Source organism: Agromyces salentinus, from assembly GCF_009749395.1.
GTDB classification, from domain to species: Bacteria; Actinomycetota; Actinomycetes; order Actinomycetales; family Microbacteriaceae; genus Agromyces; species Agromyces salentinus.
On the sequence record NZ_WBIR01000001.1, the window covers coordinates 560,411 to 618,081 of the forward strand.

Annotated in this window: 44 protein-coding genes and 1 tRNA gene (2 of these 45 running past the window's edge); 16 read left to right on the forward strand and 29 right to left on the reverse strand. The window is 71.6% G+C overall.

What is annotated here, in order from left to right; genetic code table 11:
* On the reverse strand, positions 1-987 hold the 5' portion of the coding sequence (locus GQQ95_RS02630; RefSeq protein WP_157426053.1) for a CaiB/BaiF CoA transferase family protein. 213 nt of this gene lie to the left of the window's left edge; 987 of the gene's 1,200 nt are visible here — the first part of the coding sequence; it begins with the start codon at positions 985-987; the stop codon falls past the left edge of the window.
* 195 nt (positions 988-1,182) lie between these two features.
* Between GQQ95_RS02630 and GQQ95_RS02635 the strand changes: the two genes are divergently transcribed.
* Entirely contained in the window at positions 1,183-2,547 is a 1,365-nt protein-coding gene (locus GQQ95_RS02635) for an NAD-dependent succinate-semialdehyde dehydrogenase (RefSeq protein WP_157426054.1), read from the forward strand.
* Between the two features lie 286 nt (positions 2,548-2,833).
* A complete protein-coding gene (locus GQQ95_RS02640) occupies positions 2,834-3,517 on the forward strand; it encodes an HAD family hydrolase (protein ID WP_212275223.1) in 684 nt (227 codons plus the stop codon).
* Here GQQ95_RS02640 and GQQ95_RS02645 read toward each other — a convergent pair.
* The 7 genes from GQQ95_RS02645 to GQQ95_RS02675 all read right to left on the reverse strand — a co-directional run bounded on the left by GQQ95_RS02645 (position 3,514) and on the right by GQQ95_RS02675 (position 10,076).
* Entirely contained in the window at positions 3,514-3,885 is a 372-nt protein-coding gene (locus tag GQQ95_RS02645; protein WP_157426055.1) for an iron chaperone, read from the reverse strand. The two genes, GQQ95_RS02640 and GQQ95_RS02645, sit on opposite strands and share 4 nt — an antisense overlap.
* Before the next feature lie 172 nt (positions 3,886-4,057).
* Positions 4,058-4,747: a 50S ribosomal protein L1 gene (rplA, locus tag GQQ95_RS02650; RefSeq protein WP_157426056.1), complete on the reverse strand. Its 690-nt coding sequence runs from the start codon at positions 4,745-4,747 to the stop codon at positions 4,058-4,060.
* 147 nt (positions 4,748-4,894) lie between these two features.
* Positions 4,895-5,323, reverse strand: coding sequence for a 50S ribosomal protein L11 (gene rplK / locus GQQ95_RS02655; RefSeq protein WP_055863240.1), 429 nt, complete (start codon positions 5,321-5,323; stop codon positions 4,895-4,897).
* Positions 5,324-5,516: 193 nt separating this feature from the next.
* Complete coding sequence (nusG, locus tag GQQ95_RS02660) at positions 5,517-6,446, reverse strand: transcription termination/antitermination protein NusG (RefSeq protein ID WP_157426057.1); 930 nt, start codon at positions 6,444-6,446, stop codon at positions 5,517-5,519.
* 62 nt (positions 6,447-6,508) lie between these two features.
* Positions 6,509-6,784, reverse strand: a complete 276-nt coding sequence (secE, locus tag GQQ95_RS02665) for a preprotein translocase subunit SecE (protein ID WP_157426058.1) — start codon at positions 6,782-6,784, stop codon at positions 6,509-6,511.
* A gap of 40 nt (positions 6,785-6,824) precedes the next feature.
* Positions 6,825-6,897, reverse strand: a tRNA-Trp gene (locus tag GQQ95_RS02670).
* Positions 6,898-7,007: 110 nt separating this feature from the next.
* Positions 7,008-10,076 (reverse strand): hypothetical protein, encoded by a 3,069-nt coding sequence (locus tag GQQ95_RS02675; RefSeq protein WP_157426156.1) that lies wholly within the window; start codon positions 10,074-10,076, stop codon positions 7,008-7,010.
* Positions 10,077-10,248: 172 nt separating this feature from the next.
* Between GQQ95_RS02675 and dgt the strand changes: the two genes are divergently transcribed.
* Positions 10,249-11,766 (forward strand): dGTP triphosphohydrolase, encoded by a 1,518-nt coding sequence (gene dgt / locus GQQ95_RS02680; RefSeq protein ID WP_157426059.1) that lies wholly within the window; start codon positions 10,249-10,251, stop codon positions 11,764-11,766.
* Between the two features lie 88 nt (positions 11,767-11,854).
* Entirely contained in the window at positions 11,855-14,128 is a 2,274-nt protein-coding gene (locus GQQ95_RS02685; protein WP_157426060.1) for an esterase-like activity of phytase family protein, read from the forward strand.
* Between the two features lie 88 nt (positions 14,129-14,216).
* On the opposite strand, the gene GQQ95_RS02690 is transcribed toward GQQ95_RS02685, so the two are convergent.
* From GQQ95_RS02690 to GQQ95_RS02705, 4 genes are all read right to left on the reverse strand, one after another.
* Entirely contained in the window at positions 14,217-14,843 is a 627-nt protein-coding gene (locus GQQ95_RS02690; protein WP_157426061.1) for a hypothetical protein, read from the reverse strand.
* Between the two features lie 56 nt (positions 14,844-14,899).
* Positions 14,900-18,466, reverse strand: a complete 3,567-nt coding sequence (locus GQQ95_RS02695; RefSeq protein WP_157426062.1) for an alpha-L-fucosidase — start codon at positions 18,464-18,466, stop codon at positions 14,900-14,902.
* Complete coding sequence (locus GQQ95_RS02700) at positions 18,457-21,369, reverse strand: discoidin domain-containing protein (protein ID WP_157426063.1); 2,913 nt, start codon at positions 21,367-21,369, stop codon at positions 18,457-18,459. Before GQQ95_RS02700 ends, GQQ95_RS02695 begins: the two co-directional genes overlap by 10 nt.
* 63 nt (positions 21,370-21,432) lie before the next feature.
* Positions 21,433-24,207 carry a glycoside hydrolase domain-containing protein gene (locus tag GQQ95_RS02705; RefSeq protein WP_170296934.1) on the reverse strand — a complete coding sequence of 925 codons (2,775 nt, stop codon included), beginning with the start codon at positions 24,205-24,207 and terminating at the stop codon, positions 21,433-21,435.
* 378 nt (positions 24,208-24,585) lie between these two features.
* On the opposite strand from GQQ95_RS02705, the gene GQQ95_RS02710 reads away from it, so the two are divergent.
* Positions 24,586-25,812 (forward strand): pyridoxal phosphate-dependent aminotransferase, encoded by a 1,227-nt coding sequence (locus tag GQQ95_RS02710; protein ID WP_157426065.1) that lies wholly within the window; start codon positions 24,586-24,588, stop codon positions 25,810-25,812.
* 160 nt (positions 25,813-25,972) lie between these two features.
* Here GQQ95_RS02710 and GQQ95_RS02715 read toward each other — a convergent pair whose 3' ends face one another.
* Positions 25,973-26,146, reverse strand: a complete 174-nt coding sequence (locus tag GQQ95_RS02715; protein WP_157426066.1) for a CsbD family protein — start codon at positions 26,144-26,146, stop codon at positions 25,973-25,975.
* 168 nt (positions 26,147-26,314) lie between these two features.
* Entirely contained in the window at positions 26,315-27,220 is a 906-nt protein-coding gene (locus GQQ95_RS02720; protein ID WP_157426067.1) for a LysR family transcriptional regulator ArgP, read from the reverse strand.
* A 71-nt stretch (positions 27,221-27,291) separates the two neighbouring features.
* On the opposite strand from GQQ95_RS02720, the gene GQQ95_RS02725 reads away from it, so the two are divergent.
* Positions 27,292-28,008 carry a LysE/ArgO family amino acid transporter gene (locus tag GQQ95_RS02725; RefSeq protein WP_157426068.1) on the forward strand — a complete coding sequence of 239 codons (717 nt, stop codon included), beginning with the start codon at positions 27,292-27,294 and terminating at the stop codon, positions 28,006-28,008.
* 68 nt (positions 28,009-28,076) lie between these two features.
* Here GQQ95_RS02725 and GQQ95_RS02730 read toward each other — a convergent pair whose 3' ends face one another.
* Complete coding sequence (locus GQQ95_RS02730; protein ID WP_157426069.1) at positions 28,077-28,424, reverse strand: YciI family protein; 348 nt, start codon at positions 28,422-28,424, stop codon at positions 28,077-28,079.
* Positions 28,425-28,427: 3 nt separating this feature from the next.
* Positions 28,428-28,772: a YciI family protein gene (locus tag GQQ95_RS02735; RefSeq protein ID WP_246205150.1), complete on the reverse strand. Its 345-nt coding sequence runs from the start codon at positions 28,770-28,772 to the stop codon at positions 28,428-28,430.
* A 208-nt stretch (positions 28,773-28,980) separates the two neighbouring features.
* On the opposite strand from GQQ95_RS02735, the gene GQQ95_RS02740 reads away from it, so the two are divergent.
* The gene (locus tag GQQ95_RS02740) at positions 28,981-29,319 is read left to right on the forward strand and encodes a YciI family protein (protein ID WP_157426070.1); all 339 of its coding nucleotides are present in this window, start codon (positions 28,981-28,983) and stop codon (positions 29,317-29,319) included.
* A 7-nt stretch (positions 29,320-29,326) separates the two neighbouring features.
* Positions 29,327-30,727, forward strand: a complete 1,401-nt coding sequence (locus tag GQQ95_RS02745) for an RNA polymerase sigma factor (protein WP_157426071.1) — start codon at positions 29,327-29,329, stop codon at positions 30,725-30,727.
* Between the two features lie 7 nt (positions 30,728-30,734).
* On the opposite strand, the gene GQQ95_RS02750 is transcribed toward GQQ95_RS02745, so the two are convergent.
* On the reverse strand, positions 30,735-33,434 hold the full coding sequence (locus GQQ95_RS02750) for a phosphoenolpyruvate carboxylase (RefSeq protein ID WP_157426072.1): 2,700 nt from the start codon (positions 33,432-33,434) through the stop codon (positions 30,735-30,737).
* A gap of 112 nt (positions 33,435-33,546) precedes the next feature.
* Here GQQ95_RS02750 and GQQ95_RS02755 point away from each other — a divergent pair, with 112 nt between their 5' ends.
* The 6 genes from GQQ95_RS02755 (at position 33,547) to GQQ95_RS02780 (ending at position 41,437) form a co-directional block, all read left to right on the forward strand.
* A complete protein-coding gene (locus GQQ95_RS02755; RefSeq protein ID WP_157426073.1) occupies positions 33,547-34,491 on the forward strand; it encodes an ABC transporter ATP-binding protein in 945 nt (314 codons plus the stop codon).
* A complete protein-coding gene (locus tag GQQ95_RS02760; protein WP_157426074.1) occupies positions 34,488-35,297 on the forward strand; it encodes an ABC transporter permease in 810 nt (269 codons plus the stop codon). Before GQQ95_RS02755 ends, GQQ95_RS02760 begins: the two co-directional genes overlap by 4 nt.
* A 68-nt stretch (positions 35,298-35,365) precedes the next feature.
* Positions 35,366-36,034: a TetR/AcrR family transcriptional regulator gene (locus GQQ95_RS02765; RefSeq protein WP_157426075.1), complete on the forward strand. Its 669-nt coding sequence runs from the start codon at positions 35,366-35,368 to the stop codon at positions 36,032-36,034.
* Positions 36,031-37,773 carry an MDR family MFS transporter gene (locus GQQ95_RS02770; protein WP_157426076.1) on the forward strand — a complete coding sequence of 581 codons (1,743 nt, stop codon included), beginning with the start codon at positions 36,031-36,033 and terminating at the stop codon, positions 37,771-37,773. Before GQQ95_RS02765 ends, GQQ95_RS02770 begins: the two co-directional genes overlap by 4 nt.
* A 174-nt stretch (positions 37,774-37,947) precedes the next feature.
* Positions 37,948-39,648, forward strand: a complete 1,701-nt coding sequence (locus GQQ95_RS02775) for a long-chain-fatty-acid--CoA ligase (protein WP_157426077.1) — start codon at positions 37,948-37,950, stop codon at positions 39,646-39,648.
* A 139-nt stretch (positions 39,649-39,787) separates the two neighbouring features.
* Entirely contained in the window at positions 39,788-41,437 is a 1,650-nt protein-coding gene (locus tag GQQ95_RS02780; protein WP_246205151.1) for a bifunctional phosphatase PAP2/diacylglycerol kinase family protein, read from the forward strand.
* Here GQQ95_RS02780 and GQQ95_RS02785 read toward each other — a convergent pair.
* Together GQQ95_RS02785 and GQQ95_RS02790 are read right to left on the reverse strand one after the other, a co-directional pair.
* Entirely contained in the window at positions 41,403-42,104 is a 702-nt protein-coding gene (locus tag GQQ95_RS02785) for a LuxR C-terminal-related transcriptional regulator (protein ID WP_246205152.1), read from the reverse strand. The two genes, GQQ95_RS02780 and GQQ95_RS02785, sit on opposite strands and share 35 nt — an antisense overlap.
* A complete protein-coding gene (locus GQQ95_RS02790) occupies positions 42,097-43,266 on the reverse strand; it encodes an ATP-binding protein (RefSeq protein ID WP_246205153.1) in 1,170 nt (389 codons plus the stop codon). Before GQQ95_RS02790 ends, GQQ95_RS02785 begins: the two co-directional genes overlap by 8 nt.
* Positions 43,267-43,393: 127 nt before the next feature.
* Between GQQ95_RS02790 and GQQ95_RS02795 the strand changes: the two genes are divergently transcribed.
* Both GQQ95_RS02795 and GQQ95_RS02800 read left to right on the forward strand, forming a co-directional pair.
* The gene (locus GQQ95_RS02795) at positions 43,394-45,115 is read left to right on the forward strand and encodes a PspC domain-containing protein (RefSeq protein ID WP_170296935.1); all 1,722 of its coding nucleotides are present in this window, start codon (positions 43,394-43,396) and stop codon (positions 45,113-45,115) included.
* Positions 45,116-45,123: 8 nt separating this feature from the next.
* A complete protein-coding gene (locus GQQ95_RS02800) occupies positions 45,124-45,669 on the forward strand; it encodes a hypothetical protein (RefSeq protein WP_157426080.1) in 546 nt (181 codons plus the stop codon).
* A gap of 293 nt (positions 45,670-45,962) precedes the next feature.
* On the opposite strand, the gene GQQ95_RS02805 is transcribed toward GQQ95_RS02800, so the two are convergent.
* The 10 genes from GQQ95_RS02805 to gabT form a co-directional block, all read right to left on the reverse strand.
* Entirely contained in the window at positions 45,963-47,210 is a 1,248-nt protein-coding gene (locus GQQ95_RS02805; RefSeq protein ID WP_157426081.1) for a UDP-N-acetylmuramate dehydrogenase, read from the reverse strand.
* A gap of 16 nt (positions 47,211-47,226) precedes the next feature.
* Positions 47,227-47,664: a MaoC family dehydratase gene (locus GQQ95_RS02810; protein WP_157426082.1), complete on the reverse strand. Its 438-nt coding sequence runs from the start codon at positions 47,662-47,664 to the stop codon at positions 47,227-47,229.
* Positions 47,664-48,110 (reverse strand): FAS1-like dehydratase domain-containing protein, encoded by a 447-nt coding sequence (locus GQQ95_RS02815; RefSeq protein ID WP_157426083.1) that lies wholly within the window; start codon positions 48,108-48,110, stop codon positions 47,664-47,666. Before GQQ95_RS02815 ends, GQQ95_RS02810 begins: the two co-directional genes overlap by 1 nt.
* A 62-nt stretch (positions 48,111-48,172) precedes the next feature.
* Complete coding sequence (locus GQQ95_RS02820) at positions 48,173-49,615, reverse strand: basic amino acid/polyamine antiporter (RefSeq protein WP_157426084.1); 1,443 nt, start codon at positions 49,613-49,615, stop codon at positions 48,173-48,175.
* Positions 49,616-49,678: 63 nt separating this feature from the next.
* Complete coding sequence (locus GQQ95_RS02825) at positions 49,679-51,241, reverse strand: APC family permease (RefSeq protein ID WP_157426085.1); 1,563 nt, start codon at positions 51,239-51,241, stop codon at positions 49,679-49,681.
* Positions 51,238-52,122 carry a universal stress protein gene (locus GQQ95_RS02830; protein WP_157426086.1) on the reverse strand — a complete coding sequence of 295 codons (885 nt, stop codon included), beginning with the start codon at positions 52,120-52,122 and terminating at the stop codon, positions 51,238-51,240. Before GQQ95_RS02830 ends, GQQ95_RS02825 begins: the two co-directional genes overlap by 4 nt.
* Before the next feature lie 3 nt (positions 52,123-52,125).
* Positions 52,126-53,490 carry a flavin monoamine oxidase family protein gene (locus tag GQQ95_RS02835; protein WP_157426087.1) on the reverse strand — a complete coding sequence of 455 codons (1,365 nt, stop codon included), beginning with the start codon at positions 53,488-53,490 and terminating at the stop codon, positions 52,126-52,128.
* An 85-nt stretch (positions 53,491-53,575) separates the two neighbouring features.
* Positions 53,576-55,048 carry an NAD-dependent succinate-semialdehyde dehydrogenase gene (locus GQQ95_RS02840; protein ID WP_157426088.1) on the reverse strand — a complete coding sequence of 491 codons (1,473 nt, stop codon included), beginning with the start codon at positions 55,046-55,048 and terminating at the stop codon, positions 53,576-53,578.
* A 91-nt stretch (positions 55,049-55,139) separates the two neighbouring features.
* Positions 55,140-56,441, reverse strand: coding sequence for a Glu/Leu/Phe/Val family dehydrogenase (locus GQQ95_RS02845; RefSeq protein WP_157426089.1), 1,302 nt, complete (start codon positions 56,439-56,441; stop codon positions 55,140-55,142).
* Positions 56,438-57,671, reverse strand: the 3' portion of a protein-coding gene (gabT, locus tag GQQ95_RS02850) for a 4-aminobutyrate--2-oxoglutarate transaminase (protein ID WP_157426090.1). The gene runs 164 nt beyond the window's last position; 1,234 of the gene's 1,398 nt are visible here — the last part of the coding sequence; its start codon lies beyond the right edge, outside the window — the gene reads right to left on this strand; its stop codon occupies positions 56,438-56,440. The genes GQQ95_RS02845 and gabT overlap by 4 nt, the downstream gene beginning before the upstream one ends.

The following is a 57,671-nucleotide window of genomic DNA, read 5'->3' on the forward strand; positions in this document are numbered from 1 at the left end:
GAGCGACTCGGCGAACGCGATCGCCTCGCCGATGTCGTTCACGAGGCCCGCGGGCACACCGGCGGCGGCGAGCTGCTCGATCCACTGCCCGGCGGATGCCGCGGCCAGTCGCTGCTCGATGACGGCCGTCAACTCGGCACGGTGCTCGACGCGCGAGGCGTTCGTCGCGAACCGCCGATCGTCGGCGAGGCCGGCTTCCCCGAGCACCCCGGCCAGCGCCCGGAACTGCCGGTCGTTGCCGACGGCGATGACGAGCGCTCGGTCCTCGGCGGTGAAGACGGCGTACGGGGCGATGCTCGGATGCGCGTTGCCGAGCCGTCGGGGCGGCGTGCCGGTCGCGAGCGTCGAGCCCGCCTGGTTCGTGAGCGCCGAGAGGAGACTGCCGAGCAGGTCGAGCTCCACGAGCTGCCCTCGCCCCGTGCGGTCGCGCTCGCGGAGCGCGAGCAGGATGCCGGCGAACGCGTTCTGCCCGGTGAGCACGTCGACGAGCGCGACCCCCGCCTTGGCCGGGGCGCCGTCGGGCTCGCCCGTGATCGACATGAGCCCACCGACGGCCTGCACGAGCAGGTCGTACCCCGCGAGGGCCGCCCCCGGCCCCGAGCCGAAGCCCGTGATCGAGCAGTAGACGACGCCGGGGTTCACCGCTGCGACATCCTCGTACGCGAGGCCGAACCTCGCCATGACCCCTGGACGGAAGTTCTCGATCACGACGTCAGCGGAGGCGACGAGCCGCCGGGCCTCGGCCACTCCCGCGGCATCCGCGAGGTCCAGCGCGATCGACCGCTTGTTGCGGTTGACGCTGCCGAAGTAGGTGGCCTGGCCGCTCGCGTCGACCGGCGGCGTCCAGTGCCGCGTGTCGTCACCGGTCGGCGGCTCGACCTTCAGGACGTCGGCGCCGAAGTCGGCGAGCATCATGGTCGCGTACGGACCGGCGAGCACGCGCGAGAAGTCGGCGACCCGCACGCCGTCCAGCGGTCCCCGCGGCATCCGGCCCTCCTCGGTTCGATGCACGCCACGATACCGACGGCGGCCGCATCGGCGGGTGTACGCGTTGTCGATCGGAGCGCCGAGAACAGACTCGACGTCGATATCCGGGCCCCGGGTACGAGGCTTAAGCTTGCATCAGGTGTGCGTCGGCGCCGACCGGCGCGAGCGATTCGTGCACCGTCGAGAAGGAGCCCAATGAGCTACGCAGTGGTCAACCCGGCGACCGGGGAGACGATCAACACATACCCGACGATCACCGAGGAGGGCCTGCAGGCCGCCATCGCCTCCGCCACCGAGGCGCACCGCACGTGGTCGAGGAGCACCACGGTGGCCGAGCGTGCCGCGCTCATCCGCCGCGTCGCCGAACTCCACACCGAGCGGGCGCAGGAACTCGGCGAGATCATCGTGCGCGAGATGGGCAAGCCCATCGAGCAGGCGGTCGGCGAGGTCGAGTTCGCCGCGGCGATCTACGAGTACTACGCCGACAACGCCGAGTCGCTGCTGGCCGACGAGCAGATCACGCTGCTCGACGGCGAGGGCTCGGCCCTCATCCGCCGCTCGTCGCTCGGCCCGCTGCTCGGCATCATGCCGTGGAACTTCCCGTACTACCAGGTGGCCCGCTTCGCCGGCCCGAACCTCATCATCGGCAACACCATCCTGCTCAAGCACGCCGAGCAGTGCCCCGAGTCGGCTGCCGCGATGGAGCGGATCTTCCGCGACGCCGGGTTCCCCGAGGGCGCCTACGTCAACATCTACGCGTCGCACGACCAGATCGAGACCGTCATCGCCGACCCTCGGGTGCAGGGCGTCTCGCTCACCGGCTCCGAGCGGGCGGGCGCCGCCGTCGCCGAGATCGCCGGACGTCACCTCAAGAAGGTCGTGCTGGAGCTCGGCGGGTCCGACCCGTTCATCCTGCTCTCGACCGACGACCTCGACGCGACCGTCGAGGCGGCCGTGCTCGCGCGCGTCGACAACAACGGCCAGGCCTGCAACGCGGCCAAGCGCTTCATCGTCGTCGAGGACCTCTACGAGCCCTTCCTCGAGAAGTTCACCGCCGCGATGAACGCCGTTGAAGAGGGCGACCCCGCCAAGGAGGGCACCGCGCTCGGACCGCTCTCGTCGGCCAAGGCCGCCGACGGGCTCGCCGAGCAGGTCGAGCGCGCCGTCTCGCAGGGCGCGACGCTGCACTCGGGCGGCGCCCGCAACGGCAACTACTACTCGGCGACGATCCTCACCGACGTGGGGCCCGAGTCCGACGCCTTCCGCGAGGAGTTCTTCGGCCCCGTGGCGCAGGTGTTCAAGGTCGCCGACGAAGAGGCCGCCGTCGACCTCGCGAACGACACGCCCTTCGGTCTCGGCTCCTACGTGTTCACGACCGACCAGGAGCAGGCGCTGCGCGTGGCCGACCGCATCGAGGCCGGCATGGTCTTCGTGAACGTCGTCGCCGCCGACGGCGCCGAGCTGCCCTTCGGCGGCATCAAGCGCTCGGGCTCGGGCCGCGAGCTCGGCCGCTTCGGCGCCGACGAGTTCGTCAACAAGAAGATGATCCGCATCGGCTGATCATCTCGAAGGCCTCACGGCTCGCGAGAGCGAGCGGATGCCCCGGGCTCCCGATCCACGTCGGCGGCCCGGGGCATCCGTCATCTGCGCTGCCCGACCGTCCGCGCTGCCGGCGTCCGCGGTGCGACACGCGGAGCTCTGGCCGCGAGCGGTCACGATCTGCGGTCATCAGTGACGCCGAGGCAGCAGAACGTGACCGTTCGACGATGGCGTCCGGCGTGTCGAGAAGCACCGCGACGCGGCCGCCGTCGCGGTGCCGCGCCGCCTTCCGGGTAACGTCGACCGGGTGCCCATCCTCAAGCGGTTCCAGGCCGTCCTCTTCGACTGCGACGGCGTGCTCGTCGACTCCGAGCGCATCACGAACGGCGTGCTGCGGACCATGCTGCACGAACTCGGGTGGCAGATCAGCGCCGAGGAGTGCGTCGAGCGATTCATCGGCCGTGCCCTGAGCGACGAGTTCGACGTGATCGAGGCGCACACGGGGATCCGTCCCGACCAACGCTGGCTGCTGGAGTTCCGGGCGCGCCGCAACGCCGCACTGGCGGCCGACCTCGAACCGATCGACGGCGCGGTCGACGCGGTCACCGCCGTCGCCGCGGACTTCGCGGGCCGCGTCGCCTGCGCGTCGGGCGCGGATCGCGCGAAGATCGAGCTGCAGCTGACGAAGGTCGGCCTGCTCGGCACGTTCGGAGAGCACGTCTACAGCGGCATGGAGACCGCGCGGAGCAAGCCCGCCCCCGACGTCTACCTCGCCGCTGCCGCTGGGCTCGGCCTCGACCCCCGCGGCTGCGCGGTCGTCGAGGACACGGTGGCCGGGGTGACCGCGGGAGTGGCAGCCGGGGCGACCGTCTTCGCGTACGCCCCCGGCGGGTTCGCCTCCACGAGCCCCGAGGCGCTCCGGGCGGCGGGCGCTGCACACGTCTTCACGAGCATGGCCGAACTGCCGGGGCTCCTCGACGAACGCGGCTAGCGCTTCTTGCCCCGCCGGTCGAGCTGCTCGTCGATCTGGGCGATGCGCACCTCGAGGATGCGCCGCAGCAGGGGCTCGGGGATCTCGTGGTCGGCACGGAACTTGAGGGCGCCCGGCGTCCAGTCGAAGTCGGTGAGCTCGTCGGCGAGGGAGGCGAACACGCTGCCGCTGAACGGGTAGAGCCCGAGATGCGACTTCGCCTCGAGCGCGGCCACGTAGCCCTTGCCGCGGTGCAGGAGCGCGGCCATGCCGTAGCTCTCCCCCTCAGTGGCATCGGGGTCGACCGCACGCGCGACGTCGTACACGCGGGCGAGTGCCGCGCGATTGCCCTCTGCGACGCTCGCGAGGTGCGTGTCGATGAGTCCCATGGGGGCATCATCCCACCGCGTGCGCGCGCCTGCCACCACCCACCCGGGGGTACCGTTCGCGGCTGCGGAGCACGGTTCGCCGGATCGGCGGACGACGAAGGGCCCGCCGGCGAACCGGCGGGCCCTTCGTGGATCACGGAATGCGCTCAGCGCGGCCCGATCACCGAGGTGCTCAGATGGCGTTGACGTCCAGCGGGATGCCGGGGCCGAACGTGGTCGACACGGCGCCCTTCTGGATGTAGCGGCCCTTGGAGCTGGACGGCTTGAGACGGACGACCTCTTCGAGGGCGGCCTTCACGTTCTCGTCGAGCTGCTCGAGCGAGAACGACGCCTTGCCGACGACGAAGTGCACGTTGGCGTGCTTGTCGACGCGGAACTCGATCTTGCCGCCCTTGATGTCGGAGACGGCCTGGCCGACGTTCGGGGTCACGGTGCCGGTCTTCGGGTTCGGCATGAGGCCGCGCGGGCCGAGGACCTTTCCGAGACGACCGACCTGGCCCATGAGCTCGGGCGTCGAGACGGCTGCATCGAAGGACGTGTAGCCGCCGGCGACCTTCTCGATGAGCTCGGCGCCGCCGACCTCGTCAGCGCCGGCCGCGATCGCGGCCTCGGCAGCGGGGCCGGTCGCGAACACGATGACGCGGGCGGTCTTGCCGGTGCCGTGCGGGAGGATGACGGTGCCGCGCACCATCTGGTCGGCCTTGCGGGGGTCGACGCCGAGCTTCAGCGCGACCTCGATGGTCGAGTCGAACTTCGCCGAACCGGTCTCCTTCGCGAGCGCGACGGCGTCGGTCGGGGTGTAGAACTTGTCGGCCTCGATCTTCTCGGCCGCGGCCCGGTAGGCCTTGGACTTCTGTGCCATGTTGGTTCTCCTTGAGAGAGTGTGGTCATCGCGCCTGGCGGGCGCTGCCACGAGTGAGGAATTCTGTGGTGTCGGATGCCGCGCGGCATCCGTATTCCGAAGGCCACGTGGGCGCGTCAGCGCCCGTCGAGTCCGACGGAACGAGCGCTATTCGACCGTGATGCCCATCGAGCGGGCGGTGCCGGCGATGATCTTCGACGCGGCGTCGAGGTCGTTCGCGTTGAGGTCGACCATCTTCGCCTCGGCGATCTCGCGCACCTGCGCCTGGGTCAGCTTGCCGACCTTGGTGGTGTGCGGGACGCCAGAGCCCTTGGCGACGCCGGCGGCCTTCTTGATGAGCTCCGCGGCGGGCGGGGTCTTCAGGATGAAGGTGAACGAACGGTCCTCGTAGACGGTGATCTCGACGGGGATGACGTTGCCGCGCTGCGACTCGGTCTGCGCGTTGTACGCCTTGCAGAACTCCATGATGTTGACGCCGTGCTGACCCAGCGCCGGGCCGATGGGCGGGGCGGGGTTGGCGGCGCCGGCCTTGATCTGAAGCTTGATCAGACCAGTGACCTTCTTCTTCGGTGCCATGATTTCTCTCTTTCTGTTCGAACGCCCAAGTCCTGGGCACTCTCCCGCTCGACCGGCGGTTCCGGAGGGCGGTGGATCGGGTGCTGCGCAGCATCGCTGACACAGCACAACCCTCCGAGTATACCGGAGGGCTGGCTGGGTGATCGGTGAGGGTCTCGAGACGGCGCCGGAGCGCCGCCTCGGCCGTCGGGATCTAGAGCTTGGTGACCTGGTCGAAGCTGAGCTCGACCGGCGTCTCGCGCTCGAAGAGCGAGACGAGCACGGTGAGCTTGCCGCTCTCGGGCTTGATCTCGCTGATCGTGCCGGGGAGGCCGGCGAACGAGCCGTCCTTGATCGTGATGGTCTCGCCGACCTCGAAGTCGATCTCGGCCGGGATGACGCGGGCCGCGCTCGACGTGCCGCCAGACTTCGCGCCCTTGGCGGGTGCGACGTCCTTCGGCTCCACGAGGCTCTTCAGCATGCCGAAGGCCTCTTCGAAGCGGAGCGGCGTGGGGTTGTGGGCGTTGCCCACGAAGCCCGTGACGCCGGGGGTGTGGCGGATGACCGACCAGCTGTCTTCATTCAGGTCCATGCGGACCAGCACGTAGCCGGGGATGCGCACGCGGGTGACCATCTTGCGCTGGCCGTTCTTGATCTCGACGACGTCTTCCATCGGCACTTCGACCTGGTAGATGTAGTCGGCCATGGCCATGGACTCGCGGCGCTGCTCGATGTTCGCCTTCACGCGACGCTCGAAGCCCGCGTAGGAGTGGATGACGTACCACTTGCCCGGGAGGAAGCGCAGTTCGTTGCGGAACTCCTCGTAGGGGTCGTGCTCGGGCTCTTCGCTCTCCTCGGAGACGGCCTCGAGCGCGGCGTCGGCCTCTTCGACCGAGTCGATGTCGAGGGCGTCGTCGACGACCGCGTCGGCCTCGGGGTCGTTCGCCTCGGCGATGGCGTCGAGAACGGCATCGAGGTCGACGTCGTTGCCTTCGTCGTCGATCACGTGCACGGCACGGTGCTCGGCCGGCTCGACCGACTGCTCGTCGTGCTCGAGCGAGTTGCCCTCCTGGGCCTCGTCGTCTTCGGCCGACTGCTCTGCAGCCGTGGCCCAATCGACGTCGTCGCGCTCAATCTTTGCCAATTTCTCGATTCCTTCTCATTCGTGCGCCTCGCGGCGCGCGGTTCTTCAGGACGAGTGGCTGATCAGGCCCCCGTCGACCCGAAGACGTACAGCACAGCCCATCCGAACACCGTGTCGAGCACCCAGACGAGCGCCATCATGATGACGACGAACACGAGCACGACGACGGTGAAGCTGAAGAGTTCTTTCCTCGTCGGGGTGACGACCTTCTTCAGCTCGGCGAAGACCTGGCGGATGAACAGCGCGATCCGGGCGAAGGGATTGCGCCGCGCCGCGCGCTCGCGCTTCGCGTTGGCGACGACGTCCTCGCTGGGTTCGTCGATGATCTTCCGTGCCACCTCGTACACCTTTCGTGGGCCGGCAATCACTGCCGGCTCGCAGGGCGGACAGGACTCGAACCTGCAACCTGCGGTTTTGGAGACCGCTGCTCTACCAATTGAGCCACCGCCCTTCAGGAGCAACGCCCCTGAAGATCACACCTTGTGACCGGCTCACCCTACTCGACTTCTTGAGGAAATCGGGCACGGGAAAGCTTGGTCGTCGTGCGCAACCTCAGCAAGTTTAGGCGACGGATGCCCCACCGCCAAACCGGTCGCCCCTGCGGCGTCCCGGCGGCGCCCAGAGGGCCGCGCCGAGCACGGCGACGAGGCCGCCGGCGGCGGCCGCCCACCACGCGGCATCCGCCGGGATGCCGAGGTAGACGGTGATGCCGAGGATGCGCGAGAGGCCCCACGGCAGCAGGGCCATCTGGTCGTTCCAGGCCGTCAGCGCGGCCTCGAGGCCGATCACGGCGACGAGCCCAGCGATGACCGCGATCGCCGCGCCGCACGCCGTGGCGATGACGCCGACGGCCCGTCGGGCGCCGATCACGCGGGCGAGCGCCCACGCCGCGGCGACGATCACCCACGCGAACAGGGCGAAGGCGACCGTCGAGTAGGCCGATCGCGCGACGGGATCGGTCCAGAAGCCGAACCAGTAGCCGCCGGGGCCGGTCGGCGCGAGCGCGAACGAGAGCAGGGCGACGCGCAGCACGACGGCTCCGGCGACGGATGCCGCGACCGAGCTCATCGCCTCGCGCCCGCCGATGGCGCGGGCGAGGAGCAGCGCGACCGCGCCGAACACGAGCCACGCCCCGAGGGTGGCCACGAGATGCGCCGGCGCGGCGAACCAGGTGAGGATGCAGCGGCTCAGCACGAGGGCGAGGGCCGGCACCGCCACGAGGAGCACGCGCTCGAGGCGCCCGAGGCCCGCCGTCGCCTCGGCGGCCCGCCACGGCCGCGTGCCGGCGACCCACATGGCCCGGGCCAGCCGCGCACCCGGCCACGCCGCGATGCGGGGGCGCCGTGCCGCGATGCCGTAGGCGATCCACGCGAGCGCGAGCACGAGCGTCACGCCGGCCGCCCAGCCCATGGCCTGGTCGCGGTCGGCGCGCTCGAGCCCGAGCCGGGCCGCCTCGAGGTTGTACGCCGGGTGGTACGGGTCACCGGCGTACTCCTGCTCGTGCGCGGCCGCCGACTCGACGAACGCCGCCCGCGCCCGCTGCCACTGGTCGTACACCGCGGCGTCCTTCGTGTCGTGCCACTGCGCCTTGCGCAGCACGGTCTCGCGGTAGTCGGCGAGCATCGCGAGGGTGCTGCGCTCGTACGCGAGGGCCTCGACGAACTCCCGGTGGAGCTCGGGATCCCTCCAGGTCGCGGCATCCGTGCCCTCGATGGACGCCTGCATGCGATCGACGGCGTCGAGGGCCCGGTGCCCGCCCGCGATCGCCTCGTCGAGGTCGTCGCGCGCGATCGCGTAGATCACGTCGAGGGCCGCGCTGTCGCCCGTCGGGATGTCCCACTCGAAGATCCACATCATGGGCGGCGGCTCGAGCCCGATGGCGTACACGCGGTGCTCTGCGAACGGGCCGATGTAGAGGCCGTCGGTGATCGCCTCGCGCGAGTCGGTCATGGCCGTGGCGATCGCGGCGACCGTGGCCGGATCGTCCGAGAACCAGCGCCGGGCCCAGTCGGCGGTGACGGATGCCGGGTCGAGCGACGGATCCCGCGCGAGGCGCACCGCGAGCTCGGTGTTCAGCTCGGCGAGGTGCCAGAAGCCGGCCTTCAGCTCGAGCGAGAGCGGCCCCGCCCGCCAGGGGCCGCCGTCCTGGGTCCAGGTCCAGATGCCCTCGATGTTCGGGTTCGCGGCGAGCAGCTCGTCGAGGGCCTGCGCGTACAGGTCGCCGAGGTCGTTCGGGAAGGCGCCGAAGTTCTCGAACTCGCGCCGGCTCTGGAACTCGATGATGCGGCGCTGGTCGCCGATCTCGAGCGTGTCGTTCAGGGGCAGGTGGCTGTAGAAGTCGCCGAGCGTGTACTTCGTCGAGACGATGAGGCGATCCGAGTCGATGCCCTCGAACACGGTGCGGTACGAGTCCTGGTTGGTGTGCAGGTCGCCGACGGCGCCGACGCCGACCGTCCACGTGCGGAAGATCACCTCGCGGTCGGCGCCCTCCGCCTGGTCGAGCAGGGTCGTGAGCATCGCCTGCACGGCGTCGACGGTGGTCACGGCGAGCGCCGAGCGGTAGTCCCAGTCGGGCAGGTCGTAGACCTCGCCCGCCTCGCCGATGCGGATGAGCACGCCGTCGATGGCGGGCATCTCCCGGTAGAGCTCGTCGAGCCCGGCGGCGTAGACCTCCCAGAACTCGGGGTTCTCCGTATCGAGGCTCCCGAAGCGCTCGATGAGGTACTCCTCGAGGGGCGTCGTGATGACGAGCATGTCGGTGCGGAGAAAGACCTGCAGGCCGGCATCCCTCGCCGACTGCCAGATCGGCCCGAACGCCTCGCGCATCGCGAGCGCTCGCGCGACGTGCTCGTCGTCGGGCCCGTAGACCTCGGTGCCGTCGCCGACGTCGGAGAAGGTCAGGTACTCGAGCAGGCCGGGAACCGCGACGGCGGTGTAGCCCTCGGCGAGGAGGTGGCGCACGTACTCGTCCATCTCCTCGCGGGCGACGGCGAGGGCCTGCTCGTCGATGTACGGCGCATCCGGCAGGATGACGTCCTCGAAGGCCTTCGAGGTGTGGGAGTAGTCGTCGCCCGCGGCCCACGCGGCCTCGTCGACCTCGACGCCGACCGCCCCGAGGTCGGCCATCCGGAACGGCAGGCGCGACTCCACGCGCTCGCCGAGGCGCTCGGCGGTCGAGCGTCCGTCGCGCACCGCCTGCGCGAGGTCGTAGACGCCGCGCACGGCGCCGGCCTCGCTCGCGGCGACCACGCGCAGCGCCGAGGGCGTGCCCTCGAGGGAGTAGGCCTCGTCGGCCGGGTCGCCGTCGCCCGCCTCGACCGAGAGCGTCGCGGTCCCGGATGTCGCCGCGGCATCCACGACCGCCGCCTGCAGTTCCGCGAGCGCGGCGTCGATGCGCGGCGATGCGGTTGGCGACCCGTTCGGCACCCCCGTCGCCGTCGCGACGACGTCGAAGACCGGCGGCGGCACCGTCGCCTCGACGTCCGCCACGGCGGTCGACTCGACGGGGATGTCGGCCTGCTCGGTGCGGATGCCGAGGGCGTCCGTCAGCACGAAGGCGACGCCGGCCCCGAGGGCCAGCAGGATCATGGCGGCGACCACGGCGAGCATGGGTCGACCGGGGCGCTTCATCACGCGCGGAGCATACCCCACAGTGGGTCGCGTGACCCAGTTGTGATCTCCGGCAACCCCGGTGCCCGTGCTACCGCCACGCGGGCACCCGTAGATTGGGAGCGGGCCGGCCGCGGCATCCGTCGCCTCATGCGACATCCGACACCATCACCGCGGCCCGGAAGGGACGCAGATGTCGATCGATCGGGGCACCCGGCTCGTCGCGGAGCCGCAGAGCAGCGTGCGGGTCACGGGCGAGCACTCGCAGTTCCGGCTCGACCTCGAGCGCATCCGGTTCTCGCCCTACTTCTCCAGGCTGTCGGCCGTCACCCAGGTCATCGCCCAGCCCGGAGCGGGCCCGCTGATCCACAACCGGCTCACCCACTCGATCAAGGTCACGGCGGTCGCACGGGCCATCGCGGTCGGGCTCTCGGATGTCGCGTCGCCGGCGCGCGAGCTCGCACTCGAGCACGGCTGCGACGCCGTCGTCGTGCAGGCCGCGGCGAGCGCGCACGACCTCGGCCACCCGCCGTTCGGGCACCTCGGCGAGCGGGTGCTCGACCGGCTCGCCCGGGAGACGCTCGGGCTCTCCGACGGCTTCGAGGGCAACGCGCAGACCTATCGCATCATCGCCACGCTCGACGTCACGGCGAACTCGCCGCATGGCCTGAACCTCACCGCGGCGGTGCGTGCGGCCGTCGCGAAGTACCCGTGGACGCGCTTCGTCGATCCGGTCTCATTGGGCTCCGGGACCCTGCCGCGCGGCATGCGCCGCATCTCGGGCGGCGTCGACGTCGTGAAGTTCTCGGCCTACGACCTCGACGCGGCCGACCTGTTCGCCGCGAGGCGCGACCTGCCGGCCATGCAGCAGTCGCTCGAGTGCTCGGTCATGGACATCGCCGACGACATCGCGTACTCGATCCACGACGTCGACGACTTCTATCGCGCGGGCCTGCTGAGCCAGGGCTCGGTGGCCCGCGAGTTCCGCGGCTTCATCGAGGACGGCGCGACGCTGCGAGCCCTCGACGACGACGCGCTCGCGGCCCGCTCGGCTCCCCCCGGCGCCGCGCTCGAGGGACTCCGGCGCAAGCTTCACCGCAGCGACGCGTGGATCGCGACCGACGAGGCGTTCGCCGAGGCGGTCGACGTCGTGGCCGACGACCTCGTCGATGGCCTCCTCGCGACCCCGTTCGACGGCTCGATCGCCTCGGAGCGGGGCCTCTCGTCGTTCACGAACCGGTGGATCAACCACCTCCAGACCTCCGTCGTCCCCGCCCCGCCCGACGAGGTGCGCACGGGCCTCGTGACCCTCGACCGGCTCGCCTGGCACGAGGTCGAGGTGCTGAAGTTCGTGCACCGGCACTTCATCCTCGACCGCGCCGACATCGCGATGTACCAGCGCGGGCTCAGCCGCGTGCTCACCCGGGCCGTCAAGGGGCTCACCGCCTGGATCACCGACGACATCGACCGGCACCGCGTGCCCGAGCGGCTCCGCGAACTCGTCGAGCTCGCAACCGAGGGGTACGCGCTGCTCCGCGTCACGAAGCCCGAGGGCATCCCGATCCCGGATGCCGCCGACGTGCACCGCCTCGGCCTCGGCCGCGGCGTCGTCGACTACGTCGCCTCGCTGAGCGACGACCAGGCGCTCGCCGTCTCGGAGGCGATCGACGGCCGCCCCGACCGGCTGTGGGACATCGGGCAGAACCTCTGACGCCGGGCGCCCGGCGTTCACTCAGCGGTCGCGATCGGTTCGCCTGACGGTCATCCGGGCGAAGCCCTGCGCCGATTGGCTCGGCCGCATGAGTCGAAACCCAGCCCGACGCGCCCTGCCGCGTCTGCTCGCCGTCGCCGTCACGGCCGCCGCCGCGGCGGCCGTCCTCGTTCCCGCACCGGCCCTCGCCGCCGGCGCCTCCGATGGACGCTCCCAGTCGCCGTACGTCCAGGCATTCCAGCCCACGCTGGTCGCCCGGGCGACGCTCTCGGCCGACCACCTCGAGGCAGGTCCCGCCTCCGGCGCGCTCGCGTCGCCCGGGAACGGCCGCACCGGCCCCTGGGCGGGTCAGGTCATCCCCGGGTTCTCCGCCGCGATCGACAACGGCGACGGCACGTTCTGGGCGCAGCCCGACAACGGCTTCGGCACGAAGGCGAACTCGGCCGACTTCCTGCTGCGCAACTACCTCGTGCGCCCGGCATGGCAGACCGCCGAGGGCGGCGACGGATCCATCGCCGTCGAACGCTTCATCTCGTACAACGACCGCAACGGCGTGCTCGACTTCCCGATCGCGAACGGCGCCACCGACGAGCGCCTCCTTACGGGCGCCGACTTCGACATCGAATCGGTCGTGCGAGCGAAGGACGGCACGTTCTGGGTCGGCGAGGAGTTCGGCCCGTTCCTGCTGCACTTCGCCGCCGACGGCACGCTCCTCGAGAAGCCGTTCTCCCTCGGCGGCGCGAAGTCCCCGCAGAACCCCTACCTGCAGGCCGGCGAGACGCCGCGCGTGCGCGCCAGCCGAGGCTTCGAGGCGCTCGCGGCATCCGTCAACGGCCGCTACCTCTACCCGGTGGTCGAGGGCTCCTACGCGGACGACGCCGACCTGCGCCGTCGTGAGATCCACGAGTTCGACACGCGTCGCGGGGCGTACACCGGCCGCACGTGGAGCTACCAGACCGATCAGGAGGCCAACGTCATCGGCGACGCCTTCACGGTGCGCAACGACGTGCTGCTGCTCGTCGAGCGCGACGACTTCGAGGGCGACCAGGCGGTCACCAAGCGCGTCTACGAGGTCGACCTGCGTCGCACCGACGCCAACGGGTACGTCGAGAAGACGCTCGTGCTCGACGCGCTGCGCATCGCCAATCCCGACGGGATCGGCGCGGGCGACGGCTATGGCACCGGCGAGGTGTTCTCGCTGCCGGTCCAGTCGTTCGAGACCGTCGTGCAGCTGAAGGGCGGCGACCTGCTCATCGGCAACGACAACAACTACCCCGGCAACGACGCGCGCATCCCCGGCTCCCCCGACGACACGGAGTTCGCGGTCGTCGACCTCGACAAGGTGAAGATCGAGCCCTCGCCCGTGACGCTCATCGGCCACCGCGGGGCGAGCGGGTACCGCCCCGAGCACACGCTCGCCGCGTACGAGACGGCGATCGTGCAGTGCGCGGACTACATCGAGCCCGACGTGGTCGCCACGAAGGACGGCGTGCTCGTCGCCCGTCACGAGAACGAGATCAGCGGCACCACGGATGTCGCGGCGCGCGCCGAGTTCGCGTCCCGCAAGGCGACCAAGGTCATCGACGGCACGCGCGTGACCGGCTGGTTCACCGAGGACTTCACGTTCGCCGAGCTGCGGACGCTCCGCGCGAAGGAGCGGCTGCCGCTCACGCGACCCGCGAACACCGCCTTCGACGGCCTCTACCTCGTGCCGACGCTCGACGAGGTCATCGACCTGGCCCGCCACTCGGTGAGCTGCGACGGACGCCAGGTCGGCGTCTACCCCGAGACGAAGCACCCGACGTACTTCGACTCGATCGGCCTGTCGCTCGAGGAGCCCCTCGTCGCGGCGCTGCAGGCCGACGGCCTCGACGACGCCGACGCCCCGGTCATCGTGCAGAGCTTCGAGGTCGCCAACCTGCGCGAGCTCGACGGCATGACCGAGGTGGCGATCGCGCAGCTCGTGAGTTCCTCGGGCCGCCCCTACGACTTCACGGCCGCCGGCGACCCGCGCACCTACAAGGACCTGGTCACCCCGGCCGGCCTCGCCGAGATCGCGACGTACGCCGACGGCGTGGGCCTGGAGAAGTCCGTCATGATCCCCCGCACCCCGTCGGGCACGCTCGGCGCCCCGAGCCCGGTGATCGCCGACGCGCACGCCGCCGGCCTGACCGTGCACGGGTGGACGTTCCGGCTCGAGAACCAGTTCCTCCCCGCGGAGTACCGCTCGAGCACCGACCCGAACGCCGCGGGCGACCTCGTCGGCGAGATCCGCGCCTTCGTGGCGGCCGGCATGGACGGCGTCTTCAGCGACCACCCCGAGGTCGCCGTGACCATCGACGCGGTGCCCGCCGAGGGCTGACGACCGACTCCGACCGACACGAACGGGCGGGCGGATGCCGCGGCATCCGCCCGCCCGTTTCGCTGCCGCCACGCGGCATCCGCTCGCGCTACTCGAAGAGCGAGAGCGTGACCGTTCCGGAGTAGGTTCCGGCCTCGACGTCGGCCGGGGTGCGCAGGAACAGGTCGGCGTTCGCCGTCCACGACCCCTCAGCGGCGATCTCGCCGGAGTCCCAGGCGCTGGCGAACAGCTCCTGGTCGACGAGGCCGACGTTGTCGGGCGCCTCGTCGAGCACGGTCAGCACCTCGTCGCCCGCCGCGACGAGGCCCGACTCGCCGCCGTCGATCAGCTGGGGGGCCCAGCCGAGGTGACCGGCGCCGATCTCGGCCTGCCCGGCGTCGCCCGCGAAGCCCGACGAACTGCCCAGGACGTACCAGGCGGATCCCTCGGGGATCTCCTCGGCCGTGCGGGTGTCCGTGATCGTCACGGTCGGCAGCGTTCCCGTGAACTGGCGCACGAGCTCGCTCGAGCCGTTCTCGGCCAGTGCCACCTGCGTGCCCGCGATGCTCATCGCCAGCACGCCCGGCTCGGTGATCTCGGCGACCTCGACGCTCACCTCGACCTCGCCGCCACCGTGCTGCTCCTCGGCCATCGCGATGCCCGCGTTGCCCGCCAGCACCAGTCCGCACACGGCAGCGCCGGCCAGGGCTCCGATGCGCCATCTCGACTTCGTCATGTTGCTCTCCTTCATCACTCGGGTCGGCCCGCGGTCGGGGCCCGTGAACCACGTCATCAGCCGCACGAGCGCGCCTCGTACGGAACCGTCTGCGCCGAGGTGACCGGCTCGCCGTCGACTTCCGCCTTCGCCGTGATCGACACCTCACCGGCCGGCAGCTCGGCGAGCCGGGTCGAGAACGCGTGGAAGGCGTTCTTCCCGGGCTGCACCGCCGAGAACGAGCGCTCGCCGAACCCGGTCGCGAGCGTCACGGCGACCGGGTCGGTCTCGCCGTTCACCGCGCGCACCGACAGCACCGCGGCACCCGCGACGCACTTGCTGGACACCGACGCCACGACCTCCAGCGAGGGCGCCTCGGGAAGGTCGAGCACCCAACCCTGCTGCGAGAGTGCGCCGAACACCTCGTGGACCGATCGGTCGCCGAACGTGGGCGCGGTACCGCCGCCGACCACGTCGACGGTGATCGGCGCCTCATCGGTGCCGTACCCCCAGAAGGGCGTCGGCGAGTCGGCGCAGGTCGTCCCGGAAGCGAGGTGGACCTCGGCGCCGGGCGCCAGCTCGGCGGTGCGGAACTGCGCGAGGGACGAGAAGGGCCGCTCGGCGCTGCCGTCGCCCGCGACATCCGCTGAGCAATCGAGCGTGACGTCGGCGAGCCGGCCCGGATCTGTCGAGAGCTGCTCGTAGAGCGCGAGGGTGGCGAGCGAGTACGGCGCACGAGCCCGATCGATCGACACCCGGAAGCGCTGCGCGGTCACGGTGCTCGGGAGGGTCACGATGCGGCTCAGTCCGACGGTTCCCGCCTTCGCGATCTCGACCCATGCGCCGTCGACCTCGGCGTCGATCGAGAACGACTCGATGACCTGGCCGTGCTCGAGCACGCCCTCGCCGAGCTCGACGCGGCGCACGGCCTGCGGCGAACCGAGGTCGAGGACCACGTCGCCCGGAGCGGCATCCGCGCTGAGCCAGGATGTGCGGGTGTCGCCGTCGGTGAGGGCTGCGGATGTCTCGTCGCCACCCACCTCGACCGGAACGCCGATCGCATGGTCCTCGGTGAGCGCCTTGCGCCGCTCCGCGGCGAAGCCGTCGAGTGCGGCGACGGAGGCCGGCGCGAACGAGCCCGTCGTGGTCGGCGGCGTGTTCAGGAGCATGACCGAGTTGCGACCGACGGTGTTCTGGTAGTGGCCCATGAGGGCACTCGGAGTCTTGGGCGTGTCACCCGGGTGCGCGAACCATCCGGGCGTGAGCTTCATGTCCGACTCGGTGGGCCACCAGTGCAGGGCGTCGGCGCCGCTCGCCACGGCCGCCTCGAGCGCCGCGGCCGAGCCGACCTGCTCGAACGAGCCGCCGTCGACCGGATCGATCTTGCCGCCGTCGCCTCCGTCACTGATCGCGACCGGCGCCCACTCGTCGACCCGCGCCGTGCCGTGTTCGTTGCCGACCCAGCGCACGTCGCGCCCGCCGACGGCGACGACCGCCCCCGGTTGCACCTTCGAGATCAGGTCGTAGAACGCGGGGTAGTCGTAGAACTCCTGCTTTCCGGTGTTGCCCGCGGCTCCGTCGAACCAGACCTCGTCGACCTGGCCGTACTGGGTGAGCACCTCGTAGAGGGTGTTCAGGAAGTACGCGCCGTAGTCGGTCGCCGAGTACTCGAAGGTCTCGAGCTCGGTTCCGGCCCGATCGTCGCCCTCGACGAGCGTCGGAATGGTGCGCGGCGTCTTCGCGCTGCCGTTGCCGAAGACCCCGAACTGCTCCTCGTGCGAGTCGGCGGGCGACATGTAGAGGCCGACCTTCATGCCGTACTTGCGCGCGGCCTCGGTGAACTGGCGCACGATGTCGCCCTCACCGTCCTTCCACGGAGTGCCTGCGACGTCGTACGCCGAGTAGCGCGAGGGGTAGAGCAGGAACCCGTCATGATGCTTGACGGTGAGGATCGCCATGCGGTGGCCGCTGTCACGCAGCGACTTCACCCAGCCATCGACATCGATCTCGCCGGTCGGCTGGAACCGCGAGAGGTCCTCCGTGCCGTGGCCCCATTCCTGGTTGTAGAACGTGTTGATGCCGAAGTGGATGAACGCGGTCAACCCGAGTTCCTGCCAGGCGACCTGTGCCTCCGTCGGACGCACGAGCGCCGCCTTCGCGAGGATGTTCTCGGGGCAGTCGGCCGACGTCACCTGGATGTAGTTGGCCGGGGCGATCTCGCCGAGCGGGAGGCAGGGCATCGGTTCGTCGAGCTCCTGGTAGCGGAACGCAGCGTCGGCGAAGTCGCCGTTCAGCAGCGCGAATCGAGCGCGATCGATGGTCCCGCTGAATCCGCGGTTCCCGACCGCCGGCACGTCGTTGCCGAGTGCGAGCGCCGTCGTCGTGGCTTGGTTGCGCGTGGCGGGCGCCGCGCCGGTCACCACGGGCAGCGCCTTCCCGTCGAGCCACGCGATGACCTTCGTCTCGGTCGCGCTGGGAACATACGCAAGAGACAGGATGTGCGGCTGGCCGGTGGCCGGGAGGGCGACCTTGCTCGAGTAGTCGTGCCACGTGCCGTCGATCTGCGCGCTGAATCCGTACTGCAGCCCGTCCGAGCGATAGCGAGCCGAGAAGTTCCCGCCGACGGCGGCGACCGTCGCGAGATCCGCCTGGGCACCGGTCGCGCTGAACTCCGTCTCGATCACGAACCCGCGATCGAGGGATGCCCCGGTGAACGGATCCTCGGCCGCGGTGAAGTCGGCAGCGTGGTTGCCGCCGCCGAGGTTCAACCGGCCGCTGCCGATCGTCGCGCCGCTGCGAAGAGCCAACGCGCCGTCGAGGTCCTCTCCCGAGGCGGGCGTGTACGCGGCGGCGGCCGTCGCACCGTCGAATCGCAGGTCGAGCAGGCTCGTGGTGAGCGGCGCGGGCTGGAACTCGAAGAGCTCGGGATCGTAGGCTTCGATGTCGCCGACGACTCGCACCTTCGCGAGGTCCCCCCGCAGGCCGCGGGCGGCACCTGACGGATGCACTTCGTGGCCGAAGCCGAACGCGTTCGTGGCTGCGGCGCTGACGCCGACCGGTGCGTCGGCGGTCACCGTTCCGAGCTCCTCGCCATCGAGCCAGACGTGCATCTGGGCGCCCTCACCGCCTTGCAGGTACTGGAGCGACAGCTGGTGCGCAACGCCTGCGGCCGGCAGGGGCGCGTCGGTGCGGTGCGACGACCAGGTGGTGCCGTCGTAGGACTCGAAGCCGTACACCAGCTTTCCGCCCTGCACCCGCGCGAAGAGGTTGCCCGCCGCCGAGAAGATCGTCCCCAGGTCGGATTGGACGCCGGTCGGAGTGAACTCCACCTCTGCGAGGAATCCACTCGTGGGCGTCGCCCCGCCGAAGCCGAAGTCGGATGCCTCGAAGCGGATGCCCTGCGCGCCGCCGGCCAGGCGCACCCCGCCCGCAGGCAGTTGCTCCTCACCGCCGGCGACCCGGCGGACGACGCCGCGCATCGATTCGCCCTCGGTCGTCGTGTAGGCCGTCGTCCCGACCAGGGATCCTCCGAAGCGGATGTCGAGGTCGTCACCGGTGGCCGCAGTCGCGAGCCCGATGGGGCCGAGGCCCGCCACGATCGCCCCGATGACGGTGGCCATCGCGATCCGTCGCATCAGTCGCATGACCGCTCCTCGTACGGGAGGACCTGCGTCGACGACACGGTCTCGCCCTCGACCTCCGCCGACGCGGTGACCGTGACCTCGCCGGCCGGCAGCTCCGCCGACCGGGTCGAGAAGGCGTGGAAGGCGTTCTTCCCGGGCTGCACCACCGCGAACGAGCGCTCGCCGAACTCCGACGCGATGCGCACCGCGACCGGTCGGTCCTCGCCGTTCACCGCGCGCACGGACAGCACCGCGGCACCCGCGACGCATCGGCTGGACACCGACGCCACGACCTCCAGCGAGGGCGCGGCCGCGACCGTGACGATGCCGTGACCCGCGACCGGGATGCCACCGACGAGCGCCCGGTACTCGAGGCGCTGCTCCCCTGGCGCATCGAGCACGATCGGCCCCGAGACCTCCGCCCAGGCACCGTCGTCGACCCGGTACTGGAGGCCGGAGATGGCCCCCGCCGTGCCCGCCGCGCTGATCGTCACCGACGGCGGCGCCGTGTACGAGCCATCGGGCCGGTCGGGCTGCGCGGGTTCGATCGATGCCGTGATCGCGGCCTCTGGCTCCGCCGACGACGGAACCGAGAGCTCGAAGAGGCTGAGGTACGGGCTCAGGTTCTTGGCCGTGACCGTCACCCGCACGTGTCGCGCAGTGACGGGGTCGAAGCCGACGGTGTCGGTTCGAGCGCCCGCGGCCATGCCGGTCCGCGTCGCGACCGTCGTCCACGCCTGGCCGTCGGTCGAGACGGCGACCGCGTAGTCCTTCGCCGAGGCGCCCTCCCACTTCAGCACGACCTCGCCGAAGCGCTGCTGCGCCCCGAGGTCGGCCGCGATCCACGGCTGGGCCACGTAGCTCGCCGACCAGCGGGTCGCGTCGTTGCCGTCGAGGGCGAGTGACGCCGGGAAGGCCGCCGCCTCGACGCCGGACGAGGTCGCCGTCGCGCCGGTGGTGAGCGGCGAGGGGCTGAAGACCGACATCCGCCAGGCGCCGATGTCGTCGCCGCCACCCGAGCGGATGTCGCTGACCGCGACGTGGCGGGCGGCGAGCCCGCCGACCTGGACCGTGCCCGTCGTGCCGTCGACGTCGTCGGCGACGTGCTGCCAGAAGCGGCCGTCCGTCGAGACGTGCACGTCGTAGCTCTCCGGCGGCGTGCCGGCCCAGTCGATCTCGACGCGTCCGGTCGGCGCGGTGGCGCCGAGGTCGATCGTGACGTCGGCCGTGTCCTCGGAGGTCGCCCACCTGCTGAGCGACCGCCCGTCGGTGAGTGCGGACGGCGGTGTGTCCTCGCCGCTCGACGATGCCGTCACCACCGCACCCAGCGAGCGTTCGCCCGCTGCTGCCGTGCCGATGCCCTGCTCGATCGTGCTGAGGCCTGGGCCCGGGCCGACCTGCCGCTGGAGCGTGGTGAAGTCGCCGTAGGCCAGAGCGGGAGTCGTCGACTTCCAGGTCTTCTGGGCGATGACGGGGAACGAGTCTCGCATGAGCCCGTGCACGTCGAGCTCGGTGTAGTCCTCGTGCACGAGATCGTTCCAGACCGCGAACATCGCGCCCTTCGGCGTGCCGGCGGGCACGACCTCGGTGCTGCCGAGCTTGTTGGGCAGCCACGAGCCGTAGAGCGAGGAGTTGTTCAGGCCGTTGCCGTGGTAGTAGTTCGCGAACGGCACCACGTAGAGGTCGCCGTCGTTCGTGTTGATGAACTCGTAGCCGTCGGCGAGCGCGGAGGCCATGCCGTACCAGCCGTTGTTCCATGCATTGATCGTCACGTCGCGGTCGTAGCCCTCGGCCGAACCGTGCATGACGGTCATGCTGCCCCATGCGCGCGGCTGCTTGCCGAGCCCGCGGATGTGCTCGGCCATGGTGTTGAAGAAGGTGCGGTAGTCGTCCCTGCCCTCACGGGGGTACTCGTCGGTCCCCATGTGCACGTCGGGTCCCTCGAACCAGGGCGTGAACTCGTCGAAGACGGCCTTGATGGTCTCGGTCGATTCGGGCTTCGAGAGGTCGAGGTGGTCGGAGTCGCCGCCGTCGAACCCGATCTCGGGCTTCCAGCGGATGAACGAGCGCGAGTGGGCCGGGGCGTCGATCTCGGGGATGATCGTCACGGCGTGGCTCGCCGCGGCATCCTCGAAGCTCTGCCAGTCGTCCCGGTCGTAGGCGCCGTCCTCGGAGGCGAGGCCCGCGAACGCCGGGTTGTCGGTCTTCAGGCGGAAGCCGTCGTAGGCATCGACCCATCCGCCGGCCGGGCGCTGGATCTCGTTGTCGTTCAGGTGGATCTGGAACTCGTTGAGCTTGTACCAGCTCATCATCGTGATGTAGTCGCGGACGAACTCGGGAGTGAAGAACCGACGGCCGACGTCGAGCATGAACCCGCGCACCTCGTGGTTCGGCCAGTCGATGCTCTCGCCGACCGGAAGCTGGGCGCGACCGGGCGACTGCAGTAGCGCCTGCAGCACCGTGCGGGTCCCGTAGAAGGCGCCCTCGGCGCTCGGCGCTGCGATCTCCACGCCGTCGGCGGCGACGCTGAGGCGGTAGCCCTCGTCCAGGAACAGCTCGCCGCCCGCAGCGTGGCTGAGCGTCTCGTCGTAGTCGAGCACGAGGTCCGCCGCCGTCGCGCTCGCGCCGGCATCGGCGACGGCGACGACCTCGGCGACGATGCCCGTGGTCGCCTCGAGGTCGGCCGCGAACTGCGTCGCGACCTCCGCGAGCTCGGGGTCGGCGACGATGCGGCTCGCGCCGTCGAGCGTGAAGGCGCCCTCGCCGCCGGTCCAGGTCTGGAGTTCGGGGATGATGCGGGGTGCCGGGTTGGCGGCCGCCTGGGCCGCGGCGGTCGGCACGAGCGTCGCGGCGATCACGCCGGCGCCGAGCACCATGGCCGCCGCGACGCGGGTCCGTGCCTGCGTGTGACGTCTGATGGGCATGTCCACTCCTTCGAGAACGACTTCGAACAAACGCTTCGGAACGGCTACGGGCGACGGACCCGATCAGCTCGAGCAGGCCCTCGCGTCGAATGCGGCGGTGCTGGTCGATGAGCGCTCCTCGCCGCCGATCGTCGCGACGGCCTCGATCGTGACGGCGCCCTCGGGGATGCTCGACGCCCTGGTGCTGAACGTGTGCGTGGCGTTCTTCCCGGAGGCGACGCTCGCGAACGATTTGCCGCCGTACGGTGACGTGAACGAGATCGACATCGGCACGGCCTCGCCGTTCCTCGCCGACACGGCGAGCACGGCCTTCGAGGCGATGCAGCGCGTCTGCACGCTCACGGTCACGTCGAGCGGGGCACGCGACTCGAGGTACGCCCGCGTCACGCGGTCGAGCTCTCCCTCGAGGCGGTCGACCTCGGCCGGGATGTCGACGTCGCCCGGGTCGATGACCCCGCCGAACGGGTCGCGCTTCACGCCGGGGTTGCCCATGGCCGCCATCGCGGTCCTCAGCTCAGCGGCCGCCTCGGGCGACTGCTCGCTCAGCCAGCGCACCTTCTCCGCGTCGCGGATCCCCTCGTTCATGCGCTCCCAGCGCACGGACGACACGTTGCCCGGGTACACCTGCGCAGTATCGCCGGACTCCCACGTCGTGAAGTCGGTGGTCGCGAACGGGTCCTCGACGAAGCTGTCGTAGGCCCAGCGCAGGTACCCGTCCGAGTCGGTCGCAACCGTCTTCCACTGGGTCCACGCCGCTTCGGCGAGGTTCGACCGGATGAAGGTGTTCGGATAGATGCCGACGCAGTAGTAGATGCTCGTGATCAGCCCGAGTTCGCGCCGATGCTCGACGGTGGCGGCGAACGCCTCATCGCCGACGAGCACGTGGTCCGAGGAGACCGAGATCTTGTCGATCCGGTCGAGCCGCGGGTCCGACAGGCTGTTGTAGTTCATCGCCGCGCCGACCTTGAGTCCGGGTGCGTGGTCCTCGATCAGGTCCACCGCGTACATCAGGTCGCCGAGCGCTCGTTCGTCCATCGCCATGTAGGTGCGGTCGAACCAGCCCTTGGCCTCCAGGTGGGGCGCGAACGACTCGAGGAACGCGCTCCACATCTCGTTCCAGACGGCCGTGCCCACGGGCACGCTCGCCGTGATCGTCTGGCCCGTCGCCTCGTCGAGGTACTGGACCTTGCTCGCCCAGTTGACCATCGAGTAGGCATCGATCTGGCCGTCGATGCCGACCTCGTCGATCATGAACGACACCCACTGGTCGAAGACCGTGAAGTCGAACGCCCACGTGCCGTCGGCCTTCTTCGTCCACTGCACCATCGAGCCGTAGGGGTCGTAGGTCTGCGATGCCCACGGGTCGTTGACGACGGTCGCGGTGATGACGTCCTGACCGGCATCACGGAGCCGCTGGTAGTGCGGCAGCATCGCGTCGAAGTGGCTCCTGGTCCAGAGCTGGTCGGCCGGGATGCCGGAGACGCGGGCCACCGCGTAGGGGTTCTGCCAGAGGTCGATGAACTGCTCCCACTCGCCCGCCTGCGGCAGCTCCACGTCGAGGACTTCGAGCGCGAGGTCGAACTCGATGCGCTCGCCCTGGTCGTCGACGACGACGATCGAACCGGTGTACTCACCGGCCGCGGCATCCGCGGGCACGTCGGCGACCAACCAGAGCGGCTGCACGGTGTCGGCCGGGATGTCGACGCTCGCGACCGTCGACAGCACGTCGGGGATCGGCTCCTGCGGTCGACCGAGCGAGGGTCGACCGCGACCCGCCATCACGGAGGCCACGAAGTTCACGTCCAAGCCGTCGGCGTCGAGTTCGGCGCCGGATGCTCCGACGAGCGTGGCGCTCTCGACGCGGACCCCGGTCTTGGCCTCATCGCCGGTCCAGAGCACGAACTGACCGCTGACCCGGTCGTTCCGCCACGCGGAGTCCGTCCAGGAGGTGCCCGTCATGCCGATGACATCGCTCAGGTACATCCGGCGGTAGTCGTCGAAGAGCTCGGTCGTCGCGTAGTGGAAGTTCGTGTCGCCGACGGCGCCGCTGAGCGTCGTCGGCGCGGCGGTCACCGAGACCGGGCGGGACGCGGTGAATCCGCCGTCGACGGTGGTGACGGTGATCGTCGCCGACCCCGCGGCCACCGCGGTCACCGTCCCCGACGAGCTCACGGTCGCGACCGACTCGTCGGAGCTCGACCAGCGCACGCCCTGTTCGGTCGCCCCGGCAGGGACGACGGATGCCGCGAGCCGGCGCGTCGCGGACTCGACGAGCTCGAGCGGCGCCGCCTCCATCTCCACACCGGTGACCGGCACCCGCTGCACGACGACCTCGGCGAAGTCGATCTGGCCGTCGGCCCTGGTGGCGGCCGGGTTCTTCTCGCCGGTGAGTCGGAGCTTCACCGTGTGCTGGCCCGCGGGCAGCGCACCGGTGTCGAAGAGGAGTTGCTTGAACGAGCGCGTCGGCGCGTAGGCGTCGACGACGACCTCGGCGCCGTCGTCGACGGAGACCGCGTACTTCCCGTGCGGCGCATCCTTGATGCCGAAGAGCCGCGCCTGCTCACCCGTGAACGAGAACGTGAGGGTGGACCGATCGGCGGCCCGCGCCCAGTGCTCAGTGCCCGCGTTCCACCTCGCCGGGTCGAGGCCCGTGCCGGCGTTCCAGCCGGGACCGAACTCGAACCGGTTCGCCCCACTCGCCTGCGCGTCGTCGACGACGACCGTGGCGGTGTCGGCGGCCGCGGCGCCGGGCACGGCGACCAGCGCCAGCGGGAGCGCGAGCCCTGCAGCGAGGAACAGGGCGAGCCTGCGACGGGCGGTTCGTGTAGACGCGGTCATGCTCGTTCCCTTCGCACCTCCGCTCGGCGGGATGCTCATCAACGTTGACTCGACATGATTGAAACTTGCCGAAGCGTGCAGGATCTTTCAGGTTTCAGGCGAGCTTGTCGTATGGGCCCTGCCTCGTCAAGAGGCGGGATCGGACAGGATCGGGACGGGTCCGAGGGCCGCCGAGAACGCTCAATCGCACTGAGCGCTGTGCTCATCCGGCGTTCTGCGCCACCGTGCCGATCACGCGGCGACGACCGCCCGCCTCGGCGCCGGCCGTCCGTCGCAACGCGCAGGCCGCGTGCTCGCAGAAATCATCGGCGGCGCGCCCATGCCACGCCGCCCCGACGCACTCGACCGGTGGCGGCATCCGCTCGGTACACTTCTCGGGTGACCGAGAAGCCGCGCCTTTCAGCCCGTATCGCCGCCATCGCCGAGTCCGCGACCCTGAAGGTCGACGCGAAGGCGAAGGCCCTGCAGGCCGAGGGGCGCCCGGTCATCTCCTACGCCGCGGGCGAGCCCGACTTCGCGACGCCCGACCACATCGTCGAGGCCGCGCTCGCGGCCGTGCACGACCCGAAGAACTACCGCTACACGCCTGCCACGGGCCTGCCCGAGCTGCGGGAGGCCATCGCCGCGAAGACCCTGCGCGACTCGGGCCTCGAGGTCTCGCCCGGCCAGGTCGTCGTCACGAACGGCGGCAAGCAGGCGGTCTACCAGGCCTTCCAGGTACTGCTCGACGCGGGCGACGAGGTGCTCGTGCCGACGCCCTACTGGACCACCTACCCCGAGGCGATCAAGCTCGCGGGCGGCGTGCAGGTCGACGTGTTCGCCGGCTCCGACCAGGGCTACCTGGTCACGGTCGAGCAGCTCGAGGCCGCACGCACCGAACGCACGAAGGTCCTGCTGTTCGTGTCGCCGTCCAACCCGACCGGCGCCGTGTACTCGCCCGAGCAGACCCGCGCCATCGGCGAGTGGGCGCTCGAGCACGGCATCTGGGTCGTCTCCGACGAGATCTACCAGAACCTCATGTACGCCCCCATCGACGGCGACCTGGATGCCCCCGCCCCGCGGGCCGTCTCCATCGTCGAGGCGGTGCCGGGCCTCGCAAACCAGGCGATCCTGGTGAACGGCGTCGCGAAGACCTACGCCATGACCGGCTGGCGCCTCGGCTGGATGGTCGGCCCGGCCGACGTCATCAAGGGCGCCGCGAACCTGCAGTCGCACCTCACCTCGAACGTCTCGAACATCTCCCAGCGGGCGGCCATCGCCGCGCTCAACGGCCCGCAGGACGCGGTCGAGGAGATGCGTCGGGCCTTCGACCGGCGCCGACGGCTCATCGTCTCGGAGCTCTCGAAGATCGACGGGCTCACCGTCCCGGTCCCCGAGGGCGCGTTCTACGTCTATCCCGACCTCACCGGGCTCCTCGGCCGCGAGTGGGGCGGCGTCACGCCGACGAACTCCCTCGAACTCGCGGACCTGATCCTCGACCAGGCCGAGGTCGCGGCGGTTCCCGGCGAGGCGTTCGGGCCGAGCGGGTTCCTCCGGCTCAGCTACGCTCTGGGCGATGCCCCGCTGCTCGAGGGCGTGCAGCGCCTGCAGCGCCTCTTCGGCTAGGCCGACGAGCCCGGACGCACCGACCCCCGACGGACAGGCCCGGACGCAGACGAGCCCGGACGCAAGGCCTCCGAACACACGAGAACGCCCGCACTCCCCCTAGAGTGCGGGCGTTCCCGCCGTCATCTCCCGGGCTCACCGACCGGCGGCCCCGGAGAGCTCAGTGCTTGAAGGCGTCCTTGACGTCTTCACCAGCGTTCTTGAGGTCCGCCTTCGCCTGGTCGGCCTTGCCTTCGGCAACCTTCGAGTCGTCGTCGGTCATCTTGCCGTGGGCTTCCTTCGCCTTGCCCTTGAGGTCTTCGGCGGTGTTCTCGATACGGTCATCGATCCCCATGTTGGACTCCCTTCGCGAGCGGGCGGCGGTCTGCCGTGCTCGATGACCAGTCAACCTCGTGCACGCGAGAAACGACTAGGGGTTGAGTTCACAGCGGGAATCGTCTAGCGCCTTCCGTGTCGCCCGAACCGGCCGCGTCCCGCGCTCGTCCCGACGATTCGCGCGACGTCACGCGCCGTGGGAACGCTCGGGTGCGAGCGCGCTCGCTGCCTCGACCGCGAGGGCGTCCGCGACCGCGTCGAGCAACGGCGATCGCAGGTTCCACTGCTGCCAGTACAGCGGCACGTCGACGGGCGGTCCGCCCAGGCGTACCAGGTCGCCCGCGGCGAGTTCCTCGGTCGATTGGAATCCCGGGAGCAGGCCCCATCCGAGACCGAGCTTGACGGCGGAGGCGAAGTCGCTGGACGCGGGCACGAAGTGCCGGGAGGGCTGCGACGGGTCCACGCCCCGCTCCGAGAGGTACTGGCGCTGCAGGTCGTCACGGCGGTCGAATTCCACGATCGGCGCGGCCGCGAAGGCGTCCGCACCGTCGGGAAGACCCCACCGCGCAGCGAACTCGGGCGTCGCCACGGCTTCGTACCGCATGGTCCCGAGCGGGCGCACGAGGCATCCGGCCACCGGCGTCGCCTGCGAGGTCACCGCACCCATGACGGTCCCGGACTCGAGCAGGCCGGCCGTGAAGTCCTGATCGTCGCGGTGCAGGTCGAAGACCACCGGATGCCGCCGCGCGACGCGCGCGAGCGCCGGCAGGAACCAGGTGGCGAGCGAGTCGGCGTTCACCGCGAGCGGCAGCGCGACGGGCCTGACCGGCTCGGCCTCGAGGCCGAACTCGGCGAGGGTGTCGTGCTCGAGCAGGGCGAGCTGGCGCGTGAGCCGCACGACGGCGGCACCGGCGTCCGTCGCCCTGGCCGGCTTCGAGCGCACGACCAGCACCCGACCGAGCTGCTGCTCGAGCGCCTTGATGCGCTGCGACACGGCCGACGGCGTGACGTTGAGCCGACGGGCGGCGGCGTCGAAGGTGCCCTCGTCGATGACGGCGGCGAGCGTGCGGGCGAGGTCGAGCGGGATCTCCATGTGAAGCAACGCTAATGCTTCTGAAGGAACCTGAGCTGGATTGATGCCATCACGAGACCTACGCTCGAACCGTGCCCCTCTCCATCGTCCTCGCCGGATTCGGCCTCGGCCTCTCGCTCATCATCGCCATCGGCGCGCAGAACCTCTTCGTGCTTCGCCAGGGCGTGCGACGCGAGCACGTCTTCGCCGTGGCGGCCGTCTGCGCCCTCAGCGACCTGGCGCTCATCATCGCCGGCGTCTCGGGGATCGGTGCGGTGCTGCAGGCCGTGCCGTGGCTCGTCGAGGCCGTCCGCTGGGCGGGCGCGGCGTTCCTCATCACGTACGGCCTGCTCGCCGTGAAGCGCGTCGTGCGGCCGAGCGGCGAAGCCCTCGAGGTCGAGCCGGATGCCGCCGCCGGCGCGATCGGCGACGGACCGACCGACTCGGCGACGAGCGAGGGGCACGCGGCATCCGCGACCCCGACGCTCGTGCGCCCCAAGACGGCGGGGCCGCGGCGCACGGGACTCGCCGCGGCCCTGCTGACCTGCCTCGCGCTGACCTGGCTGAACCCGCACGTCTACCTCGACACCGTGTTCCTGCTCGGGTCCATCGCGAACACGCACGGCGACGACCGCTGGGCGTTCGCCGTGGGCGCCGGACTCGCGAGCATCGTCTGGTTCTTCGCACTCGCCTACGGGTCGCGGCTGCTCGGCGGCGTGCTCGGCAGCCCGCGCGCCTGGCGCGTGCTCGACGGCGTGATCGCCGTCGTCATGATCACGCTCGGCGTCATGCTCGTGCTGCCGCACTGACGCCCCGACGTGGCCCCGCGGGCGCCCGGGACGGCGGGCCGCCCACGCGCGGCCCGCCGCGGCATCCGCTACCGCTCGAATCCCTCGCTGAGGGGCCAGGCGCGGCGCAGCTCGATCCGGCCGAACCTGGCCATCGGATGCTTGGCCGCGACCTCGATCGCCTCGTCGAGGTCCCGCACCTCGATGACGTCGAAGCCCGCGATCCACTCCTTCGACTCGGTGAACGGGCCGTCGGTCACGAGCGCCTCATCGCCGCGCACCCGCACGGTCTTCGCGAACTCGGGCGGGCGCAGGCGATCGCCCGCGATCGAGATGCCGCGACGGGTCATCTCGGCGTCCCAGTCGGCCATGCCGTCCTCCTCGGCGACGTACGGCTCGGCGTCGGGGTCGTGCACGACGAACATCATGAACTCCACGGCTCAGTCCTTCCCGTACAGAGTCCAGAAGGGCCGCAGTTCGAGGGCCCCGTGACGCGCGAGCACGTCGCCCTTCGCGATCTCGACGGCCGTCTCGAGATCGGGGACCTCGAGCACGTCGTAGCCCGCAATCCACTCCTTGGACTCGGTGAACGGCCCGTCGGTGACGATCGTCTCGCCGCCCCTGACCCGCACCGTCACGGCCTCGTCGACGGGCCGCAGGCGCATGGCCCGCTTCAGCACGCCCTGCTCGGCCATCGTGCGATCCCACTCGGCCACGGCCTCCTGGTCGACCTCCCCCGGATCCACGTCGGGGTCGGCGACCACGAACATCATGATCTCCATCATGCTGCGCTCCTTTCTCGTCACGCGCTTTCCCCTGCGACGAACGGGGTACGGCGAAATCGACACGGTCGCGGCATCCGTTCCGGCCGGATCCGCCGAGGCTCGACGGGGGGGTCGAAGGATTTCCACGCGGATGTCGCATGAGGTGTCGATTCATCCTGTCCTCGTTCGTCGCCTGGGCATACCGTGAAACCGAGACCGAGGAGAACCGATGCAGTACTTCATGTTCGTCGCGACCGACACGCAGCCCGACCGCTCCGGCGACGAGGGCATCCCCATCGAGCAGTGGGTCGCCGAGAACGACGAGCGGGGCACGCGGATCGCCGGTGACCGGCTGCGCTCCATCGAGGACGCCACGCTGGTCCGGGTCCGCGACGGCGAGACCATCGTCACCGACGGGCCGTTCACCGAGTCGAAGGAGTGGATCGCCGGGTACGACATCCTCGACTGCCGCGACCTCGACGAGGCGATCGAGATCGCGTCGCGGCATCCGATGGCCAGGGGCGGTCGCATCGAGCTGCGCCCCTTCTGGACCGGAGACGGCGAGTGATCGGCGGATGACGCGGGCACGGCCCGATCGGGCGGGGTCGACGGATGCCGCGGCCGGGCGTCCCGGCGCTCCGCGATCCGAGGTGCGGGAGGCCGTCGACCGCGCCTACCGCGAGGAGTGGACCCGCGTCGTCGCCACGCTGATCCGCGCGACCCGCGACTGGGACCTCGCCGAGGACGCGGCGGCCGACGCCTTCGAACGCGCGGCCGTGCGCTGGGCCTCGGAGGGCGTGCCCGACAACCCCGGCGCATGGCTCACGACCGTCGCCCGCAACCGGGCGCTCGACGTGCTGCGGCGTCGCGGCGTCGAGTCCGACAAGGTCAGGGAGTGGATGGTGATGGACGAGATGCAGGGGCCGGTCGCGCCGACCGACCCGGGCGAGATCGCCGCGATGGGCGATGAGATCGACGACCGCCTCCGGCTGGTGTTCACGTGCGCGCACCCCGCGCTGCCGCTCGAGGCGCGGGTCGCGCTGACCCTGCGAACGGTGGGCGGCCTCGAGACGCCCGAGATCGCGCGCGCGTTCCTCGTGCCCGAGGCCACCATGGCGCAGCGGCTCGTGCGCGCCAAGCGCAAGATCCGCAACGCGGGCATCCCCTACCGGGTGCCGGAGGGCGACGAGCTGCGCCGGCGCCTGGACGGCGTGCTCGCGGTGCTCATGCTCGTGCACAACGAGGGATACCTCGCGAGCTCGGGCGACCGGCTGCTGCGGCTGGACCTCCAGGAGGAGGCGATCCGGCTCGCGGGCCTCGTCGTCGAGCTCATGCCCGACGAACCGGAGGCGGCCGGGCTGCTGGCGCTGCTCCTCCTGCAGCACGCCCGGTCGGCGGCACGGGTCGACGACGCGGGCGACCTCGTGCCGCTCGACGAGCAGGACCGATCCCGCTGGGACGCCGCGGAGGTCGCGCGCGGTCTCGACGTGCTCGACCGGCCGGGCCGAACGGATGCCCCGGCCGGCTCCTATCGCCTCCAGGCCGAGATCCAGGGCGTGCACGCACGTGCCGCCCGCCCCGAGGACACCGACTGGGCCGCGATCGTGCACCGCTACGACGACCTGCTCGCCCTGACGCCCTCGCCCGTCATCCGGCTGAACCGCGCGGTCGCCGTGGGCCTCGCGGGCCACCCGCAGGCGGCGCTCGACGAACTCGACGCGCTCGCCGCATCCGGGGCCCTCGGTTCGTACCACCTGCTCCCGGCGGCACAGGCGGACCTGCTGCGCCGCGTCGGCCGAGCGGATGCCGCCGCCGAGCGCTACCGGCGGGCCATCGAGCTGGCCCCGACCGAGCCCGAGCGGCGGTTCCTCGCCCGCCGCCTCGCCGAGGTCGAGCGGCCGGCCGGGGCCGGGCCCGAAGCCCCGCCCGAAGCCGGACCCGAAGCCCCGCCCGAAGCCGCGCCCGAAGCCGGCTGACTCCCGATCAGCCCGTGTTCTGCACGCCGGCGGCGACGCCGTTCACCGTGAGGAGCAGCAGGCGGTGGTGGTCGTCGCTCGGCACGTCGGCCTCGCCGGCGCGCACCGCCGCGAGCGCGCGCAGCTGCAGCAGCGAGAGCGCATCGACGTAGGGGCTGCGCAGTCGCACGGCCTTCGCGAGCACCGGGCGGGCGACGAGCAGCTCGTCGCTCTGCGTGACGCGGCCGAGCCAGGCCTTGGTCAGTCGCATCTCGTCGAGCACGAGCTCGGCGAGGTCGTCTCGGTCGCCGAGGGCGAGGTAGCGGGCCGCGATGCGCTCGTCGGTCTTCGCGAGCGACATCGAGAAGTTGTCGATCATGGCCGTGAACAGCGGCCACTCGGCGTACGCCTCGCGGAGCAGGGCCTCGTCACCGACGGACTCGAGCGCCGTGCCGAGGCCGAACCAGGCGGCGAGGTTGATGCGCGCCTGGCTCCAGGAGAACACCCACGGGATGGCACGGAGGTCGTCGAGCGACTCGACCGAGAGCCCGCGCCGCGCGGGGCGGGAACCGAGGGCGAGGTGGCCGACCTCCTCCATGGGCGTCACGTCGGCGAACCACGGGGCGAACCCGTCGGCCTTCACGAGCGAGTGGAAGCGGGCGCGGCTCGTCTCGTCGAGCCTCGCGGCGAGGGCGGCGAACTGCTCGTCGGCCGCCCGGTTGCGGGCCTCGTTCGAAGGGCTCCCGGCGAGGAGTGCGGCGGAGGCCATCTGCTCGAGGTGGCGCCTCGCGATCGCCGGGTCGCCGTACTGGGCGAAGATCACCTCGCCCTGCTCGGTGATCTTCAGGCGTCCGTCGACCGAGCCCGCGGGCTGCGCGAGCACGGCCTCGTTCGCCGGGCCGCCGCCACGGCCGAGGGCGCCGCCACGACCGTGGAAGAGGGTGAGCTCGATGTCGTTGCGGTGGGCCCACGCGGCGATGCGGGCCTGCGCACCGTGCAGTGCGAGGGTCGCCGAGACCGGGCCGACGTCCTTCGACGAGTCGGAGTAGCCGAGCATGACCTCGACCTTGCGGCCGGTGGCCGCGAGGCGCGCCTGCACCTGCTCGAGTTCGAGCATGCGGTCGAGGATGTCGACGCTCGCCTCGAGGTCGGCGAAGGTCTCGAACAGCGGCACGACGTCGATCGCGACGTCGTCGGCGGCGTCGCCGAGGGCGGCCGCCGCGAGCTCGTAGACGTTCGCGAGGTCCTCCGGGCTCTGCGTGAACGACACGATGTAGCGGCGGACCGTGCGCACGCCGTAGCGGCGCTGCAGGTCGGCGATCACGCGGAACAGCGCGAGCACCTCCTCGGTCATCTCGCCGAGTTCGCCGCCCGCGCGGATCTCGGCGAGCGCCTGCCGGTGCACCTTCGAGTGCTGGCGCACCTCGAGCTCGGCGAGGTGGAAGCCGAAGGTCTCCGCCTGCCAGATGAGGTGCTGCAGCTCGCCGTTCGCGCTCCGGAGCGCGCCGCCGTGGCGGAGCGAGTCCTGCAGGACCCGGAGGTCGGCAAGCAGTGCCTCCGGCCCGTCGTAGGCGAGGTCGGCATCGCCGCGACGCGTGGCCGCGATGCGCTCGGCGACGACGAGCAGCACGCGGCGGTGCGGTTCGTGCGGGGCGCGCGTGCCGATGGTCGCCGTCACCCGGGGCGCGAGCACCTGCTGCGCGGCGAGCAGGTCGGTGAGCTCGGCGGAGGGCGGGGTGTCCTGCGCGTCGAGCGTGAGGGTGCGGCCGATGCGCGACGCCGCCCGCTCGAGGCCGAGCAGCACGTGCTCGGCCGCGATGCCCGCCGCCTCCCGCGTGATCTCGGAGGTCACGTACGGGTTGCCGTCGCGGTCGCCGCCGATCCAGCTGCCCACCCGGAGGAACGCCGGCGCGATGGCCGGGCCCCGCCCTGCGGCATCCGGTTGCAGGCGGTCGTCGATGCTGCGGTACACCTGCGGGACGACCTCGAACAGCGTCTGGTCGAAGACGCCCATCGCCGTGCGGACCTCGTCGAGGGGGGTCGGCCTCGTGGTGCGGATCGGGGCGGTGCGCCAGAGGATCTCGATGTCCTCGAGCAGCCTGCGGTCGAGTTCGGCGACGGTGCGGTCGCCGGGGGCGAGGTCGTCGCGCTCGTCGATGAGCTCGCCGATGCGCCGGATGGCCGAGGCGATGGCCCGGCGACGGGCCTCGGTCGGATGCGCCGTGAGCACCGGGTGGAACCGCAGGCCGGCGACGCGGGCCCTGGCCTCGTCGACCCCGACCTCGTCGACGAGCAGTCGGATCGTCGCCGACAGCGACCCGTCGGTGCCGGCCGGCGTCGTGGCCGGGGCCTCGCCCGCCCGGGAATTGCGCTCGCGCTGCTCGGCGCGGGCACGCAGGATGCGCACGCGCTGGTGCTCCTCGGCGAGGTTCACGAGGTGGAAGTACACGGTGAACGCACGAGCCACCTCCTCGGCCCTCGACGGGTCGAAGGAGGCCGCGATGCGTTCGGCCTCGGCGAGCGCCGCGTCGTCCCGTGTCTCGTGGGCATGGATGGCGGCGTGCCGCAGCTGCTCGACATCGTCGAAGAGGGCCTGTCCGCCGGCCTCGACGAGGATGGTGCCGAGGAGCCCGCCGAGCAGGCTCACGTCGGCGCGGAACTGCGCGTCGATGTCGTTCACGACGAGTTCGCGGTCGCGGACGTAGGCGGATTCCGTCGTGTTGGGCATTCCTCGAAACTACTGCGGGCGACCGGTGGGCCCGAAATCCTGTAACACGCTGTTTCCGGGAATCAACCGGAAGGGGGTGTCGGTCGGCGCGCTGAGCCGTCAGGCTCGACCCATGGATGGATCATCAGCCGATACCGCCGTGCGGATCCGCGGTCTCCGCAAGGTCTACGGCGGCATCGCCGCGGTCGACGGCATCGACCTCGACATCCGCCGTGGCGAGACCTTCGCCCTGCTCGGTCCGAACGGGGCGGGCAAGTCGACGACCGTCGAGATCCTCGAGGGCTACCGTTCGCGCACGGCCGGCGAGGTCGAGGTGCTCGGGGTCGATCCCGCCCGCGGCGGACGTGACTGGAAGTCCCGCATCGGCATCGTGCTGCAGACCGGTGGCGAGACCGGCCTCTTGACCGTGCGGGAGGTGCTGCACCACTTCGCGGGGCTCTACCCGAACCCGCGCCGCATCGACGACGTGATCGCGGCCGTCGGCCTCGAGGCCAAGGCGAACGTGCGCGTCGCCAAGCTCTCGGGCGGGCAGCAACGTCGGGTCGACGTCGCCCTGGGCATCGTCGGGCGGCCCGAGCTGCTGTTCCTCGACGAGCCGACCACCGGATTCGACCCGGAGGCGCGCCAGCAGTTCTGGGAGCTCATCCGCTCCCTGAAGGCCGAGGGCACCACCATCCTGCTCACGACGCACTACCTCGACGAGGCCGCCCGGCTCGCGGACCGTGCGGGCGTCATCGCCGGCGGGCGCCTGCTCGACGTCGGCGGCATCCAGGAGATCGGCGGCGCCGAGGCCCGCGTCCCGGTCGTCCGCTGGAACGATGCCGAGGGGCGGCCGCACGAGGTGCGCACCCACGAGCCCGGCCGCGTCGTGGCCTCCATCGTCTCGGCGCTCGGCGGGGAGCCGCGGGCGCTCGAGGTGATCCGGCCGACGCTCGAGGACGTCTACCTCGGCCTCGTCCGCGGTGCCGAGGCGGCGACCGCGACCCCGGATCCGCCTTCCGGCACCGCGATCGCCACGCCCGCACCGACCCCCGACGCCGAGGAGCCGGCAGCATGAGCACGAACGTGACCACGCAGGGCGCCTCGCGCATCGGCGTCGAGACCCGGATGTACTTCCGGGCGCCCGACACGCTGTTCTTCACCTTCCTCTTCCCGTTCGTGATGCTCGCGATCTTCTCTGCGGCGTTCAGCGCCTCCGGCGAGGCCGGCCCGCCCGGCGCCGAGATCTCGGTCGCCGCGCTCTACCTGCCCGCGATGCTCGCGTCCGGGATCTTCCTTTCCGGCGTGCAGAACCTCGCGATCGACATCGCGCTCGAGAAGTCGAACGGCACGCTGAAGCGCCTGGGCGGCACGCCGCTCTCGCCCATTGCGTACTTCGCCGGCAAGATCGGGCAGGTCTTCGTGACCGGCACCCTGCAGGCGTCGCTGCTCATCCTCGCCGGCTGGCTCGTGCTCGGCATCGAGCTGCCGACCGAGCCCGAGAAGTGGGTGACGTTCGCCTGGGTGTTCGTGCTCGGCCTGACGACCTGCGCCCTGATCGGCATCGCCCTGTCGGCACTGCCCCGCTCGGGCAAGAGCGCGGCGGCCGTCGTGATCCCGATCGGCTTGATCCTGCAGTTCATCTCCGGCGTCTACCTGCAGTGGGACATGCTGCCCGACTGGCTGCAGAACATCGCGAGCGTGTTCCCGCTCAAGTGGATCGCCCAGGGCATGCGCTCGGTGTTCCTCCCCGACGGGTGGGAGGCGCTGGAGCAGAACGAGTCGTGGAACCTGCCGGGGGTCGCCATCGCCCTGCTCGTCTGGCTCGTCCTCGGCCTGGTCCTCAGCCGCATCACGTTCCGCTGGATCCGCCGCGACGCCTGAGCTCGACCGTCGCCCTGCCCGCAGACCTGATTTTGCACTTCCGCGCGCATAGTGCAGAATTGCACTCTGTGACGGATAGTGCAAAGACTCCGGGGCTGCGCGAGCAGCGGATGCGACGAACCCGCCGCGACCTCTGCCACCGCGCTCGCCAGCTGACCGTCGAACGAGGACTCTCCGGCTTCACCGTCGACGAGCTCTGCGCCGACGTGGGCGTCTCGCGACGGACGTTCTTCAACTACTTCAGCGGCAAGGAGGCCGCCGTCGTCGGTCACGATGCCGACAGCATCGACGAGGCCGCGCTCGCCGCCTTCATCAGCGGCGACGACGGCGCCCCGACCCTGCTCGATGCCCTCGCGGAGCTCGCCATCACGACCATCGCCGGATGGGACGACGACCACGACGCCATCGACCCGCACGCCCTCGTCGAACGCGAGCCGCACCTGCTCCCCCACATGATCGGCGCGGGGCGCCAGCTCGAGCAGCGCATCGTCGCCGCGATCGAGGAGCGCGAGGGCCTCGCCCCTGGCGATCCGCTCGCCCGCACCGCCGCCGTCGTGATCGGCTCCCTCGTCGGCAACGCCGGGCAGCGGTTCTTCTCGAACCCCGACACCGGCCGCGAGGACTTCGCCTCGATCCTCCGCGACTCCGTCGCCGCGACCCGCGCGGCCTGCACGCCCGGCACCGCCGTCGCCCCCGCGCACCCGACCACGACCCGAACCACGGAAAGCCCCTCATGAGCGCAGCACGACCCACCGCGACGAGCGCCCCACTCGTCCTCACCCAGCGACGGATCTGGATCATCTTCTCGGCGCTCATCGCCGGCATGCTGCTCTCCAGCCTCGACCAGACGATCGTCTCGACCGCGATGCCGACGATCGTCGGCGAGCTCGGCGGCGTCGAGTACCAGGCGTGGATCACGACCGCGTACCTGCTCGCCACGACCATCGTCATGCCCATCTACGGCAAGTTCGGCGACGTGCTCGGCCGGCGCAACCTCTTCCTCATCGCGATCGCGCTGTTCACCGTGGCATCCGTCGGCGCGGCCTTCGCCCCGACCTTCTGGGCGTTCGTCGCGTTCCGCGCGATGCAGGGCCTCGGCGGCGGCGGGCTCATGATCCTCTCGCAGGCGATCATCGCCGACATCGTGCCCGCGTCGCAGCGCGGCAAGTACATGGGACCGCTCGGCGCCATCTTCGGGCTGTCGGCCGTGGCCGGCCCCCTGCTCGGCGGCTTCTTCGTCGACCACCTGACGTGGCAGTGGGCGTTCTACATCAACATCCCGATCGGCATCGCCGCGTTCGCGATCGCCTGGTTCACGCTGACCCTGCCGAGCAAGAAGGCGGAGAAGAAGGTCGACGTGCTGGGCGTCATGCTGCTCTCCGCGGCGACCGTCTGCCTCATCTTCTTCACGGACTTCGGCGGCAACGCGGACCACGGGTGGGATGCCCTCGAGACCTGGGCCTGGGGCGTGGGCCTCCTCGCCGCCGCGACCGCCTTCGTCGTGGTCGAGGCACGCGCCGAGGACCCGATCATCCCGCTGTCGCTCTTCAGGAACCCCGTCTTCGTCAACGCCACCGCGATCGGCTTCACGCTCGGCATCGGGATGTTCTCGGCCATCGCCTTCGTGCCGACCTTCCTGCAGATGTCCTCCGGCGCCTCGGCGACGGCATCCGGCCTGCTGATGCTCCCGATGATGGCCGGCATGATGGGCACGTCGATCTGGTCGGGCATCGCGATCTCGCGGTCCGGCCGCTACCGTGCCTACCCGATCGCGGGCACGCTCGTCACGGCTGCGGCGATGCTCGCCATGACGACGCTCTCGGCCGACACCCCGATCTGGCTGATCTGCGTCTACCTGTTCGTGTTCGGCGCCGGACTCGGCCTCATCATGCAGGTCGTCGTGCTCGTCGTGCAGAACGCGGTCCCGGCGACCCAGGTCGGCACGGCGACCAGCACGAACAACTACTTCCGCGAGGTCGGCGCGTCGCTCGGCGTCGCGATCTTCGGTGCGATGTTCGCGACGCGCCTCTCCGAGAACCTGACGAAGATCTTCACGGATGCCGGCGCGAGCGCGGCCGAGGCCGGCAGTGCGATGTCGACCCTCGACCCGCAGCGGCTCGCCGAGCTGCCCGATCCCGTGCGCGACGCGATCGTCACGGCCTACGCCGACTCGCTCGCGCCGGTGTTCTGGTACCTCATCCCGTTCATCCTGGCCGCGTTCGTGCTCGCGCTCTTCCTCAAGCAGATCCCGCTCTCCGACGAGGCCGGCATGGTCGCGCGCGGCGAGGCCATCTCGGGCGACGAGGCGGATGCCGCGGAGCGCGCGATGCGCGACGGCATCGTCGTGACGGGTCCGGCCGAGGACGACACGGCCTCGACGGCAGCCTCGACCGCGACCGGCAGCACGCCTTCGCAGGGCGGCAGCGGCTCGCAGGGGGGCAGCGGCTCGCAGGGCGGCGGCACGTCGCAGGGCTGACGACTCCGGGCGCGCCTCGACACGGGCGCGCCCGGTCCTCCCTGCCGCGCAGGGCTCGGATCCCGCACGGCGCATGCGAGTGCGCCTACGCTGGAAGGCGGCATCCGCATGCGCCGCGGCAACGACGAGCACCGCCCGTGGTCGACGCGTGCAGGGTGGCCTCGAGAGGGTCGCATGACGTACGAACACCGCCCATGGCTCGCGCACTACGCCGAGGGGGTCCCACCCGAGATCGAGGAGCCGACCGAGACGCTCGTCGACATGATCGACGCCGCGGTCGGCCGCTACCGGCGGAGAACCGCCCTCGAGTTCTTCGGCGCGGAGACGAGCTACCGCGAGCTCGGCGAGCAGATCGCCTCCGCGGCGGAGGGACTGCGCCGCCTCGGCGTCCGCGCGGGCGACCGGGTCGCGATCGTCCTGCCGAACTGCCCGCAGCACGTCGTCGCGTTCTACGCGGCGCTGCGGCTCGGTGCGATCGTCGTCGAGCACAACCCCCTCTACACGCCGCCCGAGCTGCGGCACCAGTTCGAGGACCACGGCGCCCGCGTCGCGATCGCCTGGAGCAACGTGGCCGACACCGTCGCCGAGTTCCCGAGCGACATCCGGCCCGAGCACATCGTGGCGGTCGACGTGTCGAGGGCCCTGCCGTTCGGCAAGCGGATGGCGCTGCGACTGCCGATCCCGCAGGCCAGGCGCTCCCGCGCCGCACTCGCGACGCCGGCGCGGGCCCGGGGACTCCTGGCGTGGGAGCACCTCACGTCCCGGCGGGCGCTCGGCAGGCGGCATCCGCGTCCCTCGCTCGACGACACCGCCGTGCTGCAGTACACGAGCGGCACCACCGGGACGCCGAAGGGCGCCGTGCTCAGCCACCGCAACCTGCGTGCGAACGCGATGCAGTCCCGCGCATGGGTGCCCGGACTCGAGCTCGGCGGCGAGACCTTCTACGGCGTGCTGCCGCTCTTCCACGCCTACGGCCTGACGCTCTGCCTCACGACCGCCTTGAGCATCGGGGCGCGGCTCGTGCTGTTCCCGACCTTCGACCCGAAGCTCGTGCTCGACGCGGCGCGGCACTCGCCGCCGACGTTCCTGCCCGCCGTGCCGCCGATCTACGACCGCCTCGTGCGGGCCGCCGAGCGCCGGCCGCAGGCCCTGGCGAGCATCCGCTTCGCGATCTCGGGGGCGATGAGCCTGCCGATCGCGACCGTCGACCGATGGGAGAGCGCGACGGGGGGCCTCCTCGTCGAGGGCTACGGCATGACGGAGAGCTCCCCGATCACCATCGGCAACCCGATGGGCCCGACACGGCGACCGGGCACGGTCGGGGTGCCGTTCCCCAGCACCGAGATCCGCGTCGTCGATCCCGAGCAGCCCGACGTCGACCGCCCCGCGGGCGAGCCCGGCGAGCTGCTCGTGCGCGGACCGCAGGTCTTCCAGGGCTACTGGCGCCGGCCCGCCGAGACCGCGGAGACGCTGTTGCCGGGCGGATGGCTGCGCACCGGCGATATCGTGAGCGTCTCGGACGAGGGGTTCGTCACGATCGTCGACCGCGTGAAGGAGCTCATCATCACGGGCGGCTTCAACGTGTCCCCGTCCGAGGTCGAGTCGGCCCTGCTCGCGCACCCCGACGTGCGGGGCGCCGCGGTCGTCGGACTGCCCCGGCCCGACGGCGGGGAGTCCGTCGCCGCGGGCGTCGAGCTCCGCGAGGGCGCCGTGTTCGAGGCATCCGCGCTCCGCGACTTCTGCCGCACGAGCCTCACGCCCTACAAGGTGCCGAAGCACGTCGAGCTGTTCGACGAGCTGCCCCGGTCACTCATCGGCAAGGTGCTGCGCCGGCAGGTGCGCGACGAGCTGCTCGAGCGGATGTCGCGGAGCTGACGCGCCGCCGGCGGGCGAGCGCTGTCGCGCGCATGCGCTCATGCGACGGTTTGCGGGCCAGAGGGAGGTCGCGAGGCGTCCTCCACACGGCGAGCCCTCGCACGAACGAACGAACGCGAGCCGCGCGTACGATGACGACGTGATCCTCCAGAGCGCACGCGTCGCCGTCCAGCGCACGAGAATCCTCCCCGCATGGGTTCGGCGAGCGGATGCCGCGGCGGCACGCGCCGTGACCACGGGCCCCAGCCATCCCGTGGCCGACCGGGTGTGGTCGCGGGTCTCGGGGGTCGCCGACCGCGGGGTGCTGTGGTGGACGATCGCGGGCGTGCTCGCCGTGACCGGTCGCCGTCGGGCGGCCGAACGCGGACTCGGCTCGCTGCTCGTCGCGAGCGCGCTCACGAACCTGATCGCCAAGCGGGTCTTCGGCGGCGACCGGCCGTTGCTCGCCGACGTGCCGATCGGGCGGCGCCTTCCGAAGCCGCCCGCCACGCCGTCCTTCCCGTCGGGCCACTCGGCGAGCGCGGCGGCCTTCGCGATGGGGGTCGCGGTCGAATCCCCGCGCCTCGGCATCGCCCTGGCCCCGGCCGCGCTCGGCGTCGCCTACTCGCGCCTGCACACCGGGGCGCACTGGCTGTCGGACGTCGTCGGAGGCCTGGCGCTCGGCACCGGCGTCACCGCGCTCGGCACGCTCCTCGTACGGCCGGGCACGTCGCACGACCGCATCGACTCCGCTCCGACCGGCGACGACCGCCGTCTCCCGGCCTCTCCCGAGGGCGAAGGCGTGTTCATCGTCGTGAACCGGTCGTCGGGCACGAGCGTCGTGCGCGCCGACCCGGTCCGGGTGCTCGAACGGCGGCTGCCGCTCGCCGAACTGCACCTCCTCGATGACGGAGACGACCCGCGCACGGCCATGCGCGCCGCACTCGCCCGCGAGGAGCCGCCGTCGATCATCGGCGTCTGCGGCGGCGACGGCTCGGTCGCCGCCGTGGCGCACGAGGCCAGGGCGGCCGGGCTGCCGCTGCTCGTCGTGCCCGGCGGCACGTTCAACCACTTCGCGCGCACGGCGGGCGCGGCATCCGTCGACCTCGCCGTCGACGCCCTGCAGCGGGGCGAGGGCGTGCGGACGGATGTCGCCGAGCTCCGCTTCGCCGGCGGTTCGCCCATCACGGTGCTGAACACGGCCTCCGTGGGCATCTACCCGGATTTCGTCGCCGAGCGCGAGCGCCTCGAGCGGAGGTGGGGCAAATGGCCCGCGGCGGTCATCGCCGCGGTGCGGGTGCTGCGGAGTTCGGCTCCGGTCACCGTCGTGGTCGATGGTCGCCGGGCCCGCGTCTGGACGCTGTTCGTGGGCGTCGGACGCAACGAGGCGGGCATCGCCGCGCCGATGCAGCGCCGGCGCCTCGACGACGGCACGCTCGACGTGCGCGTGCTGCATGCCGGCACCCGGGTGCGCGCCGTCGGCTCGCTCGCGTTCGGCCGGCGCACGAGTTCCGTGCTCCGGCGCCTTCGCCTGCTGCCCGAGCGGCTCGAGTCCTTCACGACCGACTCGATCGACGTCCTGGTGCGACCGAGGGAGGGGCAGGCGCCCGGGTTCGCGCATGACGGCGAGGTGGCCATCGCTGCGCCCGCGGAGGCCTCCGCCCGGGGCGCGGTGCCCGGATACCGCACGACCGTGCGCGTCCTCCCGGCGGCGCTCGACGTCTACCGGCCGGCCGGAGACGACGGCGACGGCAGCGGCGGCCGCGGCACCCGGGTCACAGCAGGCGGCGGGCGTTCGCCCAGGCCGTGAGCTCGTACCGGCTCGAGAGCTGGAGCTTGCGCAGCACGGCCGACACGTGCGTCTCGACGGTCTTCGTCGAGATGAACAGTTCGGCGGCGACCTCCTTGTAGGCGTACCCGCGGGCGATGAGGCGCATGACCTCCTGCTCGCGCGCCGAGAGCCGGTCGAGCTCGTCGCTCGCCGCGGCCGTCTCGCCGACCGCGGCACCGAAGGCGTCGAGCACGAAGCCCGCGAGCTTCGGCGAGAACACGGCGTCTCCCCCGGCGACGGCCTGCACGGCCCGGCTGACGTCGGCCCCCGACGATCCCTTCGTGATGTAGCCGCGGGCGCCCGCGCGGATGACGCCCACCACGTCCTCGGCCTTGTCCGACACGCTGAGCGCCAGGAACCTCGTCCCCGGCATCGACGACCCGACCCGCCGGATCACCTCGGCCCCGCCGCTCGCGCCCGACGGCACGCCGACCCCGGGCAGGTGCACGTCGAGGAGCACGACGTCGGGCGCGGCATCCGTCACCGCGGCCACGGCGGACTCGACGTCATGGGCCTCGCCGACCACCTCGATCGACGCGTCGAGGTCGGCCTTCAGGCCCGAGCGGAAGATCGAGTGGTCGTCGACGATGACCACGCGAACGGATGCCGCGGGCACGCCCCTGCCCGCGTCGGATGCGTCAGCCACGGCCGGCCTCCGCCCCGAGGCGCTCGGCGGGGAAGCGCAGGCGCACCTCGGTGCCGATGCCCCCGGCACCGCGCCGGACCTCGCCGGAGCCGCCGGCGCGCCGCATCCGCCCGATGATCGACTGGCGCACGCCCAGCCGGTCGCCGGGGACGTCGCCCAACTCGAATCCCTCGCCGCGATCGCGCACGAACACCTCCACCGTCTCGGGTGACGACTCGACGTACACCGACACCTCCCCGCCGGCATGGCGGGCCGCATTCAGCATGGCCTCCCGTGCCGCGGCCGCCACCTCGCCACTCGCCCGTTCGCGGGATTCGCCGACCACGACGACGTCGATCGTCACCGGGTAGTCGATCTCGAGCGCGGCCGCGAAGTCGCGGAGGTCCGTGCCGAGGTCGCTGTCGGCGGGCGTGTCGCCGTCGAACAGCCAGTCGCGCAGCTCCCGCTCCTGGGCGCGGGCGATGCGGGCGACCTCGCTCGAGGCTCCCGCTCGGTTCTGGATGAGCGCGAGCGTCTGGAGCACCGAGTCGTGCAGGTGCGCGGCGATCTCACTGCGCTGCTCCTCGCGGATGCGCTTGGTGCGCTCGTCGGCGAGGTCGCGCCAGGCGGTGACGAGCGTGGGGGCGTAGACGAGGCCGATGCCGAGCACGGCGGCGAGCGCGGCGGCGAACGTGGGCACCGGGTACTCGTGCGCGACGTCGCCGAACACGAGCGCGACCGCCGTGATCGCGAGCAGCGCGGTCGCGGAGAGACGGATCGCGAGTTCGTGCCGCGGTCCGCGCTCGGGGTCGGGCCGGTCGACGAAGCCCGCCCAGGCACCGGATGCCACGGCCAGGCCGACCCCGGCGAGCACCGCGCCGAACCACCAGCGGAGGCCGCCCTCGTCGCCGTCGAGCACCCAGGCGCTCACCACCCAGGCCCCGAGGAGCGACAGGGTCGATGCGACGACGAGCAGCCAGGCCACCGGCGCCCGCCTCGTGGGACGCTCGTCGCCGGGTGCCCACGGGGTGAGCGCCCAGAGCCACACGTAGAGGAGGAGTCCGGCGCCCGCCGCGAGGCTCGTCGCGGCGAACGCCAGGCGCACGACGGTCACGGGCCAGCCGAGGTGTTCCGCCATCCCTGCCGCCACGCCCGTCGCGACGCACGCGCGGGGGCGGATCATGCGGGGCTCCATGCCTGCCATCCAAGCAGACCGCGTCGGCGTCGCCGGGGCCCGGGCGGGAGGATCAGGGTCGAATCAGGGACTCACCCCATGGCGGGGCATCCGGCGACGATGCCAGCATCGAGGCATGGAGACGAACCAGACCGACCCGACGACCGACCCAGCGCCGGAAGACGTGCAGGGGGACTCCGCGCCCGCCGGCCCGCCGGCCGACGGCTCGGTCGGTTCGGCTCCATCCTCCGGTGCTCCCGGCGCGTCGACACACGCGCCGGGCACCGGCACCGGCCGCGGCGGCACCGCCGACAGCGCGACCGGCACCGACACCGGCGCCGACACCGGCGAGGGCTTCTACGCGTGGCTGCGCCGCCTCGGGCTGCCGCGCCGCGCCGGATGGCTCGGCGGCGTCTGCGCGGGCATCGGCGCCCGCCTCGGCATCGACCCGATCATCGTGCGCGGCATCGTCGTCGTGGTCGCCGTGCTCGGCGCCCCGTTCGTGCTGCTCTACGCGATCGCCTGGCTGCTGCTGCCCGACGCCGACGGCGAGATCCACCTCGAGCGCCTCACCCGCGGCATCGTCGACCCGGCCGTCGTGGGCATCGCCGTCATGGGCGTCCTCGGCTTCATCCCGTTCGTGCAGGGCGGGTGGCTCGGCTGGCAGTGGTGGGGCGACGACTGGCCCTACATCGCTGATCCGCTCTTCGGCTTCGACCTCATGGTGCCGCTGCGCATCATCTGGACCCTCCTCCTCGTCGGCGGCATCGTCGCCCTCGTCATCTGGCTCGCACGCCGGGCCTCCCAGAACCCCCCGGCCGGTGGCGGCGGCGCGCGAACGGCTTCCGCTGCCGACGCCACCCGGTCGGGGTCCGCATCGGCCCCGGCAGGTGCCACGGGCAGCAGCCCCGACGCGGATGCCGCGGGTGGGCCACTCGTGAACGACACCGCCGCGACGACCGCCGCCGCCGGCGCCGCCGGCGCGACGGAGCCGCCCGTGCCCGCCATGGGCGCCGATGCCGACGCCATCGCGGAGTGGCGGGAGCAGCACGAGGCGTGGCGCGTCGCCCACGGCGAATGGAAGGCCGGACAGGACGAGGCGATGCGTGCGGCGAAGGCGCAGGCCGCGGCCGAGAACCGCGCGAAGGCGCAGGCGCTCGCCGCCGAGGCCGATGCCGCCCGCGCCACCCGCCGGGCGGCCCGACCGCGGGCCAGCGCCGCCTACGTGTTCACGCTGCTCGGACTCGGCCTCGTCGCCGGCGCGATCGCCGCGCTCTGGGCCCTCGGCGATGCGGATGTCGCCGACTTCGCCGTGCCAGTCGCCCTCGCCGCGGCAACGCTCGTGCTGGCCCTCGGCATGGTCGTGGCCGCGCTCCGGCGGCGTCGCAGCGGTGCCCTCGCGTTCTTCACGCTCGTCTCGACGCTCGCCCTGCTCGTCGGCCTCGGCGGGGCGTCGTTCGGACAGCAGGGGCGGCTCATCGGGCCGAGCACGAGCATCGAGCTCACCCGATCGCTCGAGTACGTGCAGCCGCTCGGCGACGCGTACGTCACGGCGTACGCGACGGGATCGAGCCGGACCCCGACCGTGCAGCTGAACCAGGGCTTCGGCGACACCTGGATCACCGTCCTTCCCGGGTCGCGACTGCTACTCGACGCCTCCGAGGCCGACCGCATCGACATCGTGGTCTTCGGCGAGGACGGCTCCACGACCACGCCGCAACTCGACGGCCTCGACCTCGACGAGCTGCTCATCGGCGGCCCCGAGGGCGTGAGCGCCCCCCGGAGCGGCGAGCACGTCGACGCCGAGTTCACCATCACCCAGCGCACGGGCACCGTGTACGTCCAGATCCAGGAATGAGCGAGCAGATGTCAGACTCCGAGCGCACGCCCCTCTCCCCTCCCGCCGCGCCGGTGCCGCCCGCACCGCCGGCGCCTCCGGCCGGCTCGACCGGCCCGACCGCCGTCATCGCGGCGGGTGCCGACTCCTCGACCGGCCCGACCACGGTGATCCCCACGGATGCCGGGTCCGCGACCGGTCCGACGGCTGCGGCCGCGCCGGATGCCCCCGCCTGGCCGTTCGGCGCGACGCCCGCCTCGTCGCCGCAGGCCCGCCCTGCGGCATCCGCCTCGCCTCCCGCGACGGCCGTGCACGCGGCGTCCGCGGCTCGTCCGACGGTGCGCTGGGGTGCGCTCGTCTGGGCGCTGCTCTACGGCACGATCGCCGGCGTGACGCTCTGGATCATCGTGGACCCGGCGCGCCGCGAGGCCACCGCCGCCTGGTTCGCCGACCTGAACCCCTTGGCGGCCGGACTCTACGCGGTGATCGCCGTCGGCGTCGTCGTGGCGCTGTTCGGCATCGTGGGGCTGCTCCGCCGCGGGGAGCGGGTGCGCGCCGACGCGCGGCGGTCGTAGGCCCTTGGGGCGTGGCTGCCCCTGGCGGTCGGCACCTCGCCACGGGAGCCGTCCCATCGCATGCACCGCCCGACCGTTCGATATCGGCTCTGCCAGTTCCCCCTCATCGGGTGAGGGGGAACTGGCATGTCGAGATCAGGACAGGTTCTCCGCTCCGATATGACGGCTCGCGCGAGAGGGGAGCGCCGGCCGGCCGCCGCGGACGACCACTCGATGGCCAGCACCGACGCGCTCGCCCGGCAGCCGCGCCGGTGGAAGCTCGAACCGGCGCGTCCACGCGACGGCCGCGTCGGCTAGAAGTCGAGGCCGACGACCACCGGCTCGGGGTGCAGCACGATCCCGAACTCGGACTGCACGCGCGACTGCACGAACCTGGCGAGCTGGGCGACCTCCTCGGCCGAGGCCCCGCCGCGGTTCGTGAGCGCGAGCGTGTGCTTGGACGAGACGGCGGCCCGCGACCCGGGCAGGGCGAACCCGCGGCCGATGCCGGCGCGCTCGATGAGCCATGCGGCCGACAGCTTCACGAGCGTGGGCTGCGGCCCGCCGTTCGCCGAGGGGCCGGATGCCTCGAGCGACGCCTGGTGCGCGAGGAACTGGTCGAGCGGCGACTCCTCGATGCCGCCGGCGATCGGCACGACCTCGTCGACCGGGTCGGGCTCGAGGTACCAGCGCGGCGCGTCGGCCGGGAGCGACCGGGCGGTGTGCTCATCGACGATCGGGTTCGTGAAGAAGGAACCGGCGCTCCAGGTGTCGGCGTCCTCCGGGTCGAGCACCATGCCCTTCGAGGCGCGGAGCGCGAGCACGCCCTCGCGGACCCGCGCGAGCGGCACCCGGTCGCCGAGGTCGACGTGCAGGGCGCCCGCGAGCTGCGGGTACGCGACGGGACGGCTGAGCGACTCGCCGAGCACGGCGCGCTCGGCCTCGGTGTCGTGCAGGTCGAGCTCGATGGAGAGCACGACGCCGCGCAGGCCCTGCTTCAGCACGGAGGTGCGGTACGCCAGCTCGAGCTCGTCGGCGGTCATGCGCCGCGGAGCATCGGCACCCTCCTCGAGGAAGTCGATCGCGACGAGCGTGGACTCGAGCTCCTGCCCGTAGGCGCCGATGTTCTGCACGGGTGCGGCCCCGACGCATCCGGGGATGCCCGACAGCGCCTCGATGCCCGCGAAGCCGTGCTCGACGGTCCAGGCGACGAGGTCGTCCCACGACTCGCCGGCCTGCGCGCGGACGCGCACGGATGCCTCGCCCTCCTGCCTGCCCAGCACCTCGATGCCGCGGGTGCGGATGCGGATGACCGTGCCGTCGAACCCCTCGTCGCCGACGAGCAGGTTCGAGCCGCCGCCCAGCACCATCCACGGTTCGCCCTCCGACCACGCCTCGACGGCGAGGTCGATCAGGTCGGCCGAGGTGGCCGCCGTCACCAGGCGACGGATCGGACCCCCGACCCGCAGGGTCGTGAGGTCGGCGAACGTCGCGTCGGTCGGCTCGGTCGGGGCATCGACGGTCGCCGCGTCGCCGGGCGCGGTCGCATCGGTCGCATCCATGTCGCTCGCCCCCATGTCAGCCGAGTGCGACGCGGACCTGCGCCTTGCCGAGCACGGTGTCGTCGCCGAGCTTCACGGTGAGGTCGATGCGGGCCACGCGGGCGTCGGCGTCGAGCTGGCCGACCTTCGCGGTGACGGTCACGGTGGCGCCGTCGACCGGGTCGACGACGACGGGGCGCGTGAAGCGCACCTGGTAGTCGGCGATGCGGCCGGGGTCGCCCGCCCAGTCGACGACCGGCTGCACGGCGAGGCCCATGGTGAGCATGCCGTGCGCCAGGACGCCGGGGAGGCCCACGGATGCCGCGACGTCATCGCGGTAGTGGATCGGGTTGAAGTCGCCGGATGCCCCCGCGTAGCGCACGAGCGAGTCGCGCGTGAGGGGGAAGTCGCGCTCCGCGACGACGTCGCCGACGGCGAGCTCGTCGAAGACGGGGATCGAGGACACGGCGGCCATCACTCATCACCCCGCACGACGAGCGTCGAGATGGCCGTGACGACGTGCTCGCCCGCGGCATCCGTGATCGCCGACTCGGCCGTGACCATCGAGTGCGGGCCGAGCGTCTTCACGCTCGCGACCGTGAGGGTCGCGGTGAGCAGGTCGCCCGCGACGATCGGACGCGTCGAGGTGAAGCGCTGGTCGCCGTGCACGACGCGCGAGAAGTCGATGCCCGCGTCGGGCTCGGCGAGCAGCTGCGCGAGCGTGTGCTCCTGCACCACGACGGCGAAGGTCGGCGGCGCGACGACGTCGGCGTAGCCCGCCGCCTGCGCGGCCTCGACGTCGAGGTTCACGGGATTCGTCGCGAACACGGCGCGCGCGAACTCGCGCACCTTCTCGCGACCGACGAGGTACGGCTCGGCCGGCGGGAAGACCCGCCCCTGCAGCTCGGGATTCACTGGCACCCGGACAGTCTATGCAACGGGGCGCGGGCGGCGCGGGGCCCGTTCCGAGCACCGCGGACGGCTCAGATGCCGACCCAGCCAGCCGCGAGCGCGACGACGGCGGCGATCGCGCCGCCGAAGGCGACGACGAGCACGACGACGTCCCATGCGGATGCCACGAACGGGCGCCCGTTCTCGCGGCGGGCGATGAAGTACAGCAGCGTCGCCGGCGCCTGCACGATGAGCGAGATGAAGAGCAGCTCGAGGCCGGCGCCGAGGAGGAGGAAGACCACGTACCCGGTGGCGACCGCCCCGATGACGAGTTCGACGGTGCGCGAGCGTCGCGCCGCGGCATCCGGCCCGTAGCCGTCGGAGCGGATCGCGATCTTCAGCAGGTACCCGGCCGCGAACAGGAGCGGCAGGAGCGCGAGCGCGCTCGTGAGGTCGAGCGCGAAGTCGAAGGCGTCGGTCGAGAAGTACGCGACGACGAGCACGGCCTGCGCGAAGATCGTGGACCCGAGGAGGGCCGTGGTCGGCACGTCGCGCCGGTTGGCGCGGGCGAACGCGCGTGGGAAGTCGCCGTCGCGGGCGGCCGTGAACACGACCTCGGCGGCCATGAGCGTCCACGCGAGGTAGGCGCCGAGCACGGCGATGATGAGTCCGACGCTCACGAAGACCGTGCCCCACGGGCCGACGGCGGCCTCGAGCACGCCCGCCATCGACGGCTGGCGGAGCTCGGCGATCTCGGCCGCGGGCAGCACGCCGTACGAGACGATCGTGACCGACGCGAAGACGGCGAGCACCGAGAGGAATCCGAGCACGGTGGCCCGACCGACATCCGCCCGCCTCCTCGCATGGCGCGAGTACACGCTCGCGCCCTCGACGCCGAGGAAGGCGAACACCGTGACGAGCATCGTCGCCCGCACCTGGTCGAACAGCGGCCCCGCGTCGGGAGCGCCGAGGAGGTTGTCGACGAACACGTCGGGCTTCAGCACGGTGAGGGCGATCACGATGAAGACGACGATCGGCACGAGCTTGGCGACGGTCACGATGCGGTTGACGGCGGCGGCCTCGCGGACGCCCCGGCGCACGAGCAGGAACGTCACCCACAGCCCCGCGGATGCCGCGAGCATGGCCGGGATCGTGTCGCCGTCGCCGAGCGCCGGGATCCACGCGCCGAGCGTGGACATGATGAGCACCCAGTAGGTCACGTTGCCGACGCAGGCGCTGGCCCAGTAGCCGAACGCCGAGAAGAAGCCGAGGAGGTCGCCGAACCCGGTCTTCGCGTACGAGTACACGCCCGCGTCGAGGTGCGGCTTGCGATTGGCGAGCGCCTGGAACGTGAAGGCGAGCATGAGCATGCCCGTACCCGCGATGAGCCAGGCGATGAGGGCGCCGAGCACGCCCGTGTTCTCGGCGAACTGGCCGGGCAGCGAGAACACGCCCGCCCCCACCATCGAGCCGACGACGACGGCGGTGAGGCTGCCCGTGCCGAGGTGCACGGTCGTCTCGCGCGTGCTCGTCATGGCGCTCCCCCTTTCGCCGGCCTGCGCCGACGTTACACCCGGCCTCGCAGGTGGCCGTGGCGACTAGGCGTCGGCGGCCGCCCGCGAGAGCGTCTCGCCGCGGAAGAACGCGGGCCGCTTGCGCCACTGCCAGAGCATCACGACGACCCCGCCGAGCAGCACGACCATGCCGAGCACGAACACCAGCCCGACACCGCCGACCGACGACCCGGAGCCGTAGTCGGGGTCCATCGAGTCGATGAGCGTCGTGAAGAACAGCACGGCGAGGATGACGCCGCCGATGAGTGGGGCGAGCAGGGTGTAGATGACGTTCCGCGCCGACCGGAACCACACCTTCCGGAAGAACCAGACGCACGCGAACGCGGTGATGCCGTAGTAGAAGCAGATCATCATGCCGAGCGCCGTGATGGTGTCCCACAGCACGTTCTCGCTCAGCAGGCGCATGACCGCGTAGAACACGGAGGCGACGATCGCCGACACGACTGTGGCGTAGCCGGGCGTGAAGAAGCGCGGGCTGACGCTCGCGAACTTCTCGGGGATCGCGCCGTAATGGCCCATCGCGAGCAGCGTGCGCGCCGGCGACACGAACGTCGACTGCAGCGACGACGCCGAGCTCGTGAGCACGGCGAGCGAGACGAGCACCGCGAGCGGCCCGAGGATCGGCCCCGCGAGGTGGAAGAACACGTTGTCCTGGATGTCCTCGTTTCCGAGGCCGTACTCCCCCGTGCCGACGCCCGCGTAGGTGATGAGCGAGACGGCGATGAGCAGGTAGAGCACCACGATGACGACGACCGTGATCGTCGCGGCCCGCCCGGGCGTCTTGTCGGACCCCTTCGTCTCCTCGTTCATCGTCAGCGTGACGTCCCAGCCCCAGAAGATGAAGATCGAGAGCGAGAGGCCCGCGGCGAACGCGGAGAAGGAGTCGACCTCGAACGGGTTGAACCACGACAGCTCGATCGGGGTCGCGTCGAACGCGTTGCCGTTCGCCGTCTCGATGAGCGCCGCGAGCGAGAACGTCACCAGCACGGCGACCTGGAAGCCGACGAGCCAGTACTGCAGCTTCTGCGTCGTCTGCATGTCCCGGTACGAGATCCACGTCGCACCGAGCATGAAGAGCAGGCACACGGCCACGTTGATGAACGGGTTCATCGCGATGTCCGCGATCTCGGGGTTGCCGGAGACCTGCGCGATCAGGAGGAACAGGAAGTCGACGGCGATGCCGGCGAGGTTGGAGAGCACGAGGATGGTGGCCGCGATCAGGCCCCATCCGGCCATCCAGCCGACCCACGGGCCGAAGGCGCGCGTCGCCCACGTGAAGGAGGTGCCCGAGTCCGGCATCCGCTTGTTGAGCTCGCGGTAGCCGAGGGCGACGAGCAGCATCGGGATGAACCCGACCAGGATGATCGCCGGGACCTGCACGCCGACCTCGGACACGGTCGGCCCGAGCGCCGCGGTCAGCGTGTACGCCGGGGCGATGCACGAGATGCCGATGACGATCGCGCCGATGAGGCCGACCGAACCGGCCGAGAGCCCCTTCTTCGAGATGCCGCCCTGCTCGGGTGCATCCACGGCGGCGCTCGCCGAGGTCAGCGGGGCGCCGGATGCCGCGCCTGGTTCGTTCGTCATGATGCCGTCTTTCCGGTGGAGGTGCGCGGCACGACGATCATCGGTACCGGGAGTTCGCGGATCATCTTCGATGCCGTCGAACCGAGGAAGAGGTGGTGCGGCCGGGCGAGCCTGCTGGAGGCGACGAGCACGACCTCGCCCTGGTGCCAGTCGAGGCTGCGCACGGCGGCCTCGATGCTGTCGCCCGTCGCGACCGCGACCGTCACGTCGGTGCCGGCCGGCAGCTCGCGACGCGCCGTCGCGAGCACCTCGTCGGCGTGCGCCGTGCTCGTGAGCTCGGCGAGTCCCTCGTCCATGCCCGCAGGCAGGTCGATCGACACGAGCGAGAGCAGCCGCACGGGTGCGTGCATGGCCTTCGAGAGGCGCACGGCCGCGTCGAGCAGCGCACTCGCGCCGGGCCGGGAGCCCACCGCCGCGGTGATGCGCGAGACGCCGACGGATGCCGCCAGCTCGCGCGAGCCCGACGGGGCGAGGGCGACCGGCACGTCCGAGGAGTGCAGCAGCTCGTTCGCGACCGAGCCGATCCGCGACCGCCCGAGGATGCCGCCGCGGGCGGCGCCGACGATGATCAGCGATGCGCCGAACTCGTGCGCCGCGGCGATGAGGCCCTCGGCGAAGGACTCCGCGTATCGCACGTGCAGCGACTGGGCGACCTCGGGGTCCAGTCCCTTGGACGCCTCGGTCAGCCACGCCCGCGAGCGGGCCTTGAGGTGACGCTCGTACCCGATGTCGGAGGGCACCGTGCTGCTGCGCGCCTCGCTCGGGAGGACCATGACGACGTCGAGCTGGGCCTCGCTCGCGATCGCGAGCCGGGTCGCGAACGCGAGGGCGTCGGCTCCGTGCTCGTTCGCGGTGTAGCCGACGACGAAGCGCGCGGTCACGGCTCAGCCCTCCGCGATGATCGCGTCGGCGACGTCGCGGCCCACGCGGATCGCGCCGTCCACGTGCTGGTAGCCCTTGCCGGCCATGTCGCTGCACGAGAAGTGGATGGGGCCGACGGGCGTGCGCAGGTCCGCGCCGTACCTCGCGAGACCGCCCATGTCGAAGCTCGCAGCGTAGGCGCCGCGCGTCCACTCCTCGGAGCCCCAGTCGCTCTCGTAGTAGACCACCGGGTTCTTGGCCTGCTCGCCGTAGTAGTGCGCCATCGACTCGAGGATGGCCGCCTTGCGCTCCTCGGCGCTCAGCGAGAAGACGCCGTCGGCCTCCTCGTCTGAGACGAAGCCCACGAGGGTGCCGCGCGGGTCGGCGTGATTCGTGTTGTCGTACGCCTCGTGCACGAGCTCGTACGGGCTGAAGGCGGTGCCGCTGAGCCCGTCGGCGCGCCAGAAGGGCGTCTCGTAGACGGCGTGCACCTTGATGACGAAGCCCATCGACAGGTGCTGGTGGAGCTGGTGCTGGCGCCGGGGCAGCGGCGGCTCGTACGAGATGCGGCTGATGAGCACCGGCGCGAGCGCGAGGACGACCCGCTTGGCGTGCACCTCGAGCGAGTCGGTCACGGCGACGACGCCCGCGTCGGGGGCGTCCGGGCTCCAGCGGAGCTTGCGCACCGGCTGGCCGAGCCGCACCGCACCGCCGAGCCGCTCCGCGAGGAGCAGCGGCACCTGCTGCAGGCCCCCGACGACGCGCTTGTCGAGGATGAAGTCGGCGTCCACGAGGTGCGAGAACGACCCCGCGGATGCCGCCATGAGCAGCGCCTGCAGCGCCGAGAACGCGTGCGCCGGCTTCGTGAGCATCGCCCCGGCGATGAACATGCCGATGTTGAGCTTCGCCTCCTCGTCGTCGGTCTGCGTGCCGAGCCACTCGGCGAACGAGATCTCGTCGAGCTCCTTCGCGCGCGGATGCGCCCACGGGGCATCCGGGTCGATCTCGGCGACGAGCGCGTCGAGCTTCTCGATGAGGCCGACGATCTCGCCCTCGGTGCGCTCGGGCACCGGGAAGATGTCGCCCTCGAAGAGGCGTCGTCCGCCGTCTTCGCCGATGTAGACGTTCTGGCCCTCGCGGTAGCGCGAGTACGTCTCCAGCCCGAGCTCCTCGATGGTCTCGATGAGCGCGTCCTGGTCGGGCGAGACCCACTGGCCGCCGATCTCGAGCATGGCCCCGTCGATGTCGTCGGTCCAGAGCCGGCCGCCGATGCGGTCACGGGCCTCGAGCACGACGACGGACTTGCCGGCCGCCTTCAGCCGGGTTGCGGCGGTGAGGCCCGAGGCCCCGGCGCCGACGATGACGACGTCGCAGTCGATGCGTTCCATGTGTGCTGTTTCGCTTTCGTGTGTCTCGCGAGGGTGGAGGAGGAGGGTCGGATGCCGCGACGCGGCGTCGCGGCATCCGATCGGGTCAGTCGACCGGGATGAGGGTGTACTTCGTGTCGAGGTACTCGTGGATGCCCTCGAGCCCGCCCTCACGGCCGATGCCCGACTGCTTGACGCCGCCGAACGGTGCGGCGGCGTTCGAGACGAGCCCGGTGTTCAGGCCCATCATGCCCGTGGCGAGGCGCTCGATCATGCGGTGGCCGCGGGCCAGGTCCCGCGTGAAGACGTACGAGATGAGCCCGTACTCGGTGTCGTTCGCGAGGCGGACGGCCTCGTCGTCGGTCGAGAACGTGGTGATGCCGAGCACCGGCCCGAAGATCTCCTCGGAGAGCATGCGGCTGCCCGCCGAGACGCCGGCGAGCACGGTCGGCGCGTAGAAGGTGCCGTCGCCGTCGACGATGCGCTCGCCGCCGGTGAGCAGGCTCGCGCCGCGCGAGACGGCGTCCTGCACGAGCTCGTCCGTCGAGGCCACCGCCTTGCCGTCGATGAGCGGGCCGATGTTCACGCCCTCCTCGGTGCCGCGGCCGACCTTCATGGCCTTCACGCGCTCGGCGACCCGGTTCGCGAACTCCTCGGCGACGGACTCGTGCACGATGAAGCGGTTCGCCGCGGTGCAGGCCTGGCCGATGTTGCGGAACTTGGCGACCATCGCGCCTTCGACCGCCTTGTCGAGGTCGGCGTCCCCGAAGATGACGAACGGCGCGTTGCCGCCCAGCTCCATGCTCGTGCGGAGGATGCCCGTCGCCGCCTGCTTCATGAGCGAGCGGCCGACGCCCGTCGAGCCCGTGAACGAGAGCTTGCGCAGGCGCGGGTCCTCGATGATCGGGCCGGAGACCTGCGACGAGGTCGACGTCGGGATGACGTTGACGACGCCCTTCGGCAGGCCGACCTCCTCCAGCAGCTGCACGAACGCGATCGTCGTCAGCGGGGTGAGGGCGGCGGGCTTGACGACCACCGTGCAGCCTGCGGCGAGCGCGGGCGCGATCTTGCGGGTCGCCATGGCGAGCGGGAAGTTCCACGGGGTGATGAAGAACGAGGGGCCGACCGGGCGCTGCGAGACGATCATGCGGCCGGTGCCCTCGGGGTTCAGCCCGTAGCGGCCCGTGATGCGCACGGCCTCCTCGCTGAACCAGCGCAGGAACTCGCCGCCGTAGGCCACCTCACCGCGCGCCTCGGCGAGCGGCTTGCCCATCTCGAGCGTCATGAGGAGGGCGAACTCCTCCTTGCGCTCCTGCAGCAGGTCGAACGCGCGGCGCAGCAGTTCGCCGCGCGCGCGGGGCGCGGTCGCGGCCCACTCGTCCTGCGCGGCGACGGCCGCGTCGAGGGCGCGGATGCCGTCGGCGGGCGAGGCATCCGCGATCTGCTTGATCGTCTCACCCGTGGAGGGGTCCTCGACGGCGAGGGTCCTGCCGCCCTCGGCGTCGACCCACTCGCCGCCGATGAAGAGCCGGTGCTCGACGGCGTCGAGCACGGTGGATTCGAGCGTTGCGTTCGTCATGCGGGATTCCTGTTCGTGGTCGTTCGGGGTTCGTCGTGTGCTGCGAGTCCTGCGGCGTCGTGCGCGGGGTGTCGTGTGCGGCGTCGCCGGATCAGGGGTAGAGGCCGCGGAGGCGGTGCGCGTCGGCCACGCGTTCGACGGCGAGCGCCGTCGCAGCCGTGCGAAGCGAGAGCCCCCTGGTCTCCGCGTACCCGAGCACGTGCTGCCACGCGTTGAGCATCCGCTCCTCCAGTCTGGTCTCCACCTCGTCGGCGCGCCACCAGTACGCCTGATTCGCCTGCACCCACTCGAAGTACGAGACGATCACGCCGCCGGCGTTCGCGAGGATGTCGGGCACCACGAGGATGCCGCGATCGCGCAGGACGGCGTCGGCGATCGGCGTGGTCGGGCCGTTCGCGCCCTCGACGATCACGCGGGCGCGCACGGCGCCGGCGTTGGACTCGTGGAGCACGCCCTCGACGGCGGCGGGCACCAGCAGGTCCACGTCGAGGGTGAGCAGGTCGGCGCCGTCCAGCGGCTCCGACCCGGCGAAGCCGACGACCGAGCCGGTCGCGCGGACATGCGCGTCGAGCGCGGCGATGTCGAGTCCGCCGGCGTTGAACACGGCGCCGTACTGGTCGCTCACCCCGGCGACGCGCACGCCGGCCTCGGACAGGAAGCGCGCGGCATCCGCGCCGACCTTGCCGAAGCCCTGCACGGCCGCGGTGGCGCCGTCGGGCTCGATGCCGACGTGCCGCAGTGCGGCGAGGGCGATGTGGGTCACGCCGCGGCTCGTCGCCGAGGCGCGTCCCTGCGATCCGCCGAGCGCGATGGGCTTGCCCGTCACGATGCCGGGCACCGTGTAGCCGCTGCTGACGGAGTAGGTGTCCATCATCCAGGCCATCGTCTGCTCGTCGGTGCCGATGTCGGGCGCGGGGATGTCGCGCTCCGGGCCGATGATCGGGAGGATCTCGCTCGTGTAGCGGCGGGTGACGCGCTCGAGCTCGGCCGTGGAGTGCACGCGGGGGTCGATCGCGATGCCGCCCTTCGCGCCGCCGTAGGGCACGTCGAGCAGGGCGCACTTCCAGGTCATCCACATCGCGAGGGCCCGTACCTCGTCGAGGTTGACGTTCGGCGCGTACCGCAGGCCGCCCTTGGCCGGGCCGCGGGAGAAGTTGTGCTGCACGCGGTACCCGATGTACAGGCTGCTCTCGCCGGAGTCCATGCGCAGCGGCACGGCGACCGTGAGCTCCCGGCGCGGGGTCGCGAGCATCTGGTGGATGCCGTCGTTGTAGCCGAGCAGGGCCACGGCCTCGGCGAGCTGGGCTCGCGCGTCGGTGAGCGGGGTCGCGATGTGGTCGGCCGATGCGGCGGATGCGGCGATGACGACGTCGTTGTCGGTCAGGATGGTCATGCCTTCTTGAGTCCTTCCGCGACGACCTGGAGTCCTTCGATGAGGAGGTCGTCGGTGATGGTGAGCGGGGGGAGGAAGCGGATCACGTTGCCGTAGGTGCCGCAGGTCAGCACGAGCACGCCCTGCGCGTGGGCGTAGGCCGCGACGCGGCCGGTGAGCGCGGCGTCGGGCGCCCCGGTGGCCGGGTCGACGAGTTCGATGGCGACCATGGCGCCGCGACCGCGGACGTCGCCGATGCGCGCGTCGGCGGTGCGCAGGGCGTTCAGGCGGCCGATGAGCACGGCGCCGATCTCGCGTGCGCGCTCGATGAGGCCGTCCTGCTCGTACGACTCGATCGAGGCGAGCGCGGCGACGCAGGCGAGCGGGTTGCCGGCGTAGGTGCCGCCGAGGCCGCCGGCGCCCGCCGCATCCATGATCTCGGCACGGCCGGTCACCGCCGAGAGCGGCAGGCCGCCCGCGATGCCCTTCGCCGTGGTGATGACGTCGGGCACGATGCCCTCGAGGTCGCTCGCGAACCAGGCGCCGGTGCGACCGAAGCCGGACTGCACCTCGTCGGCGATGAAGACGACGTCATTGGCGCGGCACCACTCGACGAGGGCCGGGAGGAACCCGGCTGCGGGCACGATGAACCCGCCCTCGCCCTGGATGGGCTCGATGATCATGGCGGCGAGGTTCTCGGCGCCGATCTGCTTCTCGATCTGCAGGATGGCGCGCGCGGCCGCCTCGGCGCCGCTGAGGCCGCCGTCGCGGTAGGGGTAGCTGAGCGGGACGCGGTAGACCTCCGGCGCGAACGGGCCGAAGCCGTTCTTGTACGGGATGTTCTTCGCGGTGAGGCCCATCGTGAGGTTCGTGCGGCCGTGGTAGGCGTGGTCGAACGCGACGACCGCCTGCTTCTTCGTGTACGCGCGGGCGACCTTCACGGCGTTCTCGACGGCTTCGGCGCCGGAGTTGAACAGTGCGGTGCGCTTCGCGTGGTCGCCGGGGGTGAGCTCGTTCAGCTTCTCGGCGACGTCGATGTAGGAGTCGTACGGCGCGACGGTGAAGCACGTGTGCGTGAACGAGTTCAGCTGCCGGGTCACGGCCTCGACGACGCGGGGGTTGGCGTTGCCGACGCCGGTCACCGCGATGCCGGAGCCGAGGTCGATGAGCGAGTTGCCGTCGGCGTCGACGAGCACGCCGCCACCTCCGGCGACGATCGCGACGGGGATGGTGGTGCCGACGCCGGATGCC

Coding starts and splice junctions, on each gene's coding strand:
- GQQ95_RS02635 (WP_157426054.1), top strand. CDS start 1,183: ATGAGCTACGCAGTGGTCAACCCGGCGACCGGGGAGACGATCAACACA.
- GQQ95_RS02645 (WP_157426055.1), bottom strand. CDS start 3,885: ATGGGACTCATCGACACGCACCTCGCGAGCGTCGCAGAGGGCAATCGC.
- rplA (WP_157426056.1), bottom strand. CDS start 4,747: ATGGCACAGAAGTCCAAGGCCTACCGGGCCGCGGCCGAGAAGATCGAG.
- rplK (WP_055863240.1), bottom strand. CDS start 5,323: ATGGCACCGAAGAAGAAGGTCACTGGTCTGATCAAGCTTCAGATCAAG.
- GQQ95_RS02675 (WP_157426156.1), bottom strand. CDS start 10,076: ATGAAGCGCCCCGGTCGACCCATGCTCGCCGTGGTCGCCGCCATGATC.
- dgt (WP_157426059.1), top strand. CDS start 10,249: ATGTCGATCGATCGGGGCACCCGGCTCGTCGCGGAGCCGCAGAGCAGC.
- GQQ95_RS02685 (WP_157426060.1), top strand. CDS start 11,855: ATGAGTCGAAACCCAGCCCGACGCGCCCTGCCGCGTCTGCTCGCCGTC.
- GQQ95_RS02690 (WP_157426061.1), bottom strand. CDS start 14,843: ATGACGAAGTCGAGATGGCGCATCGGAGCCCTGGCCGGCGCTGCCGTG.
- GQQ95_RS02695 (WP_157426062.1), bottom strand. CDS start 18,466: ATGCGACTGATGCGACGGATCGCGATGGCCACCGTCATCGGGGCGATC.
- GQQ95_RS02700 (WP_157426063.1), bottom strand. CDS start 21,369: ATGCCCATCAGACGTCACACGCAGGCACGGACCCGCGTCGCGGCGGCC.
- GQQ95_RS02705 (WP_170296934.1), bottom strand. CDS start 24,207: ATGACCGCGTCTACACGAACCGCCCGTCGCAGGCTCGCCCTGTTCCTC.
- GQQ95_RS02715 (WP_157426066.1), bottom strand. CDS start 26,146: ATGGGGATCGATGACCGTATCGAGAACACCGCCGAAGACCTCAAGGGC.
- GQQ95_RS02720 (WP_157426067.1), bottom strand. CDS start 27,220: ATGGAGATCCCGCTCGACCTCGCCCGCACGCTCGCCGCCGTCATCGAC.
- GQQ95_RS02735 (WP_246205150.1), bottom strand. CDS start 28,772: ATGATGGAGATCATGATGTTCGTGGTCGCCGACCCCGACGTGGATCCG.
- GQQ95_RS02740 (WP_157426070.1), top strand. CDS start 28,981: ATGCAGTACTTCATGTTCGTCGCGACCGACACGCAGCCCGACCGCTCC.
- GQQ95_RS02745 (WP_157426071.1), top strand. CDS start 29,327: ATGACGCGGGCACGGCCCGATCGGGCGGGGTCGACGGATGCCGCGGCC.
- GQQ95_RS02750 (WP_157426072.1), bottom strand. CDS start 33,434: ATGCCCAACACGACGGAATCCGCCTACGTCCGCGACCGCGAACTCGTC.
- GQQ95_RS02755 (WP_157426073.1), top strand. CDS start 33,547: ATGGATGGATCATCAGCCGATACCGCCGTGCGGATCCGCGGTCTCCGC.
- GQQ95_RS02760 (WP_157426074.1), top strand. CDS start 34,488: ATGAGCACGAACGTGACCACGCAGGGCGCCTCGCGCATCGGCGTCGAG.
- GQQ95_RS02770 (WP_157426076.1), top strand. CDS start 36,031: ATGAGCGCAGCACGACCCACCGCGACGAGCGCCCCACTCGTCCTCACC.
- GQQ95_RS02775 (WP_157426077.1), top strand. CDS start 37,948: ATGACGTACGAACACCGCCCATGGCTCGCGCACTACGCCGAGGGGGTC.
- GQQ95_RS02790 (WP_246205153.1), bottom strand. CDS start 43,266: ATGATCCGCCCCCGCGCGTGCGTCGCGACGGGCGTGGCGGCAGGGATG.
- GQQ95_RS02795 (WP_170296935.1), top strand. CDS start 43,394: ATGGAGACGAACCAGACCGACCCGACGACCGACCCAGCGCCGGAAGAC.
- GQQ95_RS02800 (WP_157426080.1), top strand. CDS start 45,124: ATGTCAGACTCCGAGCGCACGCCCCTCTCCCCTCCCGCCGCGCCGGTG.
- GQQ95_RS02805 (WP_157426081.1), bottom strand. CDS start 47,210: ATGGATGCGACCGATGCGACCGCGCCCGGCGACGCGGCGACCGTCGAT.
- GQQ95_RS02810 (WP_157426082.1), bottom strand. CDS start 47,664: ATGGCCGCCGTGTCCTCGATCCCCGTCTTCGACGAGCTCGCCGTCGGC.
- GQQ95_RS02820 (WP_157426084.1), bottom strand. CDS start 49,615: ATGACGAGCACGCGCGAGACGACCGTGCACCTCGGCACGGGCAGCCTC.
- GQQ95_RS02825 (WP_157426085.1), bottom strand. CDS start 51,241: ATGACGAACGAACCAGGCGCGGCATCCGGCGCCCCGCTGACCTCGGCG.
- GQQ95_RS02835 (WP_157426087.1), bottom strand. CDS start 53,490: ATGGAACGCATCGACTGCGACGTCGTCATCGTCGGCGCCGGGGCCTCG.
- GQQ95_RS02840 (WP_157426088.1), bottom strand. CDS start 55,048: ATGACGAACGCAACGCTCGAATCCACCGTGCTCGACGCCGTCGAGCAC.
- GQQ95_RS02845 (WP_157426089.1), bottom strand. CDS start 56,441: ATGACCATCCTGACCGACAACGACGTCGTCATCGCCGCATCCGCCGCA.